The organism is Nitrospira sp. (assembly GCA_030692565.1).
Classification (GTDB): Bacteria; Nitrospirota; Nitrospiria; order Nitrospirales; family Nitrospiraceae; genus Nitrospira_D.
Genome location: JAUYAO010000031.1, coordinates 1 through 57671 on the forward strand (window position 1 = coordinate 1; position 57671 = coordinate 57671).

The window sequence follows — 57671 nt, forward strand, 5'->3', positions numbered from 1 at the left end:
ACCAGCTCCTGCACGGACGGAGGGAGCAGTACCGGCTGATCGACGTCCCAGGATTTGAATGTTTTAGCCATGCCGCCTAGAAACCACAATGCCCGCTGCCTGTCCAGTCCAAAATGCACATTACTCGGACAGGCTCCTAGGGCATGAAAAATAGCGTCAAGACCCCTCCGGCTAAGGCCAGACCCAAGCCCAGGCCGACACGCGCACCTAAATCCCATCCGCCGAACCAGGCGGCAAGACCTGCTTTGACCATCGTGTTCGTCATCACCGCTGCCATGATGGCGCTCACGGCAGTCCCGGGGTCCAATCCATCCTGGTAAAACCGGACCACCGAGAGCGTGATGGCGTCCACATCCGTCGTTCCGGCCAGCACGCTGGAAGCGTACAGTCCCCTGTCTCCAAGCATGACCTGTGCACCTTTCGCCACGACAATGACCCCCGCATAGAAGAGGCCGAACTGCAAAGCGGTGCGCAGTTCAAGCGGATTCTGATAGGCCACAGGAGGAGCTTCCTGAGGAGTTCGCCGCGACTTCAGATAGAGTATCAGCGCCGTGCCATAGCCGCCGATCCCCATGACTCCCAGCGGCCACACTAGACGCGGGAGGAGTTCTGGACCGACGACTCCGATCACCGCGAGCATGCGGAGAAACATGGTACTCGATGCCAACAGCACGGCCACAGCAGCAAGTGCAACCACCGACGGCGCTTCCCGTGCTTTCATCGCCAGACTGACCGTGACGGCCGTGGAGGAGACCACGCCGCCTAAAATACCGGTTGCGAGAAGCCCATGCCGCGGACCGACCAACCGCATTGCGATGTACCCGAGAAAACTCATCCCTGCAATCAACACCACCATGAGCGCCACGTTGAAGGGATTCAGCACATTGAAAGGACCATATGTACGATTGGGCAACAGCGGTAAGACGACCAATGTGAGGACCACGAACTTAGCCGTTGCGTAGAGGTCGTCGTCCGAGATGCGCGCCACAGCCTGGTGCAGCGGTTCCTTGAACGACAGCAGGGCCATTACGGCGCCGGCGCTGGCGACAATCAGGAGGTAGCGCTGACCGACCGCCAGTGGAAGGTCCGGCGCAAGAGCGAGGACCCCGAGAAGAAAGGTGATCAGGCCCGCCACTTGCGTGGTAATTCCAGGATCTGCGCTCCGGCTCGACTCCTGATACTGTGACAGGGCCAAAAAGGCTCCGACAACAAGCATGGTACCCAGCAGGGGCCACATTCCCATGGTCTGAGCGAGGAATGCGGACAGGGCGCCCGCCAGCGCAATGAGAGGAAAAGTCCGAACGCCGCCTACGCCTGGCCCTTTTTCGCCGCTCCTGGACTGCTGCCGTTGCAACCCAATGAGCGCCCCTGCCCCCAGCGCGATCAGAAACCCCGAGAAGATCTCTTCAAAATCCATTCGTCTTACCACTCATGCGGCTACAATGCCTGAACATCCAGGGTGAGAAACTCGCCGTTCGTCTGCGGATGAAGGTCGCATCGGAACCTGTAGCTTCCCGGGCCCTCCATGGCAATCGTCGCACCATACCTCACCTTCCTCTTCCCGACTTGAACCGGTTACTGCGGTTTACGCCAACCCTTATAGAGCACAAATAATCCTACAAGCCCCACAATGACCGCTAACAATCCCAGAAGGCCTAATCCTTCCATGAAGTTCCCTTTCTCGGCATTGGCCGCTCTCCCCCTCACTCGCAGGCAATACGGTCGTGACGTCTAGCAAATGCGCGGCAACTGTTCGCCGGACAAGAGATCAAGAATACGATGCGTGCCTAATACGGTCCGCAGCACCACCAACGAGGGATGCTCCATCGTGACGGTGCCGATCTGAACCGCCTGCTGTGCGACTGCGTGCCGGCGCATGGCGGCCAACGCTGCCTCCGCATGCGCATCCGGCACGAAGGCGACGAACCGCCCTTCATTCGCAACATACAGGGGATCGAGGCCCAACAATTCACAGGCGCCGCGCACGGACTCTCGCACGGGAATGAGATGTTCCTCAATGGTCATGCCCACCTTCGCTCCGGCAGCGAGTTCATTCAGCGCACTCGCCAATCCTCCGCGCGTCAGATCGCGCAGGCAATGGACAGACGCTCCGCATTCCAGCAGATCACGCACAACCTGATGCAGCGGCGCCGAGTCGCTTTCGATCTCGCCGGTGAAGCGTAACCCTTCGCGCACGCTCATCACGGCCAAGCCATGTGCACCAAGGTCGCCGCTCAATAGAATTCGATCTCCGACTTTGACCTCTTGTGGGCCGATACGAACACCAGGGGGTACGACGCCAATTCCTGCGGTGTTGATAAAAATCCCGTCGCCTTTGCCACGATCCACCACCTTAGTATCTCCGGTCACGACCTGCACCCCCGCCCCTTCCGCCGCCTTCGCCATGGACTGCACCACTTTCCGGAGCATGTCCAGAGAGAGTCCCTCTTCCAGAATGAACCCCGCGCTGAGATACAGGGGCATCGCTCCGCACATGGCAAGGTCATTGACTGTGCCATGCACCGCCAGACTTCCGATGTTCCCGCCTGGGAAGAATAAGGGAGACACGACGTAGGAATCTGTGGTGAAGGCAAGGGTGCCTTCGGCCACCGGCCAGGTCGCGCCGTCATGCAGTTGCGCCAGCATCGGGTTGTCAAAAGCCCGGACGAATACGTCCCGGATCAACTCCTGCATGAGCCGCCCGCCCCCGCCATGCGCAAGCTGCACCGTCTTCTTCTCGAACGTCGGCAGCGGACACTCTGGCTCAAAGGATTTATTGTCACCCATGGATCTGGCCTCGTATCTCGTGAAGCGTATCTCGCAAACTTTCGGTCAAAGAATGTGACATCCGATATGTCGGACGAACGACGAGATACGCTTCACGCTTCACGTTTCACATGGCTTCGATATCGGTAATACGCGGCGCAGGCCCCCTCGCTCGACACCATCGGCGCACCGAGAGGCCGTTCCGGCGTGCAGCGCGTGGCGAAGGCCGGGCAGTCCGGCGGCTTGAGCAAGCCCTGCAACACCAGACCGCTCCGACAGTCGGGATCTTCTCTGCCCACCGAACCGGATTGAGCGAGCGCGTCACGAAATCGCACCGCCGCATCGAAGACGGCGTAGGCCGCGGTGAGTCTCAGGCCGCTCTGAGGAATGTCGCCGATGCCGCGCCAGGCCCGCAGCGTCGGTTCGAAGACTTCTCGCAAGGCCGCTTGCGCCGCCACGTTGCCCTCCCGGCGCACGGATCTAGTGTATTGGTTCTCGACGACCGCCCGTCCTTCTTCCAATTGGCGAACCAGCATCGCAATCCCTTCCAGGATGTCGATCGGCTCGAACCCCGTGACCACGATGGGCACGCGATAGCGTCGCGCCAGGTCTTCGTACTCTTCATAGCCCATGACCGTACAAACATGACCGGCCGCCAGAAATCCCTGCACGAGACAGCCGGGAGCGGACAGGATGGCTTCCATGGCCGGCGGCACGAGCACCTGGGCTGCGAGCAGACTGACGTTGGTGAGACCCAGGCGCCGCGCCTGGATCGCCGCCATCGCATAGGCCGGCGCGGTCGTCTCGAACCCCACCGCAAAACACACGACCTCGCGATCAGGGTTTGCGCGGGCTAACTCCAACGCATCCAGCGGCGAATACACGATACGAACGTCTCCCCCGGCAGCCTTGACGCCGAACAGATCCCCCTGTGAACCGGGCACGCGCAGCATGTCGCCGAACGAGCAGAAGATCACGCGCGGCAGCGACGCGAGTTGGAGCGCCTGATCGATTAAGCCGATCGGCGTGACACAGACGGGACAGCCCGGCCCATGCACCAGGGTGAGGTTCGGCGGCAACAGGGCATCAAGGCCGAACCGCACAATCGCATGGGTTTGCCCGCCGCAGACTTCCATGATCGTCCAGGGCTTGGTCACGGTTCGCTTGATCGCCTCGGCCAATGCCGCAGCGGTCGCACTCTCTCTGTATTCGTCGACGTACTTCATCGCTGCCTCGGCATGCGGCGAGTGGCTTAAGGCAACAGGCCAGATCTCTTGACCATGCCCAGTGCCCCTGGCCCCTGACCTCGTGCCTCTCCCCTATCGAGTTGGGCCATCAATTCAAGTGACCTTCTTGCCGCCTGCTCATCCAGTTTGCTGATGGCAAATCCCACATGCACGATCACATAGTCTCCGACGTCCGCTTCTGGCACGAGCGCAAGCGAGACCTCTTTCATGGTGCCGCCGAAGGATACCGTCGCGGTACGGAGTTGGTCATCCGTGATGCTGAGGACTTGCCCGGGAACCGCTAAGCACATTCCTATTACCTTCTGTTTGAAAAGTGAGCCGCCGCCACGACCGCCTGGCCAAGAGAGAGTCCCCCGTCGTTGGGCGGCACCAGGCGGTGGGTATAAATGGTAAACCCCGCTCGCTCCAACCGGCGCCGCGCAAGCCGAAGCAACAGGACATTCTGGAAGCATCCGCCGGTCAGCACCACACGCGGCAACGCAGCGTGCTCCGCAATCTGACCGATCAGATCCGCCAACGCAAGATGGAACCGATACGCGATCCGCTCGGAGCTGCTTCCTTCGCGCCTCTCCTGTATAAGCGACTCGATCAGCGGTCGCCAGTCTGCGACCCACACGGCCCCGTTGTCCTCGCCTCGTGTGACGGCGAACGGATAGCCTGTTTCCTCACCGGGAGAATTCTTTTCATACCGTTCCGCCGCGAACTCCAGAGCCATGGCCGCCTGCCCTTCAAAACTGGCTTCATCACACAAGCCAGCTATCGACGATACCGCATCGAAGAGTCTTCCCATGCTGGTGGTCCAGGGTGAGGCAAGCCCTCTTTGCAACAGGAGCAAGAGAGCGTCTGTTTTCCCTTTCACACATTGACGGGCAGCACACTCTTCAACGGCTCCCTTCTCTCCATAGGTCTCCCATAGGACCGAGAAGGCGCAGCGCCAGGGTTCGCGCATGGCCGTCTCTCCACCCGGCAGGCGGAATGGCCGAAGATGGCCGAGACGCCTGAAGCCTCGATACCCCGCGATCAGAAACTCGCCTCCCCAGATCGTGCCGTCGGAACCATAGCCCGCCCCGTCCCAGGCCACGCCCAGCACCTCGCCATCCAGTCCATGCTCGGCCATGCAGGAGGCCACATGAGCATGATGGTGCTGCACCCGAACGAGCGGGACCGCGTGACGCTCGGCGAATTCCTGCGCGAAGATTGTCGACCGATAGTCCGGGTGGAGATCGCAGGCTACGAGTTGGGGCTGTACGTCAAGCAGCCGTTGCAGATCGTCGACGGCGCGACGAAACGCCTCGAAGGCCTCCAGCGTAGACAGATCGCCAAGGTGCTGGCTCAGCATGACCTGATCGCCGGACGTCAGTGCAATCGTGTTCTTGAGGTGGCCCCCGACCGCGAGGATCGGGACCATCGCGCTTCCGTTCGTGAGGGAAGCATTCACTCTGATCGACCGAGGCACATAGCCTCTTGCTCGCCGGAGTATCAGCGTTTTGCCCTCCACCACACGCATCACTGAATCATCGACCGGCCGCGCGATCGCTCGATCGTGAACCAGGAACGCATCCGCAATTCCAGCAAGTCGAACCAACGCCTCTTGTTCATCGATCACAATCGGTTCGTCTGAGAGATTGCCGCTGGTGGCTACCACCGGACCTTGCAACTCGGTCATCAGCAGATGGTGGAGCGGACTGTACGGCACCATGGCGCCGACGAAGGGGTTGTCGGGCGACACCGATCTGGCCAACCCGGACGGTTCGTTCTGTCGCAGCAGCACAATCGGCGATTCGGGAGAGCGCAGCAATTCTTCTTCCTCCGGACTCAGACCGCATGATGTCTGCACAACGGAAATAGAGGGGAACAAGACCGCAAAGGGTTTATCCGGTCTCATTTTGCGCAGGCGCAGCCGTTGCACCGCTGATTCCGAGCAGGCATCCACCCAGAGCTGAAACCCGCCGACTCCCTTGACCGCGAGGATCCGTCCTGTCCGGATGATCTCGCAAGCCTGCTGCAACACGGCCTCCTCACGAGCCACCTCTTCTCCCCGAACATTCCACAACGCCAATCGAGGACCACACACCGGACAGGCGATCGGTTCGGCGTGGAAGCGACGATTCGTGTGATCCTCATATTCCGCCCGGCAACCTTGGCACAGTTGGAACCGGCTCATCGTGGTGTTGATACGGTCATAGGGAATGTCCGTGATGAGGCTGATGCGTGGGCCACATTGGGTGCAGGTGAGAAAGGGATAGCGGAAACGCCGATCCATCGGATCGCGCATCTCGCCCAGACAATCGGCACAGGTCGCAAGGTCCGGTGGCACCACCAAGCGCCGCGCGCCGGCACCTCCGCTGGCTCGAATCTCAAATACAGTCGCTCCCATCGGATTCGCGGGTCCTACGGTCAGCCGATCCACCTTCGCCGCCGCCGGCGCTTCTGTTTGCAGGCGAGCGAGAAAGGTCTCCAGCACAGCAACCGGCCCCTCAAGTTCCAGTACTGCCCCATGAGCGCTGTTCATCACCCATCCGGCCACTCCCAGTTCCTGCGCTACGCGGTAGGTGAACGGCCGGAATCCGACCCCCTGGACCGTTCCCTCCACGGTGATGCGCAGGCGAACAATGGTGTCCTGTTTCATTCCTCCACCACGACCTCGTGAAGCACCACTTCAGGGACTGGCTCCGCATCCAGGCTTGCCGACCCACAACGTGGGCAACATTGCAGCAGCTCATGCATCTCGCAGGAAGTCCCGCACAGCCGGCAGTGGCCGGTGACGGGAACCGGCAGAATCTCCAGCACGGCCCGCTCAGCAACCGTCCCCTGTGCGGCCGCAGCAAAGACCGACTGCAACGCCGCCGCATCGTGCTCGAAGAAATGAGACTGCGTACTGACTTTGAGCCTCACGACCGACGGTCTCGCAGAGGGAGCCTGGCGGAGCGCCTCCTCCACCATCTTGACCACCTGGGCCATCAGCTGCCACTCGTGCACGAAAGCCCCTCCAACTCATGTACGACTAGCTCGACAACCTGATCCAACGCTGCCGCAACCGCAGGAGACAGCGCATTGCCGGCCGTAGTGTCACCGACCTCCACACCGTAGACGATCACGCGGGGCGGAAGGAGCCCCAATGTACGGCCCAGCTCAATCGCGTCCACCGCATTAAGGACGTGCGTCGAATGAGGGAACAGGTCTGCCGAGATCGGCCCGGCGGACGCATTGAGACGATGGATCGTTCCCGCAAGCTGGCCGCTCCTTGCCGCATCGATCAGGAATACCGTTGACGCGTCTGCCATCAAGTCCAGCACATCGAGACCGGCCAGCTCCGCTTCAATCACGTCGGCGCGGTCCCCCACCAGGGCTTTCAATCGCCGCGCGGCTAGCAACCCCGCCGCATCATCCCCCCTGAACAGATTGCCGAGTCCGATGATGCGAATTGTAGCCATGGTTTGTCTCGTCTGTCTCGTCTGTCTCGTCTATTCGGTCTGTCTGGTTGATCTCGTTCTTTCCAACCAAATACACCAGACAAACCTCACCTCACCTGCTTCACGTCGAGCCTCAAAAAATGCGTCGCGCAGGAGATGCAAGGGTCATAGCACCGGATGACTTTTTCGCATCCCAAGGCCGCTTGCTCATTCGAGAGATCCAGCACACGAGGCAGATAGGCACGCAGGTCCTCTTCGATTCGACGCTGGTTCTGCGAAGTCGGTGGAACGATCTTGGCTTCGCGAATCAGGCCGTCGCCATCCACCCGATACCGATGATAAAGAATGCCTCTCGGCGCTTCGGTGCAAGCCATCCCGGTGCCGGCGCGCACGGTCACCGGGACCGACGGACTGGGTGGCGGCTCGTACCTGTCGATGATCCGCAGCGTCTCCTCGATCGCATACAGGATTTCGACGGAGCGGGCGACAATCGCGTGAAACGGATTCCGCAGAGGCAGAGACAGTCCCGTGTCCGCCAATACTTGCTTCCCCAGCGGCGACAGATGGTCGTGATTGAGGTTCACCCGCGCCATGGGCCCCACCAAATAACTGGCTCCGTTGAGTCTGCATTGGAGGGCTGTAGAATAGGGCGCCTGCTCTTCCCTGAAATGTTGCTCGAACTCCACTGCGGAAATCTTTACTCCGCCACTGGACAAGATCGATCCCTCATTGAAGGGATACTCATCGGGAGGACGGAGCGCGACGAAGGTATAGTCCTGTGCAAAATCAGGATAATCGAATCCCGCAACCCAGCGGACGGTCTCCACCGCTGCATCGCGTGCCCACAGAAATTCATCTTTCAGCCCCTCCAGTTCACGGCGCAGCGGCACGCGCGAAAACCCACCGACCTTCACCGAGACCGGATGCACGGAGCGGCCACCCAGCAGGGTCATCAAGGCATTGCCGGCTTTCTTCAATCGCAGCCCCCTGGTCACGATCTCCGGATGATCTTTGGCCATCGCGATCGCGCTGGCATAGCCGAGAAAGTCCGGCGCGTGGAGCATGTAGACGTGGAGCGTATGGCTCTCGATCCATTCGCCGCAGTAGATCATCCGCCGCAAATCCCGCAGCGCCCCCTCCACGGTCACACCGAAGATCTGCTCCAGCGCATGCACGGCGCTCATCTGGTAGGCCACGGGACAGATGCCGCAGATCCGCGCCACGATGTCCGGCACCTCGTCGTAATGCCGGCCTACCAAAAAGGCCTCGAAGAACCGCGGCGGCTCGAAGATTTTCAGCTCGACGTCCTGCACGACACCGTCCTTCACGGTGACACGGAGCGCGCCTTCACCCTCCACGCGCGCAATCGTGCCGACCGCGATGGTTCTGGTGTTGGTTTCTTTTGACTCACTCATGACTTACAGACTCATGCGGCAAATGAGGTTTGACCATAGACACTTCATACCTTGCGCTATTGTTACAGGTCTCCCGCTCAGCGACAGCGCCGCCTTCCCGCCGAGAAGAACAAATGGTCGTGTCGTGTGCAGCATGAGCAATCGTACTGCGCCCTAATGTTTAAGATAAGGGGCTGGCTGGAAGCGGGCGAAGCCCGCTGTAAGCCAATCCCGCTTGACCGCAGAGTTAGGTTTTGCAGAACTGCTTGAATTCAGCATTTGGTTCACGCTCGGAGTAAATATAGAGCATCACGCCATTGGGGTCTTGAATTGCGAAGCCGCGATCGCCCCACGGATGATCGTCGAGCGGCATAACAGGCTGGAGTCCCGCAGACGTAAGCAAGTTGCACTCGGCATCAACGTCGGCAACGGAAAAGTTGTAGGTCAGTCCTGCTGGATTGCATAACGGCTGCCCCGGCTGGGGAGCCATAAATTGCAGGGTGGAGGATTCCCTTCCGAACTGGAGGTTGACGTACCAGCCACAATCAAATGTGACTTTGGCCCCGAAGTGCTTCACGTAGAAGTCGCGGGACTCTTGAACCTTGACTGTTGTGATGCAGGCAGATATCGAGTTTGCAAACATGAGGCTGCTCCTGTGAAACCTAACGTTCAAGGCAACCGGACGCTGCGCGGCTTTATCGCGCAGCGTCCGTGTTGACTGCCGGGTTTGGCGTTGCCCAAGAACCGGAGATTGATCACGAGTGCCGAGGGCATTACTCGCTCGTATTGTCGACAATGTGTTTCTGCATGATCGTGCGAATGGTTGTTTGCTCGACGCTGATGACGAGGTGACCCCCTCTCTCGAAACGGACTAGCCTCGCACCCGGAATGGTGGACGCGGCAAATTTGGCGTTGTGGTAAACCTGCAGCGTGTCGTCTGTGGCATGGAAAATCAAGGTCGGGGTTCGTATCGCGGAAATCCGCTCATTCGGCATCACAGCCTTGTTATCGAAAGCAGCACCGGCGGATCGCGGCGACACCGGGTTCATGAAATCAACAATCTGGTCGACCAATTCCCGCTGCGCAGGCGCAAGACCGGCAATGACCGCGTCGTTTGCGCCCATCAGTTCCATCAATTGTCGTTTGAACAGCTTGGTGATGGCCCAGTAAAGCACGTCATGCTTGAAGATTGTCATCAGCATCTCGCCCTTCTGGTTCGCCTGCGCCTGGTCTCGTTCGGTTGAAGAGGCTACGCCGGCGGAGATGAGTGTCAGCGAGAAAACCTGTTCAGGGTGCAATACGGCGAAGAGGAGAGCTGAAGGGCCGCCGTGAGATAACGTGACGACCGCGACCTTCTTGATGCCCAACCGGTCGAGCAGATACGCGTAAGCATGCGCCTGGTCGTCAAATGTGGCGCCATCATGAAAGGTCGAGCGCAAATATCCAAAGCGCGACGGTGCAATCCAGTGGAATCGTTCACCCAGCACCGCACGCACCATGAGTTCGCCCTGATCGTAGCCGCCGCCGCTCCCATGAATCACCAGAACGGGGGGACCTGATCCACCTTCGGTGTATTCGATATCCCCATAGGGTGACGGAATGACCGTGCCCTTTGCACGGACCCGCTCATAGGCTCGATTCATATCCCATAGATATGCTGCTGAGGCCGAACCCAACACCGCGATTAACGCTAACGCGATCCGGCCTCGAGTCCCTCTAAACATCTTGCTCTCGTTCTTGGAATCGCCCAGCGGAGAAGTAACTGACACTGTGCAGCTTGATCGCGTAGCGTCCGGTGAAAGATGGGTTGGACGTACCTGCCGCACAAGCCAATGATTCACGGGCCAAGCTCATACCGCACATCAACGAGGTCTCCTTTCCAAACTATTTGCAATGTTCCGTCAACGTACCAGCCCACTTCGCCATACAAGGGAACGCGCATACCTGCTCGCTCTTGGTAGTCGCGAAAATATCCCTCCCATGGCACCTGCTTGTATTCGCCATTGAATCTACCGAAACGGCCGGGGCTGTAGATGCTGGTTACCTCCCCGGCTTCGTTGAATCGAAACTCCAACGACACAGTTGTGCCCTTGTCGGTTGCTGTGGCCATTGCCGAATGATCGTTGATCGGGCTCCATATGACTCCGGACTGGGGCAAAAGGGCAGTTGGGAACCAGACTGCCTCGGCTAAATACCTGTGTAATGCTCCCGAGTTAAGTTTTGGCGACCCGCTTTCTGAGGCGAGAGCAAAGGCCGACAAGAGGCTCACCCGGCCTGAACCGACGCCGGCGCTGTAGCTATCCAGAACGCGCACATGGGTGGCCAGGGGCATCTCGACCCTGGCGTTCCAAACAAAGCCGGTTGCAGACGGCACAACAAGCTGGTGTGCAGTGAAGGAAGACCAGTTTCCCGTCGTGGTGCTGGTTCGCAGCACACCCGACTGACGTATCGTCGCCGTTCTGATCGGTTTCTGTCCTTCCGTCAGCACATGCTTGAAATAGCGCGCAACCGGAGGCGGAAGTTCTGAAAGCGAATTGAATTCTACCGTGTCGGCAACTGGCCGGAGCACACTCTGAACAAGTTTTCCTACAAGCTCATCCGCCTTGGCGCTTTCATGCGCTTGCCCGATGAAAACTGCAATGAAAGCAGATATGGCTATGACGCCGCCCGCGATCAGTAGCCATTTGCCCATTGTCATTTTGTCATTCGCCCCTTTCTGCGCACACTCAACAACCACTGAATTCGATGTCGCCATGATTAGCCATCATCTTCTGGTACCGCGCAGCTAGTTCGCAACAATCACGTCGTCAATCGGGCGCCGCAGGCTGAATGGCGCCGCAGCGCCATGACCGAAGCGCACTATGAGTTGTGCGTGTTCCTCATCGACATTCAGCCATGACTCGAACTGCGGGCGCAGCGAACGCACTTCGATCGGCTGATTGATAAAGGCGGTACGGATATTCAGCGCGGTCGCTTGCAGTGCGAAGCGTTGGTATGAGCGTCCGGCTTCGACCCATGCGGCCTTGTCGTCGCGCTCCGATACGAAGACCGCCACACCGGCAGAGCTTCTGATGTTTTTGGCATCAGTCTCGGCTTGGCCTTTCGGCGTAAGCACCAGCCCGATGATCCGTTTCGCCAACCAGGTGGGCAAAGGCAGTTGGCCACTGGTGCGCCCGGACAGGCCATCGCCCATGCGCATTGCTTCACCGGGATTGAAGCGAATCCAGGAAACGAGTTCGTCGCGAAAGGCTCGATCAGTCAGTTGAGCGATATTTCCCCGACTGACATAGTCAATGACTTCGTCCTTCTGCGCCGCCGACAACAGCATGATGGTACGGACGTTCCGCCCTTCACCCGCTTTCTCCAGCATTTCGAGCTCCGGCGCCGCAAGTGGCGTACCGTCATAGGCCGTCTTAACGCATTGGCGTTTGGTTATTGCACGATAAAGATCCGTTGCATGAGCCGAGGCGTCACGGTTAAGAAGAACAATAACGCCGTCTTCTCCGGGGTCGAATCGCACGTCAGCCGAGAAACCCTGCGCGGCAGCAGCATGAACGAGATTTTCGGCTGCACAGCCCAGGCTCTTGAAGAGGTGACTGTCGTCTGGATCGACCACCGGGCAACGTCGTGAAAAGTCAGGCATAATGGTGATCGAGTCTTGCTGGATGCGAAACTTCCAAGGCTGAGTGTTGTGACTGGAGGACGCGAGCGTGGCGTGCCGAATCAGCTCTCTGGCAATTAGCGCCCCACCTGCCTGCTCAGTTCCCGGCCGCCGAATGTCACTTGCGATTCTGTCGTACTCATCGGTCGATGACATCGCGCTTTCTCCTACGGGACATCGGGGTCAATATTCCGTGATGCCTAACTATGTGGGTCTTCGCACATTCAAGTGGGTCATTCTGTGGTCCGATCCTGTGTGACAGCCTTGTCTGATGCGGCATTCCAGGCGTTCCCCACCGCTTGAAACTGGTGCAGGTCCTGGCGCAGAGTCGCCGCATGAAGAACCCCACGTCAATCCGCGCCCTGTTCTCGCTGCCAGGCTTCGTCGCCGCCTCCCGGCTCCTCGGCGTCTTTGGAGACCGCTACGCCAGGGTGCTGGTGTGACAGCGCCGAAAAAAACGGCGATCTGCTCGCAGTGTGGCCACCGGTGCCGCGGTCGCTACGACAAACGCACCTGCCGTGCCCGCGACCTCTCGGCCGGCGGGTTCCGTATCTACGTCCAGTTTGAGCGCTGGCGGGTCCACTGCCCGCGGTGCCGTGGCGTGTACGTAGAGCGCCTCGACTGGCTGGCGAAGCACCCGCGCTTCACCCAGCGCTTCGCGAGGCACGTGGGGGCACTCTGCCGCGAGAGGACCAACACGGCGGTGGCCAAGGCGGAGCGCCTCCACGACAGCACGGTCAAGGATCTCGACACGATCTACATGCAACAGCAGGTCGCCCGCGCCGGCCTGCCCGCGCCGCGGGCGATCGGCGTGGACGAGATCGCCATCCGGAAGGGGCACGACTCCCGCATCGTCGTCAGCGACCTCGACCGCAGGCGGCCAATCTGGGTCGGCGGCAAGGGCCGCACCGAGGCCGACATGAACCTCTTCTTTGCCGCGCTGGGCGCGAAAAAGACGGCGCACATCCAGCTCGTGGCGATGGACATGTGGAAGCCCTTTCGCACCTCACTCACGCGCCATGCGCCACAGGCACGCGTGATCTTCGACAAATTCCATATCGTGCGCCACCTCGGTGAGGCGCTCGACGCCGTCCGCCGCAGCGAGTACCGCCGCCTCGCCGCCAAGGACCGCGCCTTCATCAAGGGACCGCGCGATACGCTGCTCTCCCACCGTGAGCACCTCTCCCTCGACGGCCGCCGTTCCCTCGCCAAGCTGCTCAAAGCCAACAAGCGACTGAACACCGCCTCCCTGCTCAAGGAGTCTTTTGGCCAGCTCTGGGGCTACCAGACCGAGAGCGGGGCCCGCGCCTTCTTCACGCGTTGGACACAGAGCCTCAAGTGGCAGCGGCTCACGCCCTACGAGACGTTCGCGGCGATGATTGACCGCCACTGGGAGGGCATCGCCTCGTACTGTCACCCGGAGAACAAGGTCAGCCTCGGCCTCGTGGAGGGGCTCAACAACAAGATCCGTGTCCTCCAGCGCCGTGCCTATGGCTATCGAGACGAGGACTACCTCAAAAAACTCAAAATCGTCGCCGCCTTCCTGCCTCCGTTAACGCGGAGTGAGGAAAAGGACCCACTGTGATCCGCGAAGACCCAACTATGTATTATCCGGTTCCGGATAAGTCCCCTGGTCCGGCCCGCGTGCTGTATAAGCTCCCTGCGTCGTCCGGCAACGAAGCAGGAGGGCACATGGCGTAGTTTAATGTCATCCCACTATCCGGGCTGCGACCGCCTGACGTCATTTCCGATTCCTACAAGACGCCCGCGCTTTCTCATGGACGCACAGCGAACCGATCTGGCTGCGCAGGCGTCGTGCGCGGCATGGGCAACCATTCTGCGCCCTAGAAATTGAGGGTAAGCCACCGAATTTTCGGGGGTCGGCTCCACCCTCTTGTTAGGCTTTCTTCACCTTTGCTCTTCGCTTTTGGGGCAGCAGCGGAATTAAACAACGCAACGTCCTATTCACAGATTCCGAGTCTGGGAAATACGCTTGAATATCCGGTTCAAGAACAACGGCACCCTCTTTGGGCACGACTTCCTTAACAAGAGTGGTGCCATCCGCTTTATGGATCGTGATGGTATACCCAGCTTGCATGGCGTGATAGTGCTTGCCACGCGCTCCCCCCCTAAAATCATATTCGGTGCGCATATCATGGTCCTCCACCTGTACTATTTTAGTCAGTGACTTCTTCATAAAGTTTCCGTTCCGATGGGGTTGCCTTTCGGCAACTGACAATGCGTATGGTCGAGCCACGTTCGGTATAAACCACGAGCAGCACGCGGCCCTTGTCAGAACTTCCGATGTCTATATACCGTTGTTCATCCGCTGAGTGCTCAGGGTCATGAATGGTCATTGAAAAGGGATCGGTGAAAACGGTTGTGGCTTCATCGAAACCGACTCTGTGCTTTTTGAGATTGGCTTTAGCTTTCTCTTCGTCCCACTCAAAACTCAGTTTCATGACGGCTCCTTCGAACCATAGCGTCTTGCTATCGAGTCATTTACCCTACCTATGGTTTATCTGGTTCCGTATAAGATCCTCGTTCAGGCCTACGTGCAGTATAAGCCCCCCTGAGTCGTCCGGCAACGAAGCGGGGCACCTGCGTACGCATCGCACGTCACTCGTGAATCGTGAGTGAGACGGGCGGGACGGGCGCGACTCGCGCAGATACAACTTCGGACTCGTCCCGCTTTTCTCGCAGGCTCGCGAATCCCGCGAGATTCGCTTCACGTTTCGTCGCGTTCCCACGCCTGGCTCTCCTCGCGGAACGGTCTTACTGAGCCGTTGATGCCGCGGAATCGGCGCAATACCTCGACCGGAATGAGGTTGAGTCCCTGGTGAAACTCTTTGGCCAGCGAGGCCGTATTCGGAGGAAAGCCGGGTCCCTCATGCATCCCTTCGGCCGGGCCGAAACAGCCGTAGCAGTCCCGTCCCATGCTCGGACAAATCGCGCCGCACCCGGTGCGCGTCACCGGCCCGAGGCAGGGCATCCCCTTGGCGACCATCACGCAGACGTTCCCCCGGCGTTTGCACTCGATGCACACGCTGTGTGTCGGCAGCCTCGGTTGCACGCCGGCCAACAGATCGGTGAGCACCCGGAGCAATTGTGCTTTGTCGATGGGGCAGCCCCACAGTTCGAAGTCGACGCGCACATGTTCCGAGATCGCCGTCGAGGTGCTCAGGCTCTGGATGTACTGCGGGCTGGGATAGACCACTCGCTTGAAGGCGTCGACATCCGCCCAGTTGCGCAACGCTTGAATCCCGCCCGCCGTGGCGCAGGCGCCAATCGTGATCAACAGCGCGACTTGCTTCCGGACGGACAGAATCCGATGCGCATCCTCCGGCGTCGTGATGGACCCCTCCACCAAGGCGATGCCGTAAGGGCCCTCCCGCATGTCGCTGGAGGCTTCGGGAAAGTAGGCGATGTCCAAGACCTGCCCTAACGCGAGCAGATCATCCTCTAAATTCAAGATGCTAAGCTGACAGCCGTCGCAGGAGGCGAACTTGAAGACAGCAAGCGTGGGCCGCATGGGCGTCACGAGCGGGTTGACTCTTTTCTTGTCACTCATAGCGACGCAATCCCATCACCGATCACACACCCGTTCGTCCCAACCACGGCGCGACCCGATCGTAGCGCATCACCGGGCCGTCTTTGCACAGAAAGTACGGACCCATCTGACAATGGCCGCACAGGCCGATCCCACATTCCATGTGCCGCTCCAGCGAGACGTAGATCGCGGTCGCCGGAATCCCACGCTGCATCAAGATCGGCACACCCAAGCGCATCATGATCTCCGGTCCACACATCAGCACCATGGTGCGTGCCGGGTTCACCGCCACCTGCTCGAACAGCTCCGTCACCACACCGATGTGATAGCGCCACGTCTTGCCGGGCTGGTCGCTCGTCAACAATACCTCGGTATCAGGATGCCGCCGCCACGCATCGAACCGCTCCCGATAGAGCAGGTCGTGCGGCGTCTTGACCCCGTGCAGAATCTTCACGCTGCCATACTGGGTGCGCCGACGGAAGATATATTCAATGGCGCCGACGACCGGTGCGCAGCCCAGCCCGCCGGTCACGATCACCACGTCGTTGCCCTGCGCGCCGTCGAGCGGCCACCCCTGCCCGAACGGCCCGCGGATGCCCAACTCATCGCCCGGCTGCAATCGCGCGATGGCCTTGGTGACTCGTCCCACGACGCGGATGGTGTGGCCCAGAAACTCCGGCTCATCCGGATCCGACACGATCGAGATCGCCACCTCGCCGACCCCGAACAGATAGACCATATTGAACTGTCCGGCCGCGAATCGATAGGTTCGCCGCACCTGCTCATCGACGAAGCGCAATCGATAGGTGTCGATGTCCTCCGCCTCTCTGATCTTCTCCACAATGGTGGCCGGCTGGATCAGATAGGGGTTGGCTGCTGCCTGTACGCTATCCTCTGAGAAGGGCGTCATCATGACTCCCTATTGATGTGCCATTTCCCTTTCACGAGCCAGATCCCTCCCGCGCCTTGCCGTCGCGATCAGGTCTCGTGGGTTGCGCCTGAAGAGTCCGCCGAGGACCTTGCGTCCGGCTGAGGGCAAGACGTTCCGGGCAAGGCTTATCGCAACCAGCATCGCACTCCAGACCAATGCGCTCAAGGCCGCCACAACTGCCGCCGATCGGATTGCGACCGACCAGTACACCCACCGCCATAGCCAGGATGGCAATACCCATAACGAGAAAAGTCACCAGGAAAATTGTCATGACAGCTCCTGTTTCCGGTAACGTTGGAAGGCGCAGCAGACGCGTTCCTCAAATTGTCCATCCCGTTCGATAACGAAGAGGACGGGAAGATTGAGTCGTTCGGCTATGGCCATGCCACGCTCAGGCCCCAACACTTGGAACGCGGTGGCCCAGGCATCGGCTCGCATGCTGGTGTCCGCCAACACAGTTACCGAGACTAGATGATTATCAACCGGCCAGCCGGTTGCCGGATTGATGGTATGGGAGTAGCGTCGACCGGCAATTTCGAAAAAGTTGCGATAATCGCCCGATGTGGCGAGTGCGATGTCGCTGAGCGCCAGTACCGTGTGCACCGAACGTTCGCCCGGCAACGGTTTCTCAATCGCGATCCGCCAGGGTGTATCTTGCTCCTTGAAGCCGCGTACCCGTAACTCGCCACCGATCTCAACCATATAATGTTCAATGCCGTGCGCGGTCATGAGTTCAGCAACTCGGTCCACACCGTACCCCTTAGCGATCCCGGAAAGATCCAGGAATACATCAGGGCGGTGCTTGCGTATCGCTGGGTGAGTCTCACGTAGTGTTACTTTATCGAGGCCGCTGCGCGTGCGCGCAGCGGCGATGTCGGTTTCAAGCGGGATGCGGTCAGGATGAAACTCCGGGCCGAAGCCCCACAGATTGACCAGGGGACCAACCGTGATGTCGAATGCGCCTTCGCTCTGGACCCCGATTTCGAGCGCAGCTTTGAGCACGGCAAGTAGCGAAGCGGATGTGGGAACCCAGTCGGTGGTGCGCAGACGGTTAAAGCGCGACAGTTCCGATTCCGGGTCATAGGTGGACATGGTGTGATTGATTTCGGCCAGCAATGCATCCACTTGGATTTGCATCGCCTTCAGTGTCGGAGTGTTCTGGGTGGGGTGGTATTTCACGTTGTAGGTGGTTCCCATTGTGGGACCACTCATGTGCAGCGCTTCGACAGGTGGCTCTGAGCGTAACAGGCCGAAGCCGGTACCGGCAGCCAGCAGAACGATCACGGCAATCACTGCACGAGGGCGTGGAATGGAGGGATGCATGGCTGGTCATCCTCCGAAGTCATCGAGCATGATGTTTTCCCGCTCGACACCCAGATCCAACAGCATTTTGATCACGGCAGCATTCATCATCGGCGGTCCGCAGAGGTAGTACTCACAGTCCTCTGGCGCCGGATGGGTCTTCAGATACTCATTATACAGCACGTTATGGATGAAGCCGGTATAGCCGCTCCACGCGTCCTCAGGGAGAGCATCGGACAAGGCGACATGCCATTCGAAGTTGTCGTGCGCCGCGGCCAGCTTGTCGAAATCGTCGACATAGAACATCTCACGCTTCGATCGAGCCCCGTACCAGAAGGACATCTTGCGTGTGGTCTTGATGCGACCCAGCTGATCGAAAATATGCGAACGCATGGGTGCCATCCCTGCGCCACCACCGATGAATACCATCTCGTTGTTGGTCTCACGCGCAAAGAAGTCGCCAAACGGCCCGGAGATGGTGACCTTGTCTCCCGGTGTAAGTCCGAACAGGTAGGATGACATTTTACCCGGAGGCACATTCTTGGTGCGCGGTGGGGGAGTGGCAATCCGAATATTGAGCATAATGATGCCACGCTCCTCAGGGTAATTGGCCATGGAGTAGGCGCGCTCGATCGGCTCATTGACCCTGGAAACAAGATCCCAGAGATTCAGCCGATCCCAGTCGTCGCGAAATCGTTCTTCGACGTCAAACTCCTTGAACGATTGCTCGTACGGCGGACATTGAATCTGGATGTACCCTCCGGCACGGAAATCGACATATTCATCCGGGGGAAGCTCCAGGACTAGTTCTTTGATGAAGGTCGCCACATTGTGGTTGGAGCGCACGGTGCAGTCCCATTTCTTGACACCGAACACCTCATCTGGAATCACGATCTTCATGTCCTGCTTGACCGCCACCTGACAGGAGAGACGGTAGCCCTCGCGCGCTTCACGCTTGGTGATATGCGAGGTTTCGGTCGGCAGAATGACCCCACCCCCTTCGAAGACCTTTACCCGGCACACGCCACAAGTACCGCCGCCGCCGCAGGCGGAACTGACAAAAATCCTGGCGTTGCTGAGCGCACCGAGCAGCTTGCCGCCAATCGGAGTCTCGATAAATTTCTTATCGTTGATCGTGATCGTGACATGGCCACTGGCTACCAGTTTGGAGCGCGCTGCCAGAATCAGGCCTACCAGAATGAGGACGATCCCGGTGAAAAAACTGACTCCCAGTATGATCTCGATCATCCGAGGCCTCTCATCAGGCTCAGAGTTGAATTCCGGAAAAGGCCATGAACCCGAGGGCCATCAACCCCGCGGTGATGAATGCGACGCCCAGTCCCTGCAAACCATCGGGTATGTCGGAATACTTGAGCTTCTCACGCACCCCTGCCATCGCAGCGATCGCGACCGCCCACCCGACACCCGAGCCCAGACCATAGGTGAGGCTCTCGCTAAAGGTATAGTCACGTTCGACCATAAACAGACTGCCTCCGAGAATGGCGCAGTTGACGGTAATGAGCGGCAAAAAAATCCCCAGCGAGTTGTGCAGTTTCGGGACATGCCGGTCGAGAAACATTTCCAGTACCTGGACGATCGCCGCAATGACACTGATGTAGCTGATGAGCCCAAGGAAACTCAGATTCATATCAGAGAGCCCCGCCCACGCCAGCGCTCCATCACGTAGTAGAAACTGGTAGATAAGATTATTGACCGGCACGGACAACGCCTGCACGACGATCACCGCGATGCCGAGTCCGAGCGCCGTGCTGATTTGCTTTGATACGGCAAGAAAAGTGCACATCCCGAGAAAAAACGTCAGCGCAAGATTCTCGACGAAGACCGCGGTGATAAACAGATTGATCAGCTCTGTCATGAGGTCGCCTCGGGACGATGCGCGTGATAGATCCGGTATTCAGGTTCCTCGACTTGTGCCGGCTTCCAGGAGCGCACCACCCAAATGATCATGCCGATCAGGAAAAACGCACTCGGAGGCAGTAGCAACAAGCCGTTTGGCACATACCACCCGCCATCCCGTTCAAGCAGGAGTATCGGATACCCGAACAGGGAACCGGACCCCAAGAGCTCGCGTACGGTACCGACTGCCAGTAACAGTGCGCTATAGCCCAGGCCGTTGCCGAGGCCATCGAGGAGGCTTGGGAGAGGCGGATGTTTCATCGCATAGGCTTCAGCGCGTCCCATGACGATACAATTGGTGATAATCAACCCGACGAATACCGACAGGTCCTTGCTGATTGCGAACGCGAAGGCTTTGAGGAACTGATCGGTGACGATGACCAGCGAAGAAATAATGGTCATCTGCACGATGATGCGGACGCTGCTCGGGATATGGTTGCGGATCACACTGATGGCGGCATTGGAGAGGGCGGTCACGACTGTCAGGGCGATGCACATAGTGACCGTGGTTGAGAGTTTCGACGTCACGGCCAGCGCCGAGCAAATCCCCAGGACCTGCAGGATGATCGGGTTATTGTCAACGATCGGGTCGAAAATAATTTTGCGATGCTGGTACGACATGAGAGTTAGCTCCTTTCGTGACGCAAACGGGACAGGTACGGCCCGTAGCCTTTGTCGCTCAGCCAGAATTTCAGCAAATTCTCCACGCCTCGTGAGGTGATGGTGGCGCCGGCGAGTGCGTCGACCTGGTGCTGGGCTTCGGGTGTGGACCTGTCAATCGAGCCCCTCACCAGTTCAACCTGAACCTTCCATTCATTGTCGAATAGGACTTTGCCCTCCCATTGCGCGCGCCACCTGGGATTGTCGATTTCCCCCCCTAGTCCCGGGGTTTCGGCATGCTGATAGAATCGGAGCCCCTGAACCGTTCGCAAATCCCCCTCAAGCGCAAGAAACCCGTACATGGTGGACCAGAGCCCGTAGCCGTACACCGGCAGAATCAGTTTCTTCAACTCGCCGTTGGCGCCGACAATCCGATAGACCGGCAGATAGCGCGGTTCTCGCCTGATCCCCGCCACATCCTCTCGGCGGGTGAGTTCGCTGGAGATCTCGGGATCCTTTCCGGCCTTGACGATATTAAAGGTGTCAGGATCGATCCCCTTCACCTCGTCACCGGTTGCCAGTTCGACCATGCGCGCGTCAATCCGTTTCAGCGCTTGTTCTTCCGTCAACCCCTCCTTGAGCAGGCCGGAGACCGCAATCACATTCCGTATGAGGTCGGCCTTCTGATTCGTTTCCTGAATCGGTCGAAGGAGCACCGCCGCGCCGGCGACCACCACCGAGCAGACCAGACAGACGACAAGCGTCACCAGCAGCGTTCTGCTCGCACTTTCGACTGGCGCAGCGGATACGGCGGAATCTGATTCAGGCGCGGACATGGCGGCGTAGCCTCCGTCGGATGTTCAGCTGGACGACCGCATAATCGATCAGGGGCGCAAACACATTGGCAAACAAAATCGTGAGCATCACGCCTTCAGGAAATGCTGGGTTCGCCACGCGGATCAGCACGGTCATGGCTCCGATCAGAATGCCGAAGACCCAGCGCCCGGCACTCGTCATGGCGGCCGACACCGGATCGGTGGCCATGAAGACCATGCCGAAGGCAAACCCACCCAGCACCAGGTGCCAGTACCAGGGCATTGCCACCATGGGATTGGTGTCGCTGCCGACAAGATTGAACAGGAGCGAGGCCCCGACCATTCCCAGAAAGACCCCGACGATAATGCGCCAAGAACCGACCCCAGTATAGATCAGGAACGCCGCGCCGAGCAGACAGGCGAGGGTGGAAGTCTCTCCCATGGAGCCCGGCATCAGGCCGATAAAGGCATTCCACCAGGTCACGCCTCCGCGGATGATCTCCTCTACGCCGCCAACTTTACCAAGGCTGAGCGCGGTCGCGCCGGAATAGCCATCCACCGCCACCCACACCCGGTCACCGGAGATTTCGGCGGGATAGGCGAAAAACAGAAACGCCCGCGCGGTCAGGGCGGGATTGAGAAAATTCTTGCCGGTCCCGCCGAAGATCTCTTTGCCGAGTACCACGCCGAAGCTAATCCCGATGGCGACCATCCAGAGCGGCATATTGGGTGGCAGCGTCAGCGTGAAGAGCATGGAGGTGACCAGAAAGCCTTCATTGATCTCTTTCTGACGCACCGTGGCAAAGACCGTTTCCCAGACACCGCCGACGATTAAGGTCGTCAGATAGATCGGCAGAAAATACAAGAAGCCATGGACCGTATTGGCAAGAATACTGCCGGCATCAAAACCGATATGAAGCGCCGCCAGCAGGTCATAACGCCAGCCAGTCTTGGCCATCCCCATCTTTGCGAGTGCCAGATTAGCCTGATAGCCGGTATTGAACCAGCTCCACAGGATGCAGGGAATCAGCGCCACCACCACATACACCATCAATCTCTTCAGATCGATGCCATCCCGCACATGAGGCGCGGTGTGCGTGGTCTCGGGAGAGGAATACAGAAACACATCGACCATCTCAAAGACGGGATAGTACTTTTCAAACCGGCCGCCCTTGGCAAACAGAGGCCTGAGACGATCAAGATAGCGTTTCATGCCTGCCATCAGCCTTCTCTCTCAATCTGGCTCAGCACGCTCCGCAGCACCGGCCCGTAGTCGTTCTTGCCCACGCACACGAAGGAGCACAAGGCGAGGTCTTCCTCGTCCAATTCCATGCAGCCCAGCTTTTGTGCCATATCGGTATCGCCCACAAGCAGGTAGCGCAACAGTTGCGTCGGTAGGATGTCCAGGGGCATGACATCCTCGAAGGTGCCAAAAGGCACCATGGCGCGTGGGCTCCCGTTTTGGCTGGTCGTGAAAGGAAATGCTTCCCCGCGGTGACGGAAAAGACTCGACAGCATGACGTTGGTCTGGGAGTATTTCCTCCGCCCAGGCGAGAGCCAGCCCATGAACTCTCGTTCCGTTCCCTCTTTAAGCACGCACACCTGCAGATGATGGCGTCCCAGATAGGACGACCAGTCGACTGCGTGTCGCCCTGACCAGATCGAGCCGGAGATGACACGGTGCTCACCGCCTTGAAGCTCACCCTCAACCAGTTCCTCGATGCAGGCGCCGAGCCGGGTGCGCAACACACGCGGCTGTTTAACCTGGGGGCCGCCTAGCGCCACGATGCGTTCGGTCCATAACCGGCCACTGGTAAACAGTTTGCCGATAGCAATCACTTCTTGGTAGTTGAGGTGCCAGACGGTCTTGCGTGTGTCTACCGGTTCAATGAAATGAATGTGCGTCCCCGCTAGACCGGCTGGGTGGGGACCTCCAAACCTCGCCTGGTGCAGTTGGTCCAGACCCTGCGGAAGTGGCAGTTCGGCTTCGGGTGACGTGCACACCCAAAGCGGCATGGTGCCTAGGCGCGAAAGCACCGTCAGGCCATGGACGAACGACTCAGCCTCTGCAGTAATAATTGGAACAGGATCGGCGGCCAGCGGGTTGCTGTCCATCGCCGTCACGAAGATGGCGGCCGGACGGGTGGACGGGTCGGGGATCTTGCTATAGGGACGCGTGCGTAACGTCACCCACAGACCCGAGGCCAAAAGATTGTCCACAACCTGCGCTTCAGTCAAGCTGGCCAGTTGATGGGCACCGTACGCAGTGAAGGGCTCCTCGTCTTCGGTTTCGTCAAGTCGGATGATGACTGACTGGAGCATGCGTTCAGCTCCACGCCTGATGGCAATCACCTCGCCGGCACCCGGAGCAGTGATGCGCACGCCGGGTAGCTTCTTGTGCTCAAACAGCGATTGGCCAATCCTGACCTTGTCCCCTTCGGCTACCCGCATGCCGGGTTTGAGATCTAGATGATCCATGCCCAGAACGGCAACGTGGCGGACCGGTTTGGCTACATGGACACGCTGCTCCGGTTTCCCGCTGACCGGCAGATCCAACCCTTTTTTGATTCTGACAATCATAGAAGTTGTGATTGAATTAAAACTGTCGCGATGCATTGATTTGACCAACCTTATGTGAACGGTCAGTTTTCATGATTCGAGTTGGTGTACACAAACAGCGGGGTTGAGGATGGAAGCGCCTTGTGTCTGTAAGTTCCAACTGTCTTTCATCGGAAATCCATCTTCGTTTCGGATGTACCTCCAGGGACGACCGCCGGGGATGACAGCAGGCAGAATAGCGACCGCAGTCCGCCTCACACCATCTCACGGGTTCCTTCTCTTTGTTCCTATCGTCTCACCATCTCAGGAGCTGATGTATTGTTTAAGCTGCTGGATGAGCGTTTCCTTTTCGTCGATCAGGAGCGCTGCCATATCGCGCAAGGAGACGATACCAATGAACTTGTCCCCTTCAAAGACCAGCAGGTGGCGGCATTGATGTTCCTTCATGAGATCCAAGCAGGTGGCGGCAGTGTCGTTGGGGCTGACTTTGATGGGGTCGCGGGCTTTCACATCCTTGATCAGGACCTTTCCCGGGTCCTTCCCCTTCCCGACCACGTTCATCATCAACTCACGCTCCGTGAACAGCCCGCAAATGCCGGAAGCACCGGTAAGTACCACGGACCCGATGAATTCCTCAGTCATAAGTTGAACGGCATCAAACACGGATCTGTTTTCATCGATGGTGGCTACTCGCTTTACAATTTGCGTTGCGATCGTCATGGCTGCATTTCCTCCTGTTACAATCCTTCCCGTCATCGTAAGATCGAGACATAGATCGCGGTCGCCGGAATCCCGTGTTGCATGAAGAATAGACCAGGTCGTGCGCGTCTTCACCCCGTGCAGAATCTTCACGGCTCCATACTGGGTGCGCCAAGGGCGTCATCATGGCTCCCTATTGACTGGGCCAGAACTCATCAGCCTTCTCTCAATACTTTCAGGACGGCTTGCACCATCTCTCGGCCATCGCCGAACAACATAATTGTCTTGTTCGCGGCGAACAAGGGATTGGGGATGCCCGCGAAGCCAGGACTCAGGCTGCGCTTAATCACCACGGCGGTTCTCGCCTTGTCCACATCGAGGATCGGCATGCCGGCAATGGGGCTCGTGGGGTCGGTCCGTGCCAGTGGATTCACCACATCGTTCGCGCCGATAACGAGCGCGACATCCGTTTGTTCGAACATGGGATTGCTCTCGTCGAGATCTTTGAGCAACTCATACGGAACGTTCGCCTCCGCCAGCAGCACGTTCATATGTCCCGGCATACGTCCCGCCACCGGATGGATGGCGAATTCGACCTCAATGCCGCGTCCGCGCAACAGTTCGGCGAGGTGCGCCACGCTATGCTGGGCCTGGGAGACGGCCATCCCATAACCAGGCACGATCACCACCCGGCGCGCGGCCTCGAAGAGCACGGCGACTTCTTCCGGCGAACCGGCTTTCACCCGCCCCGTATAGATCTCCTCATCCTGCCCGCCCTGTTTCGCAGGCGGGGCGCTTCCCACCATCACATCCACCAGCGATCGGTTCATGGCTCGACACATGATCTGCGTGAGAATGAATCCCGACGCGCCCACCAGCGACCCGGCAATAATCAACACGTTATTGTTGAGCACAAAGCCTGTCGCAGCCGCGGCGAGCCCGGAACAGGAATTGAGCAAGGCAATGATCACCGGCATGTCGGCCCCCCCAACCGGCAGCACGAACAACAACCCGAGCAACGACGAGACGGCCACGACGAGCCAGTAGGCGGCATGAGGTTCAGGTGTCAGCAAGAGCCAGAGTCCGAGTCCTCCAGCGGCGATGGCCAGTCCGGCGTTGATCGCGTATTGGCCGGGAAACCGAACGGCGCTCTCGGTGATGAGCGCTTGCAACTTGGCAAAGGCCACGAGACTGCCCCAGAACGTCACCGCGCCGATCACACCGGAGGCGACCGCGGCCACGGTGAAATGGCTGAGTGTCGCGACGGCCCCATCCTGGTTCTCCAGCAACCCGGCTCCGGCCACAAGGACAGACGCGCCGCCGCCTAATCCGTTCAGGATCGCGACCATTTGCGGCATGGCGGTCATCTGGATCTTCAGCGCCAGCGTCGCGCCGATGACCGATCCGATCAACAGCGCGATGGCGATCGTCTGGAACCCCAGAATGCGCTGGTCGAACAGCGTCAGCGCGACGGCCAGGAGCATTCCCAGCGAGCCCAACACATTTCCACGCGCCGCCGTGCGCGGATGCGCGAGCCCCTTCAGCCCCACCACAAAGAGGGCCGAGGCGCCCAGGTAGCCGAGATTGATGAGTGCGGCGTTCATGGTACCCTCTTTGGGCGAGGTCTGAACATCGCGAGCATCCGATGCGTCACGAGAAACCCGCCCACCACATTGATCGTGGCGAAGACCACGGCGACAAATCCCAGCGCGCTCATGAGGATATCTTGTTCGGACCCGGCAGCCAGCAGCGCCCCGACGAGCGTAATTCCCGAAATCGCGTTCGCGCCGGACATGAGCGGCGTATGGAGCGTGGGCGGCACTTTCGTGATGATTTCGAATCCCGCAAAGAGGGCCAGCACGAAAATCGTCAACCCGATCACGGCGGTCTCCATCACGCATTTCCTTCTTCGGCGACGTCATGATGTGTGGCAGGGAGCAATGCGCCGATCCTCGGATGGACCACTGCTCCACCTCGCGTCACCAGCGTCTCGCGCGTGATCTCATCCGCCACATCCACGCGCAAGAAACCGTCTTTGCACAGATAGAGAAGGACATTGGCAAGATTCCTTCCATACATCTGGCTCGCGTGCATCGGCACCGTGCTCGGCAGATTGGTCGGTCCCAGCACGGTCACCCCCTGATGCACCACTGCTTCATTTGGACGGGTCAGCTCACAGTTGCCGCCACGGTCAGCCGCCACATCCACAATGACCGAGCCCCGCGCCATTCGCGCCACCATGTCGGCCGTGATGAGCATCGGCGCTCGTTGGCCAGGAACCGCCGCGGTGGTCACGACGACATCGCTCGCGGTCACGATAGGAGTCAACAGTTCACGCTGCCTCCGATAGATGGCCTCACCCAAGGTCTTGGCATAGCCGCCTGTCTCCTCGGCCTCGCCAACCTCGGCCAGCACCTCGACGGCCTTCGCTCCCAGACTCTGAATTTGGTCCTTCACTGCTGGACGCACATCGTAGGCCGAGACGGCTGCCCCCAAGCGACGTGCCGTGGCAATCGCCTGCAAGCCCGCTACGCCGGCGCCGATCACGAGGACCCGCGCCGGTGGAATGGTTCCCGCCGCGGTTGTCAGCATCGGAAACAGCTTCGGCAGGCTGGCTGCCGCCAGCAGCACAGCCTTGTAGCCCACGATGGTGGCGAGCGAGGAGAGCACATCCATGCTTTGCGCGCGGGCGAGCCGAGGCATCAGTTCCATGGCAAATACGGTTACGCCCCGCTTCGCCAACTCCAAGGCAGCCCGAGGTTGCACCAGGGGGTCGGCTAAGCCGATGACCGTGTGCTCGGGACGGAACAGGGGCAGATCGTGACGGCCTATGTCGGGATTGGCGCCCAGCGTTCTGACCTGGAGCAGGATCTCTGCCGAGGCGAACAGCTCAGAGCGATCTCTCGCCACTCGCGCGCCTTTTATCCGATACGCCTCATCTTCGAATCCCGCAGCCTCTCCTGCTCCGGATTCAACCAGCACCTGCAAGCCGATCGTGGTGAGCAACGGCACGTGCGAAGGAATCAACGCCACCAGCGATTCCCCCGGATACGTTTCCTTCGGCACTCCAACGACGGCCTGCTTTGAATGCGTCATGCTTGGCTCGGCTTCTCCTTGGCCTGAGTCGAAGGCTTCAGTAGCGCCGGCAGCTCTACGGTCAGGTCGATCCCGACCGGGCACCAGGTGATGCACCGGCCACAGCCGACACAGCCGGAGGTCCCGAACTGATCGATCCACGACGCGAGTTTGTGCGTGAGCCACATGCGATAGCGGTCCTTGATCGTTGGGCGAACATTCTTGCCGTGAATATAACCGTGGTCCTGCGTGAAACAGGAATCCCACAATCTGGTGTGCTCAGCGCGTTGGTGCGTGAGGTCCGGCGTCTCCTCAACGGTATGACAGAAGCAGGTCGGGCAGACCATCGTGCAATTCCCGCAGGCCAGGCATCGCGCCGCCACGTCGTCCCAGCGTGGATGCTCATGCGCATCATACAGAGCCTGTGGGAGCTGCGATCGGTCCAGGTGCCGCGTCTGGCTGCGGGCGCAGGCCCCAATCTGCTGTTCGGCCTCACGAACTTGTGTCGTCGAGGCCGGCGCAAGCGACAGCTCGCCCAGCACCTCCTCGCCCGCCGCACTGCCTGCTTCCACGAGAAGCTCTTTGTCCAATTCGGTCAGCGCCAGATCGAAACCCGCTCGCGCGCGAGGACCTGTATCCATCGAGGCGCAGAAACAGGGGGCCAGCGCGCGAGTGCAGTTCACCGCAATCAGAAACAAGCCGTCACGGCGCGCGTGATAATAGGGATCCTGGTAGGCGTCGTTCAGAAAAATCTGATCCTGGATGGCCAGCCCGGCGAGATCACAGGCGCGCGCTCCTAGGATGGCAACTTTCTCTTGCTGAGGAAGCGTCGGGCGAGCGGAGAATCCGTTCGTGGTCCGTTCGATCCGGAGGAGCGGCTCGCGTGGGGCAAAGGTCAGAGGCTTGAGCGATTGCGGCCCGTGCACAACGCCGAACATTTGCCCTGAACCGGTGCTCTCTAGCCGATAGCGTCCCGGCTCCTGCACATCATGCCAGCCGATCGGCAGATCCGACACCTGCCGGATCGTGTCCCACAGGACCGCCCCATCACGCACCGTCGGACCTACGACGCGATAGCCCTTGTTATGCAACAGATCAATGAGCCGCTGTAACGACGACGTGAATAAGAGGACGGGGGACCGATCACCTGTCGGCTTGTTCTTCATTCTGCTCCCTTCTGTGGAACCGGGCGGCTGCGGCTACACTTTTGAACGCAGCAACACGACGATGGACCGCGCGTTCACGAGATAGCGCTGAGCGGTCATCGGCAATTCGGCGCCTGGTTCACAACAGTCCTGCGGGCTGTCGAGGCCCGTATCGATGACCCGCCTCCAGTGATTGGCTGGTCCGTCCTGGATGGTAAAGGCCAGAGCTTCCCAATACGCATTGATCATCACGTAGAGATCGTCGTCCTGCTGGGACGCCCCGTGCAGACAGAACGCCACGCTGTGCGAATGGTCTGAGAGATCGACCGCCGGTCCGACCCCATACCAGCGGATGTCCTCACGCCAAAAGCGGCTGCGGCTGAGCGAGGGATGGGCTTTCCGGAACGCGATCATGTGCTGGAAGAAGCGAAAGATATCTTGGTTTTGCCGCAACCGGTTCCAATCCAGCCAAGTGGTCTCGTTGTCCTGATTGTACGGATTGCTGTTGCCTTGCTGGGTCTGCATGAACTCATCGCCGGCCCGCAACATGGGGGTGCCGTTTGACAGGAACAGCAGACAACAGAAATTCTTGACCTGCTGTTTGCGCAGTGCCTTGACCTCCGGCAAGGCATGCTCGTCTCCCTCCGTCCCGCAATTCCAACTATAATTGTCGGTCGGCCCATCGGTGTTCTGATGGCCGTTGGCCCAGTTCCGCTTATGGTTATAGGCTACGAGGTCGTACAGGGTAAACCCGTCGTGCGAGGTGATGTAATTGAGGCTTTGGAATGGGCGAAAGGCATGCAGGAGATCGTCCGGGAACAGATCATCGCTGCCATACAGGCGGGACATGAGGGAGGGCACGAGGCCGGGATCTCCTTTCACGAACCGCCGGACCTCATCACGGAATCGGCCGTTCCACTGGGCCCATCTCAGCGCAGGCAGGCTCCGTCCTAGCTGGTAGGCCCCCGCCGCATCCCAGGGTTCGGCAATCAGGCGGACGTCCGCCAGGTCGGGGTCGGACGCGATGTCGGAGAACAGCGGAGGAATGTCCCAGTTCAGCGATCCGTCTTCGTTTCTGGCAAAGATCGACGCCAAATCGAACCGGAACCCATCGACATGCATGTCCTTGACCCAGTGCCGCATGCTGTCCAGGATCATCGTGCGGACATGGCGGTTCACACAGTTGAGGGTATTGCCGGTCCCGGAAAAATTCGCATAGGGAGCCCACGGCTTGTCGGATATGAAATAGTAGGTGCTGTTGTCGATCCCTTTGAAGCTGTAGACCGGGCCGGCCTGGTTGCCTTCGACGGTGTGGTTGTAGACCACGTCGAGCACCACTTCGATGTCCGCCTCGTGCAGCGCCTTCACCAGGGTGCGGAACTCACGGTCCTGATCACAGGTCGTCTTGCGCACCGCGTAGGCGTGATGCGGGGCGAAGAAGTTCAGCGGCATATAGCCCCAGGCGTTTCCTTCCTGGGGGTCGTATTGAAAGACCGGCATCAACTCGACGACGGTGATTCCCAGTTCCTTCAAGTACGGGATCTTCTCCATCAGTCCAGCGTAGGTGCCCCGTCCGTCCCGACTCACCCCGGAATGAGGATGGTTGGTAAACGCCTTCACGTGCAGCTCATAGATGATCGCATCCGACTCGTGCCGTGGACGTTTGTCGCGCCCCCAGTCGAACACATCTTCGCATGAGCAGAGGAGTCCGAGGGGCGCCTTGCCGACGTTGGAACCAGGCCCGATGGCCGCCTGCCGCTCGAAGGCCGGCGGGAAGAAGACCGCCCGAGCGTAGGGATCGAGGAGGACTTTCTGGGGATCGAAGTGGTGCCATTCGTATCGCCCGTTCGGTTCGGGTCCATCAATCCTGTAGGCATAGTACCGAGCCTCGTTCGTCAGATGCCTGGGAATGCGACAGTGCCAGACTCGCCCGGATTTGTGTCGCAGATAGTCCAACTGGCAGGTGAACACGGGATGGATCACGTCGTCTTCCCGATATAGCAGCAACGTCACACGATCTGCATGCTTGGAGTACAAGGCGAAATTGTACGCCTGCTCCTCCGCAATCCAGGTCGTGCCTAACGGGAAGGAGGATCCTTCGGCGGAAGTCCAACGAGCCATCTCTCCCCTCCAAGACGCAAGACATCAATACAATGCGTGCCAGCAACCCACGATCTCATAGTTGGCCCGGAAGACCCACTCGCCACTAGAGATAGAGGAAGAACCATTACGCCCACGAGTTGCCCAAGATGGACCCTGAACCCATCATGTAAATAAAACCCCAGGAGGGTTGCCCAGCTTACTTGCAGCAAGAGCAATACCTTGCTTGCTCAACCACTACAGGCCTGAGGCTTTCCGATGTTTCAGACGACGCCGCGGGCTCATTGTGCGATGAGAGGGACATTTAGCCACGGCGGATAACCGGCAGGCGGGGCAAAACGGCACACTACGGACCGTGCGCGGCTCGGAAGTCCGGATACTCCACCCTATTTATCCGTGCGATACGGATGTGACACAACATTCGCTTGCGCACATATCGCGCGAAGGTCACGACGCCTTCCTGCAGACTCCCGCAGTACAGAGCAGACCATCGTAGAACACTTCCTGCCGGCGCGGGACATCTTGAGACCGGCGGCATCACCGATGTCCCAATACCGTAGGGCGATCTCGATTAGAGCGGTGCATCGTTGCCGCCTCGGTAGTGTGACCCTGCTTCTCCGTTACCCGACCCGGTTACGTTCCAGCTCCAGCACGGCCAGCGTCGTCTTGACGATACTGTCCGAGTTCAGCGAGATACTGTCGATGCCTTGTTCGACGAGAAAACGCGCAAACTCCGGATAATCGCTCGGCGCCTGCCCACAGATCCCGATTTTTCGGCCCTTGGCCTTGGCTGCGCGAATCATACTTGCCACCAATTTCTTCACCGCCTCGTTTCGCTCGTCGAACAGGTGCGCCACGATCTCAGAATCGCGATCCACCCCGAGAACCAGCTGCGTGAGGTCATTCGATCCGATCGAGAACCCGTCGAAGATCTCCGCGAACTCTTCGGCGAGGACTACGTTGCTCGGAATCTCGCACATCACGTACACCTCGAGTCCATTGTCTCCGCGCTGTAGTCCATGGCGCTCCATTTCAGCCAGCACGCGGCGGCCCTCTTCGACCGTGCGGCAAAACGGCACCATGAGTTTCACGTTGGTCAGCCCCATGCCGTCCCGCACCTGCTTCATGGCCCGGCATTCCAACGCAAACCCCTCGCGATAGCGCGGGTCGTAGTATCGTGACGCCCCGCGAAATCCCAGCATCGGGTTTTCTTCCTTGGGCTCATACGCGCGGCCACCGATGAGATTTGCATACTCGTTGGTCTTAAAATCGCTGAGCCGGACGATCACCTCCTTCGGGTAGAAAGCAGCGGCGATCATCGCCACGCCCTGTGCCAGCTTATCCACGAAGAATTGAGGCTTGTTCATGTAGCCGGCGGTGATCCGCCCGATCTCGACCTTGAGCGCCTTATCCTCCAGCCGGTCAAAGTCGAGCAGCGCCAGGGGATGCACTTTTATATAGGTGCTGATAATGAACTCCTCCCTGGCCAACCCGACGCCATCGTTGGGAAGGAACGACAGTCCAAAGGCTTCTTGCGGGTTCCCGACATTCATCATGATTTTGGTCGTGGGCCTCCCGAGACCCTTCACATCCACCTTCTCGACATGAAACGGGAGCTCCCCTTCGTACACATAACCGTTATCGCCTTCCGCACAAGACACCGTGACGAGTTCTCCGTCGCGGAGCAGGCCAGTTCCCTGTTCTGTACCAACAATAGCCGGCAGGCCTAATTCGCGGCTGACGATCGCCGCATGACAAGTCCGCCCGCCGCGATTAGTGACGATCGCCGATGCGATTTTCATAATCGGCTCCCAGTCGGGGTCGGTCTTATCGGTGACCAGCACCTCGCCCGGCTTGAATTCCTGGATCTGCTGGACATTCTTGATCACGCGAACCGGGCCATGGCCGATCTTTTCGCCGACACTGCGTCCCGTGACCAACACCTTCCCCTTCTCCGTCAAGCGATACGTCTCCAGCGTATCGCGCGATTTGAGAGACTGAACCGTTTCCGGTCTGGCTTGGACGATGAACAGTTCGCCCGTCAAACCGTCCTTGGCCCATTCCATGTCCATCGGGCTCGGAGAGCCCCGCTTCGCGCTGTAATGGTCTTCGATCACGCAGGCCCAGCGGGCGAGGGTGAGAATGTCGTCGTCTGTCACAGCAAATGTCGACTGGTCGGCCTGGGGCACCGGCACGTTTTTCACCATCTTGCCGCCGCCGACATCGTAGATAAGCTTCAACTCCTTCGTCCCGAGCATTTTCTGGATGATCGGTCGATAGCCCTGCTTGAGCGTCGGCTTGAACACATAGTATTCATCGGGGTTCACGGTCCCCTGCACGACGTTTTCACCAAGGCCATAGGCTGCATTGATCAAGACCGCGTCGCGAAAGCCGGTTTCCGTATCGATGGAAAACATCACGCCCGAGGTCGCCAGATCCGACCGCACCATCCGCTGCACGCCGATCGAGAGGGCGATCTTGAGATGGTCGAAGCCTTTGTCGGCCCGATAGGAAATGGCCCGATCGGTAAAGAGTGAGGCGAAGCAGCGCTTGCAATGCTCCAGCAGAGACAGATGACCCTGAACGTTGAGATACGTCTCCTGTTGTCCGGCGAAACTCGCATCCGGCAAATCTTCCGCAGTCGCGCTGCTGCGCACTGCCACGTCTACCGGCTCCGGCTGTCCTTGGCTCAGCCGGTTGTAGGCATCGGTGATTGCATCCGCGAGCTCGAACGGGAGCCTTTCACCGAGAACGGCCTGCCGCACCTGCTTGCCCCTCTTTCGGAGATTCGCCAAATCGTGCGTATTCAAATCTTTGAGAATCGACTGGATCACGGCATCGAGCTTCGCCTCGTTCAGGAAGAGCCGATAGGCCTCGGCCGTGACGGCAAAGCCGTTGGGCACCTTCACACCCTTGGCGGCCAGCTCCCGATACATTTCCCCCAACGACGCGTTTTTCCCGCCGACCGACGGCACATCCTCGATGCCGAGCTCCTCGAACCATTTCACCAACGGCACATCCCGCACGACCGAACCCATAGGTTCCTCCTCTATCGACACAAGGACAGACCGGCCACTCAGACTGCTCTCCGGTTTATCTCTTCATTCATTAATATAGCCGCGGTCCTCCTCCTTTTTCGCGCGGGCCGCCGGCTCTTCGTCTATTCCCTCGATGGCGTCGCGCAGGGAGGTATCCGCGTACTAACGTGCTCGCGCCATCTGCGCCGTCAATCGAGCAGGCGGCAGATTCTTGATCTCCAACGACAACCTAGCCTGAATCAGCGCGAATTCCATGGCGGCAAACGGCGGGCGGCCTTGGACTCGAATCACTGCCGTCACCCGTCCTCCTTATTCCGGTTGAATGCGCCGCAACAACAGCCACCCGATCGATCCCGCAACAGTCGAGGCCACCAGGATGCCCACCTTAGCCGACAGCAACGATGGTCCATGGGTGAACACCAAACCGGTGATAAAGAGCGACATGGTGAATCCGATCCCGGCGAGACAGCCGACGGCCCAGAGGTGGGGCCAGGATACGCCGGAAGGCAAGGCGGCGAGACCTCCACGTATCACGAGCCAGGACGAGAGCACGATGCCGATGGGTTTTCCCGCGAGCAACCCGAGAATGACCCCCAGCGCCACCGGATTGATCAGCATCGCGCCGATGTCCGCATCGAGCGTGATCCCGGCATTGGCCAGGGCGAAGACCGGCATGACGACGACCGTCACCCAGGGATGCAGCGCCTGCTCCAATTGCTGCAGGGGCGTTTCCGCATGCTGCACAGCGATTTTGATATGATTGGCGATCCGATGCCGCTCCTGATTGGCCAATTGGGGCTTCCCAGGAGACATCGCCTGCTCAAACCGTTCGAGGAGGGCTTTGCCTCTCGAAAGGAATTCGCGCCCGGTCAGCCGCGTCCGTGCGGGAATCGTCGTCGAGGCGATCACACCGGCAATTGTGGCATGCACCCCCGACAAGAGGAACGCCAGCCAGAGTCCGCCGATCCCCAGGGCCGAGTATACCAAGGGATGCCGCACGCCCGCGATGTTGGCGGCAATCAACAGCACAAGGAACACTCCGCCGATGGCGAGGTTGCCCCATGAAATCGTCGACGTGTAAAACAGTGCAATGGCCAGCGCGGTCAAGAAGACTTTCAAGGCCACCGGAACCCGGCTGCCGAGCAAGGCAAGAATCCCGAGCGCGAAGGCAATGTCGGTGGCCATCGGAATGCCCCATCCCGGCGCGCCCGATCCGGCCATATTCACGACCGAGTAGAGGGCTGCCGGAAGCATCGCACCGCCGAACGCCGCTACCAACGGAAGGGCGGCCCGCTGGAACGACGCCAATTCTCCCACCAGGATTTCCCGCTTAATCTCCAACCCGATGACAAAGAAGAACATCGCCATCAATCCGTCGTTGATCCACTCCAACAATGTTTCCGTCAGCGCATGGGACCCCACCACCAGGCTGACAGGCATGTTCCAAAATTCCGTATAAGAGTCGGCCCACGGGGAATTAGCCCAGATCATTGCCACGACCGTGGCCGCCAGCAAGAGCGCCCCACCGGTCGATTCCGCATGAATAAAGGTTTGAAAAGGTTCCACTACCGGCTGAATACGCGGCTGATTGTCGGACACCGGCTGTTCCATCATGGTCTGCGCCCTTGACGAAGTTCGCGCCCATTTTCCTGACGGACCCGCCTTGGGCGGCTGCCGTGGGCAAACGGCACAACCTGGGCTGCTCACCGTCGTGCAGAAAAGTGACACGCCTTGGAGAGACCGGCCCTCATTCCAGACATTCCCTACACCCATGGTCCCGGCCTCGGTCTTGGTTGCGACTTCGCCCTGGTTGCCGACGGACACCGGATTCTTCAGGAATGCCCTGTAGACCGTCATTTATAGCACACCCGGGGCGCTCATCGATTCATACACGAGGAAGAGAATCGCCGGCGCCCATCCTCCCCTGGCACTGGAGACACGGAGCTGTATCGATCCCTCCACCGCGATCGGGATGCCCCTCCCCGTCCTGTACCGGGGGCCAAGAACTCGATCGTCCGATGGGGCGCACGGCCATGATGATGCCAAGATTCTTGAGCATGACTTCATCCGTGTCTATCAGTCTGATTCCTGCTAATGGGTTCGTTCACCTGCTACCACTTGGTCGCCGACCCGTATCCGGACCTCCTGCGAGAGATATCTCTGATCCGGGGTTGCCTGAAGGCGCTTCATCGTCAAGACCGGAACCGTCGCGTGGCGCAACACCCCTTCGGCAACACTACCGCCTACCAGGCTGGTAAGACCGCGCCGCCCGCGCGTGCCCATGACGATCAGATCACACCCGCGCCGCGCCGCCTCTGCGAGAATCGCCTCAGCGGGGCTCCCCCATCCAACCGCAGACCGCTGACCGACGACCACCGTCTCAACCGCGATACCCTGGCTCCGAAGCTCATGGCAGAGAACCGCCAGTCGCGACGCTGCCAGCTCTCGCTGGCCCCGCGCGAGAGCTGGAGCGTCTTCGTCCCTCTCCAGTTCAGGCAACACCGGTTCGATGACATACAACACGGTGAGCACGGCGTCGAACTGCGTGGCGAACAGCGCCGCATAGTCCAGCGCATCGAGGGAACAGAGTGAAAAGTCCACCGGAGCCAGCACATGGCGCACCGTCGAAGCGGCGAAGGGCCGTTCCGATTTCATCACGGGTCGACAAGTTGGAACGACATGGACCGTCAACACCGGACAGGGTGCGCCTTGCACCACGCGCTGGGCGGTGCTGCCCAGCAAGACGTCGATCAGATCGGTACGTCCGTACGCCCCCAGAGTCACGAGGTCCGCGCCCAGCTCTTCCGCAGCCAGGTTGATTTGACGACTCGGAATGCCGAGTCGCAGGCGCCACCTTGCCGTCACCCCCATGGAGGTCAGTCTCTCGACTAGCTCATCCAGAGGCTTCTCTGCCTGTTTCCGGCACAGATCGAAATAGCTCTCCGCTGTCGCGTCGTTAGGAGACATATCGGGCAGGACCTCGACAACGTACAGAATCTCCACAGGCGCCTGGCAGGCGTTCCCCAGAAATGCCGCATACTCGAGAGCCTGCTCTGCACATCCAGAAAAATCGGTGGCTAATAAGATCCGCTTGATCGCTGGCTGTTTCGGCGACACCCTCGCGTCCGAACTCGACGACCTCGGCTCTTGCGCACGGCGCGTCAAGCAATGCCTCAAGGGACAGTACCCCACCGCGCCCGTGACCACAGCGAGCAGCCCGACGGTTTCAGCGACTTCCTCGATCCAGAATGGAATAGGCAGCATAATCCCCAGCACCATCAGGAAAATCCCGCCTACAATCCTGATCACTCGCTCTCGTGTTCCCAGATTGCGCTTCATAATCTCCTTTCACGGCCCACCGTAGGCCTTCCCACCCAGATATCGGCTCACTGATCACGCGCACCGCTCAACCGTCGTCTACGCCGAGTGGGGGCGAATCGAACACCAAAACAAACACTCGCACGCAAGGCCATGCTGTCTGGACGAAAAACAACGCGTTCATGACTGGGCCATCAGGAGGCTGGGCGGCGTTGCTTGTGTGACAGCGCCTCGAAGCCGGAGATGACGTCGAACAGTTCCTCATCGATGCCGCTCTGGCGCAAACGATGGAACGTCCTATTGAGGTGCTCCAGCAATTCGTCGATGTTTTTATCGGCGCGTTGCATGGCCGCCAGGCGGCTCGCGTTCTCGCTCGCAAGGGATTCGGCGCACGCCCGGAAGAGCGAGACGAAAAGATATTCTCGAATAAGCGCCCGCAAGGCCGCGCTGCCGCCCCCCATGACCTCGGGCAGATTTCCCGTTGGCCAGGAACGGTCGGCCAGGTGACGTTGCCATGTTTCATCCAGCGGCAATAGTCGCTGACTCACAGGCTCATAGACCGCCCCTGACGTAGGACGGTTGTGGAAGAGGTAGAGTTCGGTGACGTCACCCTCACTGTGGCGCGTCTCGCTCTCGACGAGAATCTGCCCGACGAGTGGAGTGATGGCCTTGACGGAGTTCGGCACAGCGAAGAGTCCGGCCGGCGGCAATCCCGCGTCCGACAGGCGCCTCTGCACGCGTTCACCGACCGCCCAGACCCGAGGTGTGCCGGGAAGCGCGGCCAGGGTCTTCACCGCAAAATCAGCCACGACGTCATTGAATTGCCCCACCAGTCCTTGATCGGACCCGAACACGACCGCCCCAATCGGCTCCGCAACTCTTCGCCTTTTCCGTCCTGCAATCAAGGGCGCCGGCCCGCTTTCCCGGAAGCATGCGCCCAGCCCTAGCTCCACCGTGCGATAGTAATCGGCCAACGCGTGCACCGCGTTCTCGTATTGTCCAATACTCGAAGCGGCCATGGCCTTCATCGTGCGCACCACGGACTCGAGCTCTCCAGCGCTGGCGATCTTACTGCGCAGACTCGCGGCCGACTCACTCATGATTTCTCCTTGAGCTCCGGCTCCGGCTGAAAACGCGCGAGCGCGTTGCGAGCGATGTCGATGATCGCGCTCCGATCCTTGTCGCTCAATTGTTCGGCGGCATCGAGTCGCGCGCAGACTTCCGCCGGGATGTTCGCCGCCGCCTCATGCACGGCGCGCTCGGCGTCTGTCACCTGGGCAAGCGGCACACGGTCGAAGTGCGCGTCGGTTAACGCCAGCAGCACAGCGATTTGCGCGGGCACGGACACCGGGGCGAATTCCGGCTGTTTGAGGCAGGCGCGAATGCGCCGTCCGTGGCCGATGATCGTGCGGGTGTCTTCATCCAAGCGGGCGCCAAACCGGGCAAAGGTTTCGAGTTCCTCGAACTGTGCATAGGCGAGCTTGAGGTCGCCCGCCACGACACGGTAGGCCGCGCGTTGCGCCTTGCCACCAACGCGCGACACGGATTTCCCGACATCGACCGCGGGCATCACGCCTAATTCAAACAGCGACGGCGAGAGGTAAATCTGCCCGTCCGTGATGGAAATCAAGTTGGTCGGAATATAGGCAGAAATATCCTGCGCTTCAGTTTCGATGATCGGCAAGGCCGTCAGCGATCCGCCGCCGAGCTCCGGGCGCAAGTGCGTGGCCCGTTCCAGCAACCGCGCGTGAATGTAAAAGATGTCGCCGGGAAACGCTTCTCGTCCGGGCGGGCGACGCAGCAGCAAAGACAGTTCGCGATAGGCCCGCGCATGATGCGTCAGGTCGTCATACACAACCAGCACGTCGCGGCCTTGTGCCATGAAATGTTCCGCAATGCTGGTCGCGGCGTACGGCGCGATGTAGGCGAGGCCTGGAGGGTCATTGCCCTCCGTGACAACGACGACGGTGTAGTCCATCGCGCCTTGCTCTCGCAGCGTGGCGATCACCTTGGCCACGCCGGACGCGCGTTGGCCGATGGCGCAATACACGCACAACACATTTTGGTCACGTTGATTGAGAATCGTATCGAGCGCGATAGCGGTTTTGCCGGTTTGCCGGTCGCCCACGATCAATTCGCGCTGACCGCGCCCGATGGGAATGAGCGCATCGACGACTTTCAGACCGGTCTGGAGCGGCACGGTGACAGGCGCGCGATCCATGATGTGCGGCGCCGTGCGTTCGGTGGGCAGGCGCGCGCTGGACATCACCGGACCTGCGCCGTCCAGCGGCCGGCCCAATGGATTCATAATACGCCCGATTAATCCGTCTCCCACCGGCACGTCCATCACGTGCCCACTGCGTTCGACTTCATCGCCCGTATGCAACTGCCAGTAGTCGCCCAGCAACACGACGCCGATTTCATCTTCATCGATGTTGAAGGCGATGCCATACACATCGCCGGGAAATCTCAACACCTCTTCAAAACCCACACCGGGGAGGCCTGAGACCTTTGCGATGCCCGTGGCGATGCTCGTGATGGTACCGATCTCCCGGGGCCTCAGTTGGGGCACGAAGGCCTCCCGCACCTGGCGTATTCCGGTAAACGCGCGGTCAAAGACGTTCTTGAGGCTCTCAGGTTCCATGTTCATTGGCTCTTTGATTCAAGCTGAAGTTCTTCAGGTTTCGGTTCGGCCTTGGCTTGAGACGTCTCCTTCTGTTTCAGCAATTCGCCGACGCCTTTTTCCAGCGACAAAAGGTAGTCCGCGATGCTCCATGCCACTTTGTGCCCATTCGTGGTGAGTTCGATCCCGCTGACCAGGTCCGGCGCGGTCTCAAATCGGACGGAGATGTCAGCCGAGAAGGTTTCGTTAAGCGCACGTTGTATCGCCGCACGTTCCTCCGCCGGCAGGTCAAACGCGCTGCGCACGAGCGCAGGGTGAGACGCGGTCTTCAGGGCCTTGTCGAGGGCTGCCTTCGCCTCCCCGTCCATCTCTCGCAAGCGACGAATGAACACCGCGCCCAGGCGTTCCTCCAAACTTGTCGTGGCGAGATCCGTCAGCGCTTTTCGCGCGATGGCGAAGACTTCCTGCTGGGTCCGCCGACTGATGACTTGGTTGAGCTGGCGGGCTTCGTCTCTCAGCGTGTCCTGGCGCTTGGCGCTCAAGGCGTTGGCTGCCTGCCGCGCTTCGTCAAGCAGCCGCTGACGTTCGGTTTTCGCCTCGTCCATCGCCTGGCTCAAGAGCGCGGCACGCCGCCGGGCGAACTCCTCATTCTTGTCCTGGAATTCGTCACGTTCCTTGCGGGCTTCCATTTGTTTCGCGGCGGTGTCGGCAAGTTCCGCGGCGATCCGTTTCTCCCGCTCGTCGATGGCATGGAGGATGGGCTTGTACAGAAAGCGCTTCAACAGCCACACCAGGATCAGGAAGTTGACGACTTGCGCGCCGACGGTGAACCAATCGATCAGCATGAGTTACTTTCCCGCGGTTTGGGCGATGACGTGATTCCAGAACGGGTTGGCGAAAATGAGAATCATCGAGACCACGAAGCAGTAGATCGCAACGGACTCGACCATGGCCAGGCCCACGAACAAGGTCCGTGTAATGGTCGCTGCGGCATCGGGCTGCTGCGCCAGGGACGTCAAGGCCGTCGCCACCGCGCGCCCTTCGCCGAGGGCCGGCCCGATACTTCCCACAGCCATCGTCAGGCCGGCAGTGATAATTGACGTGATTGCGATGAGCGTCAGGCTATCCATAGTATCTCCTTTTGCGGTGAACGCTGTTTCAATGCTTGTGTTCCTGTTGGAGGTTTGGCTCGCGCGTGCGCGTAGCAGCCGCAATGTACACCGTGGCCAAGATGCTGAAGATGTAGGCCTGGACCATGCCGGTCAGCAGTCCGAGCACACTCATAGCAATCGGGAAGATAAACGGCGTGATGGTCAGCAAAATGGCGAGGAGCATCGTCCCGCTCATCATGTTACCGAACAGACGGGCAGCCAGGGCCAAGGTGCGCGAGAGTTCGCTGATGATGTTGAACGGCAACATAACCCACGTCGGTTTCAAGTAGGCTCTTAGATATCCGCCCAGCCCGCAATCCTCAATGCCGAACAGCGGTACCGCCACAAACACACAGATCGCCAACGCCGCGGTGGTCGAGAGCGAACCGGTCGGTGGCTCATAGCCGGGAATGATGGTGAAGAGGCTCGCCACCGCGACAAATAGGAACAGCGTACCCAGAAAACCAAGATATTTATCAGGTTGCCGCAGCCCGACCTCTTCGATTTGTTCATTGATGGCAGTGACGATGATTTCCAAGACGTTCTGCCAGCGGGAACGTTGCAGACCCGTGGAAAGATTGCGCGTGATGAGGAGTGAACCGACTGCCAGCACGAACATCAGTCCCCACGTCCACAGAATGGTGGCGTTGAGTTTGAGAAACCCATATTGGCAGAAGACGATGTCGTCCGGGCTAAGGTGCATGACTGCCCTCCAGCACAGGAGGAGACTGGTTTTCTCCCGACGGACGCGTCAGCCACCTGACGACCCAGCGTGCCATGGTAAATCCGAGGAGACAGAGCAGGAACCGCTCCCAATGAGCGCCCGACACCACGTAAAACCCAGCCAGGGTCACGCTCATCCGTAGCAGCAGACTGCCGAGAAACCACAGTGCCACCCGTTTGGACGAAAGTCCCTCACGCACGGTCCACCAAAGTCCGCCGAAAAACATCGCTCCGAGCACTATGCCCGCGACCAATGCCGCCACCAGGCTCAATGATTCAGTCATGGCTATTCTCCTCTTGCTCGCGTATTTCCCTGCCTTCCTTCGCCACCCAATGCCAGGCATTGACGCAACCGAGCGCTAAGCCGATAGCCAGCAGCATGAGTGTCCAGGAATGACTCCCTGGATAGTGTTTGTCTACCCACAGTCCGAGTGCCGCACCCAGTAACGTTGGCACCGCCACCGACCAGCCAACCAGACCCACCATCCCCAAGCCGGACCACACGGTCTGCGTGACCTGACGTTGCGCCTTGAGCTTGCGCGCCGCCCTCTCGCCCACTCGACGGCTGAATTCCGTCTGGCCATCCGCAGATGGCCCTTCCGGTTTTTCACTCATGATGAAACGCCGCGAAGCGATGAATAAATCCGCTTTCCAATTTCGCCAGCACCGAACGCACGCTCTTCTCCTGCTCGTCCAGATTCAGAAATTCGTCCTCTACCGCCTGGCGCAGTTGATCGAGGTTCATCCCCCCGATCGCGTTGCGTACTGAGACCAGCACGTCGGCGCCGGTCTTGACGAGGACGCCTTCATCGACGGCCACGTACACCTCACCGTCCGCTTCGGTTTCGTAGAGCAGGATCCCTGGCGCGAGCGCCGCCACGCAGTCAAGCCGGTGAGGCAGGAGTCCAACCGAGGAGCCTTCGCGAGTCCCCGCGACGATGCGCAAGACGTCGGTCTTCTCGGTAAAGATCTTAAAGGGCAGGAGAATCTTAAGATTCATGCGTGCTGGTTGCATGTTCCGATTCCGCGTGAGGTGTTGCCCAGGGCTTCGGATGCGGCTCGGGCGTGGTTTTCGCCGGGGACTCGGCGGCAGGCTTCTGGTCGGCCTTGGCTTCGGTGTGACGCTCAGGTTCGACTGAGGCTGCGGGCTGGTCCGACTTCCCCCTCCCCTTCGCTTCGTCAATCGCCCCGATCATATAGAGGGCGCTCTCCGGGTAGTCTTTGAATTCATCGCGCAGGATTCGTTCACAGCCGTCCAGTGTCTCATTAAGGCTGACGAGCTTTCCTGTGAGGCCCGTGAACGGCTCAGTCGTGAAAAACGGCTGGGTAAGAAACCTCTCCAACCGGCGTGCGCGGGCGACCACGTTGCGGTCCTCCGGCGAAAGCTGCTCCAGGCCAAGCATGGCGATGATGTCCTTGAGTTCCCCGTATTGCGCAAGCGTCCGCCGAATTTCCTGCGCCAAAGCGTAATGCCGTTCGCCCACGATGCCCGGCGTGGCCATCTTGGAGCTGGATTGCAGCGGGTCGATTGCAGGGTACAGTCCCTCACCGGCCCGTTTGCGAGAAAGCACGATGGAGGCGGAGAGATGCGAGAAGGTATGCACCGCCGCCGGATCGGTGAAATCGTCGGCCGGCACATACACCGCCTGGATTGAGGTGATGGCGCCGGTATCGGTGTTAGCGATACGCTCCTCGAGCGCCGACAGCTCGGTACCCATCGTGGGCTGATAGCCCAGACGCGACGGCATCTGCCCCATCAAGCCGGACACTTCCATGCCGGCCTGGATGAAGCGAAAAATGTTATCCATGAGCAGCAGTACATCGCGGTGCTCGTCGTCGCGAAAATACTCGGCCATCGTCAACGCGGCGTGCCCCACGCGGAACCGGCTGCCCGGAGGCTCGTTCATTTGGCCGAAGACCATCACCATGTTCGGCAACACACCGGCTTCCTTCATGTCGCGGTACAGTTCCTCCCCCTCACGACATCGTTCGCCGATTCCGCAAAAAATACTCACGCCCTTCTGGTGCCCGATCATGTTGTGAATCATTTCCGTGAGCAGGACCGTCTTGCCCACGCCCGCCCCACCGAACAGGCCCGCCTTGCCGCCGCGTTCGAGCGGCATCAGCACATCGATGACCTTGATCCCCGTCTCAAAAATCTCTGATTTCGTGGAACGCCGCGCTAACGCCGGCGGGTCTCGATGGACTGAGCGCCATTGCACTTCTGTCGGCGCCGCTTGGCGGTCGATGACGTTCCCGAACACGTCGAACATTCGCGAGAGAATGCCCTTGCCAACCGGCGCCTTCAACGGCCCACCCGTATCTTCCACCGCCATGCCGCGGGCAAGACCTTGGGTCGGGGTCAGGGCAATTCCGCGCACGCGATGTGCATCGAGTTGCGCTAGCACCTCGATGGCAATTCCCCCCTCCTTCGCGTACAGCAATGAGTAGATGGGCGGCAGATGGCCATCGAACCGCACATCGATAACACTGCCACGCACCGAGACCACTGTGCCTAAGCGAGGGGATCGATCAATCACTGTTTCCATAGGATGAGCGACTCCTCCAGCGGCACCGTGGCCGCAGGATGGAACGGCACGATACGGGGCGTAAAATGATGCGCGGGGCGTGTGGCAGGGCTATCCGCCCAGAAAACATACCCATGTACCGAACCGGGGATCGTTCCCTGCTGATGCATGACGATGCGCGTGGGGCGTTCGCCGTCGTCCTGCGGATCGGCATAGAGTTCGACTCGTATCTGATCCGGGTCGAGGTCCCCGAAATAGACAAGCACTTCGAAATGCCAATGGTCCCCCACGCTGGTGACCTGGAGGTCGCCGAATCGAATCTCTTTCCAGCTTTGGCGTATCCGCACCTGCCACTCGTCCAATTCAACGGCCAGCTTCCCCTCATGCTCGAGACGATGTCTCAGTAACGCACAAGCCGGGACATAGATCGTGTCCACATATTCTCGCACCATCCGATTGCTGCTGAATTGCGGCGTGAGACGAGACAGGCTGGCCCGGATACGCGTCAGCCACGCATGCGGGATGCCGGCAGGATCCCGATCGTAAAACTCCGGAATAACTTGTTGTTCCAACAGCTCATAGAGTCTCGTGGCTTCCACCGCATCGTACTCCGGTTCATGATGTTCTCGCCCGTCGCCCAGCGCCCATCCAACATCCGGCGCATAGGCCTCGGCCCACCATCCGTCCAACTCTGAGAGGTTGAGGCCCCCATTGACCAGGACTTTCATGCCGCTGGTGCCACAGGCCTCCCACGGCCTCCTGGGCGTGTTGAGCCAAACATCGATGCCGGCCACGAGATACTGCGCCAGCGTCATATCGTAATCTTCCAGGAACACGATACGGTCCCAGATGTCCGCGCGTGCCGAAAAGCGCGTTAACTCGTGCACCAGGCGCTTCCCTTCCTCGTCATGAGGGTGCGCCTTGCCCGCCACGATCAACTGGACTGGACGATCAGTCTGACAGAGCATCCGTGCCAGCCGGGCCGGATCATGCAGCATGAGGGTCGGACGCTTATATGACGCGAACCGTCTGGCAAACCCCAAGGTGATCGTATTGGGATCTAGTATGCCTTCAGCCTGTTGCACATGCTCTGCCGCCGCTCCTCGTTCTCGCATCTGGCGAACCAGCCGACGGCGGGCATAGCAAATCAGGGCATATCGCGCCGATGCGCGAATCGACCACAAACTGTCGTCATTCACCTGACCGATGGAGACACACAACTCATCAAGGCTGCCCAGCCATCGTTCTTTGCCACAGGTACGTGTCCAGAGTGCATCCGCCTCCTCCGAATCCCAAGACGGCATATGCACGCCGTTAGTCACATGTCCGATCGGGACCTCATGTGATGGCCAGTTGGGAAAGAGCGGCTGAAAAATGCCTCGGCTGACGACGCCATGGAGCCGACTGACTCCATTAATCGTTCCACTCCCTCGCATGGCCAGGAAGGCCATGTTGAACGGCTCGGCGTGGTTGCCGGCATCCTTGCGTCCCAGGGCTAGCAGATCGTCGAGTGGCACATGGGCCACCTCTGCAAGATACGACGCGTATGGGCGAATGAGTTCATGAGAGAACCGGTCGAACCCGGCTTCGACCGGCGTATGGGTGGTGAACACATTGCCGGATCTGGTGGCCTGGAACGCCACCGAAAATGAGTGCCCGGTCTGACGCATAAAACTGAGGGCGCGCGCGAGCACCGCAAAAGCGGCATGGCCCTCGTTGAGGTGGCAGAGCTCAATATCAAGTCCAAGCTCTTCGAGCACACGCCACCCTCCGATACCGAGAATGATTTCCTGCGTCAGACGCACTTTCTCATCGGTGGGATAGAGATGCGCCGTGGCGCCACGGTCAGGAGGGCTGTTGAGCAGATCGTTGCTGTCCAACAAATACAACGTGACTTTACCTACACGAGCTTGCCAAACTCGTAATAGAATCGCTCGCCCGGGCAATTCCAGACGGATTCTCAGCCACCCTCCCTCGCGGTTCGGCGCCGGGGTGATGGGCAGTACCATAGGATCGTTATACGGATAGGCCTCGCCTTGCCGGCCCTCGGGATCCAGGATTTGCCGAAAGTAGCCTTGTTGATAGAGGAGTCCAATCCCGACGACCGGGACCCCCAAGTCGCTCGCGGTTTTCAGAAAGTCCCCAGCCAGAATACCCAGACCGCCCGAATAGATCGGCAGCGCTTCTCCTAGCCCGAACTCCATGCTGAAATAGGCGACGCCTTTCGGGCTTTGTGCGCCTCGCTCACGTCCGAACCAGCCAGGGTCTTGCAAATAGCGCTGCCGCTGCGCGAGCCATGTCCGCAGTTCCTCTGCGAACTCGCGGTCCTCCGCAGCTTCTTCCAGCCGGGCTTGCGAGACATTTTGCAAGATAAAGTACGGGTTACGAGTCCGCTCCCATGCCTCGGGATCCAGCATTTCCCACAGCCGGTCGGTAGCGTGACTCCAGGTCCAACGAAGATCGAGCGCAAGGTCAGTTAACCCCTCAAGCTTCGACGGCAGGGGGCGATTAAGAAAATATGCGAACATGCTTCGCTGTCCATTGTTCCACGCGCGCTGACCGGCCTCATTGATTTATCGATTGTGAATACATGCCGTTTCCATCGACGTCGATGCCGAGTGGTATTTCGCAGCGCCCTTCTAGTAAATGATCGGCGGTCGCTTGTCATCGACGACTAACATCAATCGGCGATGCTTCAACGGTCGCTCCGGATCTCGGGTATAGTGGGATAAATCTTCCGACACGTCCGTGCGGCTCAACGGGACTGATATCCTCTGTTTCATGTGAGTCACGTTCGTTTCAATTGCCAGGTCCACGAGTTCGCTGCTACAGCCAGTGACTTCCGCATTTAAGTCCCTTGCGTCGAGAAAATTCACCGTTACCCGCTCTTCTGGATCAATCCACGGGGCGATCTTCTTGATCTTTTCTTCTTTCGTCATACGTGCCTCCTTCCGGTCCTTCTTAAATCTCCATCCTCAATCGAGCATCTCTCTTGAAGACGAACGCGCTACCCACACGTTCACATACGTTTTTCGCAAGCATACACATTCTTTAATCCGCAAGACTTGTTCCCTCATATTGGTCCTCCGACACGCACTCGGTTTTTCGCCCCCTATCCACCTTTATGCAGAACATTCTCTGATTTATTTACCTAGTCCTTTGAGCAAAGAATTGAGTACCGTTGGGGCAAAAGGGGACATCCGGCCAAAGAAGACTGTCGCAGACTGCGACAAGACGGCACATGGGATTTGGTCAGTCGCATCTGGCTGAAGAGGAGGCGAACGATTATGAAAAGGACGAAGGACGGAGTGGGAGGCTACGAACGCCCTCTATGGCGGTGAAAATGTCTTGCGCGAACGGCCCCCGCTACAGCTTCCGGCGTTTTACAATCAAGGCGTCGACGACGGTCGGATCGGCCAGGGTCGAGGTATCCCCCAGATCATCCAGTTCGTTCGCCGCAATCTTGCGCAAGATGCGGCGCATGATCTTTCCGGATCGGGTCTTGGGAAGACCATCGGCCCATTGGATAACATCGGGTTTGGCGATAGGGCCGATTTCGTTGCGCACCTGTCCGACAAGGGCTGTACGCAATGCGTCCGATGGTTCGACGCCTTCGTTCAACACGACGTAGGCATAGATGCCCTGCCCCTTGATGGCATGGGGGTAGCCGACCACAGAGGCCTCGGCTACATCTGGGTGCTTAGCCAGCGCACTCTCCAGCTCGGCGGTCCCCAGGCGATGACCGGACACGTTCAAGACGTCATCGACCCGCCCGGTGATCCAGTAATAGCCGTCCGCGTCGCGCCGGGCGCCGTCCTCGGTGTCATAGAGGCCCGGAAATCTGCTGAAATAGGTCTTGATGAAGCGCTCATGGTTCCCATAGATTGTGCGCGCCAAAGCGGGCCAGGAACGGGTGATGACCAACCGGCCCTGGGCCTCGCCTTGGAGGATCGTCCCTGCCTCATCCACCAGAGCCGGGACTACACCGAAGAATGGCTTGGCCACCGACCCCGGTTTCAACGGCATGGCCCCTGGCAGGGGAGTTAAGAGCAGACCGCCGGTTTCCGTCTGCCACCAGGTGTCGGCAATGGGACAGCGTCCATCTCCGACAACCCGATGAAACCATTCCCAGGCCTTGGGATCGATGGGCTCACCGACCGTGCCCAGCACTCGCAGGCTCCGGCGGCTGGTCTTCTTCACCGGCTCCTCGCCTTCAGCCATCAGGGCGCGTATCGCCGTGGGCGCCGTATAGAAAATATTGACCAGGTGCTTATCCACGACCTGCCAGAAACGGGAGTAGTCCGGATAATGGGGCACGCCTTCGAACAGTAGCGTCGTCGCGCCATTGGCCAATGGACCATAGACGATGTAGGTATGGCCGGTGATCCAGCCGATGTCCGCGGTACACCAGTACACCTCGCCGTCGTGGTAATCGAAGGTGTATTTATGCGTGATGGCGGCGAAGAGCAGATAGCCTCCCGTCGTGTGCACCAGGCCCTTCGGTTTTCCCGTTGAGCCGGAGGTATAGAGAATGAACAACGGGTCTTCCGCGTCCATTTCCTCGACCGGGCATTCAGGTGAACTGCCGGCGATGGCTTCGTCGTACCAGACGTCGCGCTCGCGCTTCCAGGCGATCGCCTCCCCGCGATGTTTCACCGCCAGCACGGTCTTGACGCCGGGGCATTCCTCCAGTGCCTGATCCACCTTCTTCTTGTGGTCAATCCCCTTGTCGCCGTGTCGATACCCATCGACGGTGACGACCAGGCGGCACCCGCAGTCCTGCACGCGATGCTTGAAGGCTTCGGACGAGAACCCGGCGAACACCACCGAATGGATGGCGCCGATGCGGGCGCAGGCGAGCATGGCGAAGACGGCTTCGGGGATCATCGGCATGTACAGGCACACCCGGTCGCCTTTGCCGATGCCGCGATCCTTGAGCACGTTGGCGAATCGACAGACCTGTGCGTGCAGTTCGCGATAGGTGATCGAGCGACTCTGACTCGGCTCATTCCCCTCCCAGATGATCGCGGTCTGTTCACCGCGCCCGGCCAGATGCCGGTCGATGCAATTATACGAGGCGTTCAGTTTGCCGCCTTCGAACCAGCGGACATGACCTGTCTTGAAGTCCCAATCCAGCACTCTGTTCCAGGGCCCTGACCAGGTCACAAACTCTTGAGCTTGTTCACTCCAGAAGCCTTCGGGGTCTTCCACTGAGCGTTGATACATGTCCTGATATCGTGACTCGGTGATATGGGCCTGCCTTCGGAACTCTTCCGGAACAGGGTATTGTGCTTCACTCATTGGCGCTCCCTGGAATGTGTGTGACACGTGAATTCCGTCTCTTCATGAAATGCGGACTCCATATCGCCCTGCGTCACAGCCTTGCCAGATCCAGCCGTTCACCAAATTCAGGCTGCATGACTTCGGCCTGTAGTTCGTTCTGTAACTGGGAGGCCAGGGCTTGCATCGATTCCGGTTCGCCATGCACCAAGGCCACCCTGGGACGCCCTTCGAACCGCCCATACCAGTCCATCAACCCCTTCTGATCGGCATGCGCGGAGAGACCGCCGATGGTATGCACCTGCGCGTTGATCTTGACGGGTTCGCCCCATAGATGGATTTCCTCGGCGCCATCCACCAAGGCCCTGCCCCTGGTGCCCGCGGCCTGGAAGCCGACAATCAGAATATGCGCGTGCGGGCGCCAGGCATTGTGTTTGAGGTGGTGGGTGATGCGTCCGCCGGTACACATCCCGCTGCCGGCAATGATGATGGCGCCGGAATGCATCTTGTTGATCGCCATGGATTGCGTTGAGAGCTTGCTCATGGTCAGGTTGGGCATCGCGAACGGATCGCCGACCTGTTCCAGGATCTGCCTGGCACGTGCGTCATACACCGTGCCGTGCTTTTGATAGACCCTGGTCGCTTTAATGGCCATGGGACTGTCCAGAAAGATTTGCCAGTGGTCCAGTCCCCATTCCTGGTAATGCTGCTTGAAGACATAGAGCAGTTCCTGAGTGCGCCCGACTGCGAAGGCGGGAATGAGCACGTTGCCTTGGCGGGCGCGGGCATGGGAGAGAATCTCTCCTATCTCCTGCCAGGTAGCCTCCCAGGGGCGATGCTGCCGATTCCCATAGGTGCTCTCCATCACGACCAGATCGGCTTCCCGGACCGGCTCGGGGTCGCGCAAGATGGGCGCGCCTGAGTGGCCAAGGTCGCCGCTAAAGACGACGACACGCCGTTGGCTGCCATCGTTGAGTTCTAGTTGCGCGATGGCGGAACCCAGAATGTGGCCGGCATCGAGGAGAGTGAGTGCGATGCCGGGAAGAATCTTCTTGGTCTTGCCGTATTCCAGCGCACGGAACTGCTTATGAGCCAGACGCGCTTCCTCCTGGGTGTACAGTGGCGGGAGCGGCTCCTTCCCCTGACGCTCGCGTTTCCGGTTTTCCCAGGCGGTATCTTTCTCATTCAGATAGCCAGCGTCTTCCAGCATGATCCGGCACAAATCGGCCGTGGCCCGATGGGTATGGATGGGCCCCTTGAAGCCCTGCTTCACCAAGAGCGGCAGCCGCCCCGAGTGATCCAGATGCGCATGGGTGAGAACGACCGCGTCGATCTCGCTCGGCTCGAACGGAAAGGGATCGCGGTTATGCTGCTCGTGCTGCGGACTACCTTGAATCAACCCGCAATCCACAAGAATGCGGTATTTGCCTATGCGCAGGAGAGAGCACGAACCCGTGACTTCACGGGTGGCCCCATAAAAATGGATGTCCATACCCTAGGCTTTCGATCGGACTCGTTGACGGGCCTTCGTTTTCGGTTCCGGTTGTGGTTCCGGCCCTTCCCACGTCACCCGGACCAGCATATCGCGATGAGCCCAGTGGTAAGCCGACTTTCCTTTATACGACCGCACCAGCGCGCGTCCGATGCGCTGCGCCAGCCGGTCGTTGGTCGTCTGTATTTCTAACTCTTTCTTGCGCCGGACGATCTTCATCACCCGATCGAGGGGATTGACCGATAACGCGCGCGCTTCCACATTGGCGATCAACCCCCTGATCTCTGGCTCGTGCTCCCGCAGATCGGACCACTTCAAGGTCACGATCCCTTCGGGATAGTCGTCCCGGGTTTTCTGGCAGGCGGGACAGACGAGCTTCTTCGTGCGAGGAGACGCCGCCAGTTTGGGGGCTTCGACTGTATCGAAGTGCCACCGCTTGTCTGCATAAATCGCCAAACATTTCCGGCAGATTACCGGCCCTTTCGGGGCTTTGAGCATCGCATAGGGATCTTGTTTCGGATGTTCCCTCTTCTTGTAGGATGTGTCGTAGCGTTTGCCGAGCTTTGTACTCATGTGTGATCTCTCCTCCGGTCAGATTTATTTTGCCACACCCCCCCTGCTCTATCCTTCTCCCTGAGTTCTTCTGATCGCAACCGCAAGCACGTGACCGAATCCATCCGTGCATGCACCGGTAGGCGCACCATAAGCATCGCTCCTTGTGCGGCGTCGCTGCGGTTGCGCAGGAATACGTTTCGGCGGGTTGATCGGCTTCCGTACGGGCTTGGGCGGTTTCGGCGGCGCTCCCGGCTGCAATGGCCGCTCCGGCGGCCTTCTTGGGACGCGACGGGGAACCCGCCGCGTCAATCCGTTTCTTTTTTTGGATCTGATAGAATCGACGGACACATCTCTTCGCCTCCCCGGCAAAATAGACTTGCCGACCGCAACGACGCGGAACGCACTGAGACATTCAACTCACAATCCGCTTCCCTTGTTGCACCACATCGTCAATGGCTGCCTTGGCATCTGCCGCCAGACCGGAGGCGCGCTCCTTGGCGTCTTCCGCCAGATTCTGGAGTTGCCGGCGCGTGTAGGCGCCGGAATGCGGAGCGGCCACAATTCCTGCGGCCAGTCCGACAAGCACGCCGGTGGCGAACGTCAAGGCCCCCACCATGAAGACGCCGACGCCATCACACCCGGACATTTTCTGGTCTGTCTGTCGATCGACCGGTTCTGTCATGGCTTGTGCTCCTGTTTGCGTTCCTGCTTCCGCTCGCGCTTCACGTCTTTCCCCGGCTTCTCTTCCTCCACGTCGATCACGGCTCCGGTCTCGGCATCGATGTGGATCTCCATCACCTTGTTCTCCGCCGTGACGACCTCGACCTCCCACACGAGTTTGTCGTGTTTTTTCTCTAACTCGGCCTCGACGACCTTGCCAGGCACTTTTTCCGAGGCTGTCTTGATCGCTTGATCGATTGTCACCTTGGCCGCTGTGGCCATTTCGACTGTCTCTTTCGATTCATCGTTCTTGCCCTTGTCACCGCTCCACGCGGGACCATTCAGCACCAATATGGCGCCGATTGCCACCGCCATCATTCCCACTAACTGCTTCATAGGAACCTCCTGCTATAGATTGTTATGGTACGCATCACTCGCGTGAGTCATGACATTCATTTTGCAAGACCTGGACCGCTTGAAACCTTCCGATAAACACTCTCTGAAGATTCGTCTGACCCGTTGCGCAACAGATCGAGGGAACACCCGTGGGGAGTTATGCTTCACTCCGCCCTTTCTCGATTAGAACGGGTGAAGCGCGATCGGCGACACCGAGGGTGCTGCGCGCCTCATCCAACAGTTGTTGCCGCAGTGCTGCGAGTTGTTGCGCTTGGGAGATGATGGCCTTAAGACTGCGCGCCGTTTCTCTGTCCGCGCCGCGTTCCAAGAGATACTCCATGCGCCCAATGACGACAGTGATCGGTCCGCCCATCTCTTGTGCCACATGCAGCAGGCGAATCATTCGATCGCTGTCCGCTATGGCTGTCGCGAGCGGCTTCTCCCGGCTCGGCGTTCGCCTGGTCTTGCCTGCATCCCTCTTTGCATGTCCATTGAGCATCCCGGCCTTCATCGTTCACCTCCCTCGTGAGAATCTCTTGCCGAATCTTCCGTCTCCGGGTTTCCCTCACTATCGCGTCGCGCAGGACTCACAAACCTGCCGCCCGCGAGCACTGCATGAATCGCCGCCGCAAGGTCCGTATGGGCCGACTGTTTCCGCACGAACCCCATCGCCCCCGCGGCGAACGCTTCCTCGATCGTCCGCGGATTCGCGTGGACGGTGCAGATGATCACCTTGCTCTCCGGCACGTCCCGCCGGAGCATCCGCGCCGCATCGAGCCCGCTCACCCCCGGCATCCTCAGATCCAAGACGATCACGTCCGGATGTAGGCGACACGCCTCCGCAAACACCGCACGTCCGTCTTGCACGGCCCCGACGACCTCGCCGACCTTCTCGGCAAGGTGACGGAGATTCGTCAATATTTGTGGGTGATCGTCCGCCAGCAGAATACGGGGTGTCATCACGCGTCCTCACATCCCGGGCCTCCGGAGTATGCATCCTGTCGCGGACAGGCTCCGCCCTATCAGTCACACGGCACAGATAGGAACCAGGATCGATCGCATCGTGTATCTCAACCCGCTTGTGCGTGGAACAGCTATACCGGATCGCGGCTGGGAACAGAACTAGGGAACGGCCTAGGCGCAGGGGGGATTCGCTACTAGGGGGCAGTTGGAACGGATCAGGACTCCGCGCTCGCCAGCCCTTCGGCAATCGCAAACTTGATAAGCGCGGGGGTGGAATGCAGATCGAGCTGCTCCATGATGCGGGCCTTATGGAACTCCACCGTCTTGACCGAGACATTCAGGATGACCGCCGCCTCTTTCGGGCTCTTGCCTTCGGCGATCAATTGCAGCACTTCGCGCTGCCGCGGGGTCAAATCCATCACCGAGCTTTTGAGCTCCGCCTCCTTCGGTCGCAGGGCCGTTTCGAGGACGGTCTTGGTCATGGCCGGCGTGAGATAGGTCTGCCCTTTGAGCGCCGCCTCGATGGCCTGCGGCAACTCAGTGGCGGCGGACTGTTTCAACAGATACCCGCTCGCCCCGGCTTTCATGGCTTCGGTGGCGTAGGTGGGGCTCGCATGCATCGTGAGAAACAGCAGCTTCGCCTCCGGCAGAGCCTTCTTGATCTGGCGCGCCGCATCCAAGCCGTTCAAGAGCGGCATCGAAATATCCAGGAGAATCAGCTCCGGCTTCAGCCGATCCGCCGCCTCGACCAATGCCCGGCCGTCCGCGACCGTCCCGACCACCTCACAGCGATCCTCGACCAGTTTGCGCAGACCGGCCACCAGAATGGAATGATCGTCGGCGATCAGCACGCGGGGCTTCTTCACACGAACTCCCTCCTCACTTCACGCATCACTCATCACGCTTCACATCTTCCAGCGGCACCCAGACATGCACTTCCGTCCCCTCGCCGGGTTTCGTCCGGATGTGGAACGTTCCCTTCACAAGCCCCACCCGCTCCGCCATGCTGGTCAAGCCGAGGCCGTTCCGACGCGCTCCGGCCTGCCTCGATTCAAACCCCTGTCCGTCATCGTGGACACAGAGCCCCAGACCGCGGCTCGTACGCAGGAGCCGGACCAGCACCGTGGTGGCCTCAGCATGCTTGTGCACATTCTGCAAACTTTCCTGCAACACACGATAGAGACAGGTCGCCTGATCGCGCGGCAGAGCCTGAGGCACATTGCGAACGATGACTTCTGTCGATAATCCCGTTCGCGCGGCGAACTCATCACTCAGTTCATGAACCGCAGCTTCCAAGCCCGCATGTTCCAAAATCGACGGATGAAGACGGTGCGCCATCTGTTGCAGATCAGTCGCCAGATGCTCTGCCGAGTCTCCCAGCAGCCGCAGGCTGGATGCTCCTGAGGGCTGCGAGTCAGACGCCTCCAAACAGACCCTGCGCAAGTCGATCGTGAGCGCGGCCAGCCGCTGAGCGAAATCATCGTGCAGTTCCCGCGCGATCCGCCGCCGCTCCTCTTCCTGAGCCTGCAGCAACTGGGCGCCGAGAGACTCCAGTTGCGCTTCGCGTTCCCGGAGGGCCGCTTCGGTAGCTTTGAGTGGCGTGATATCGGCCAGCAGGATGAAGAGACCGGCCACGTTCCCTTGTTCGTCTTGGTCCGGCACATACTGTGCGGCAAACCAATGGACGGTCGCCCCTGGCCCCGGCAGACGGTACTCGAACGAAACGGCGTGACCCTGGAAGGCCGCGTCAAGATTCGTCCGCACCTCAGCATATCCCTCGGAGCCGAGCAGCTCGTACATGCTCATTCCCACAATCTCTTCGCCGGGCAGACCGAAGAGGTCCTCATACCGTCGGTTGACGAACCGATAACGCCGATCCCTGTCGATGTAACTAAAGAGAGCCGGTACATTGTCGGCCAAGGCGCGGAACTCGTGCGCGCTCCGGCGCAACGTGTCTTCCGCTTCCTTGCGCCAGGTGATATCCGTCTCCGCGCCGACCATGCGGACCGCGCGTCCCTGTTCGTCCCAGAGAGCGGCTCCCCGGTCCAGCACCCACATCACGGTCCCATCTTTCCGCCGGATGCGGTATTCCTCCCAGAACTCTGGGCGCTGCTGCTGCCAATAGGCTTGGAGCCGCGCCAAGACGCGTGGTCGATCCTCCGGGTGGATCCTTTCGGACCACTCCTGGCTCGATTCCAGGTTGTCCGTCTCCTGAAACCCATGCATTTCTTTCCAGCGGGGAGAAAAATAGACCGTCTCGCCTACGAGATCCCAATCCCACAGGCCATCGTGCGTCGCCTTGGCAACCCACTCGAAGCGCTCGTTGGCCTTTGCCAGTTCGGCGGTGCGTTCCGCTACCTGCTGTTTCAGCATAATATTTATTTTGCCGAGCGCCTCTTCAACTTGCGTACGCTCGGTAATGTCTAGAATGACGCCGATCATGCGCACGGGCTTGCCGGCCTGGTTACGATACACATGTCCTCGGTCGCTCAGCCAGTGGATGGTGCCATCCGGCCAAATCGTTCGATAGTCCTCGCGAAAGGCCATATCGGTTTCGAGGGACTGTGTAATCGCCCGGCCAATTCGATCCCGGTCCTCGGGATGGACCGCCTGCATGAATTCCTCAACCGTGACATGCCGAGTTCCGGGAGGGAGGCCGAACAGAGGGCCGAGTGTCGGCGAATAGATCGCGGTGTTTGCCGCGACGTTCCAGTCCCAGGCGCCCAGGCGCGCAATTTCCATGGCCAAACGGAGTCGCTCTTCGCTCTCGCACCGCGCCTCATGAGTATCCGCAGCCTGCTGCGCCGATTGTTTCTGTTTTACCAGGAGACCAGCCACGACCAGCAGTAGCGCCGAGGCCATCGTGCGATTCGTCACTGCTTCAAAGGAAATCTCGCCAGGAGAGAGCAGGATTCCCAGCCACGTGAGCCCCAACGCACTCCCGACCGCCAGGATGATGCTCTGCTGCCCGGGAACAAGCCAGGTAAGGAGAACCGGCAGCACGTACAACGTCGGCACGGCGTAACCGAGGGGAGTCAGCAGGTCTAGAATGAAGACTGCTGCTGCTGCTGCTGCTGCTGCAATAATCCAGCCGCCTGGCATGTTACGAAACGTCGATACGGTCACACGCCTGTCTCCCCGGAGTCACAAGCGCGACCAGAATGGATTTCGATTGGCTCGCCAAATGCTCGCGAAAATGTGAAGCCTCTTGTGCGTGATGTCGGGATGTCTTGTTTCAAGAGACCCTTTCCACTGGAATACATCCACAGGCTGAGTCCTGGCAGCGGCGCAGAATAGCCGCACACCTATTGGTTTGTCTCATCGCCAAGGAAAGCAGTGTACACCGACAGAGGCGCGCGATGCACGAGCCCGCAGTGCATGATGATGGATGGCGGATTGCGCCTCAGATAACTTTTCTTCCTCATTCTGGTACGTTCCCTAGTTCCGGCGCGCGCGTCTATCGGTGCATGATGCGGACGAACATGAGCGCCTCACCCCCACCGGAGGTCCGTCGCATGAACCGCCTGAACGACACCATGGAAGATCCCATCATCGACGTCTTGCAAAGAACCGGTCCCTGCTGCCTGGACGATCTCGTCGTGCAGCTTCCGAATCATGACTGGAGTGAGATTTTCGCCACCGTAGACCGGATGTCGCGGGACGGCCGGTTGGTGCTGCGCCGCTTTCCCAGATCGGGGTACCAACTGTCCCTTCCATTAGTGCATGCCGCGGGCAAGGAGGTGTACGCATGAAACCCATACCAGTATCAG

The 57671-nt window shown here is 59.5% G+C and carries 57 protein-coding genes (1 of these 57 running past the window's edge); 3 read left to right on the top strand and 54 right to left on the bottom strand.

All coding sequences use genetic code 11. The features are described 5' to 3' along the window. Positions 1–136: 136 nt before the first annotated feature. From Q8N04_07450 to Q8N04_07505, 12 genes are all read right to left on the bottom strand, one after another. The gene (locus tag Q8N04_07450; protein ID MDP3090493.1) at positions 137–1417 is read right to left on the bottom strand and encodes an MgtC/SapB family protein; all 1281 of its coding nucleotides are present in this window, start codon (positions 1415–1417) and stop codon (positions 137–139) included. A gap of 314 nt (positions 1418–1731) precedes the next feature. Further along, on the bottom strand, positions 1732–2787 hold the full coding sequence (gene hypE / locus Q8N04_07455; GenBank protein MDP3090494.1) for a hydrogenase expression/formation protein HypE: 1056 nt from the start codon (positions 2785–2787) through the stop codon (positions 1732–1734). 92 nt (positions 2788–2879) lie between these two features. Further along, on the bottom strand, positions 2880–3992 hold the full coding sequence (gene hypD, locus Q8N04_07460; GenBank protein ID MDP3090495.1) for a hydrogenase formation protein HypD: 1113 nt from the start codon (positions 3990–3992) through the stop codon (positions 2880–2882). A 26-nt stretch (positions 3993–4018) separates the two neighbouring features. Next, positions 4019–4303 (bottom strand): HypC/HybG/HupF family hydrogenase formation chaperone, encoded by a 285-nt coding sequence (locus Q8N04_07465; protein ID MDP3090496.1) that lies wholly within the window; start codon positions 4301–4303, stop codon positions 4019–4021. Positions 4304–4308: 5 nt separating this feature from the next. After that, positions 4309–6642 (bottom strand): carbamoyltransferase HypF, encoded by a 2334-nt coding sequence (gene hypF, locus Q8N04_07470; protein ID MDP3090497.1) that lies wholly within the window; start codon positions 6640–6642, stop codon positions 4309–4311. Further along, positions 6639–6974 carry a hydrogenase maturation nickel metallochaperone HypA gene (locus Q8N04_07475; GenBank protein ID MDP3090498.1) on the bottom strand — a complete coding sequence of 112 codons (336 nt, stop codon included), beginning with the start codon at positions 6972–6974 and terminating at the stop codon, positions 6639–6641. Before Q8N04_07475 ends, hypF begins: the two co-directional genes overlap by 4 nt. Continuing rightward, positions 6974–7447, bottom strand: coding sequence for a hydrogenase maturation protease (locus Q8N04_07480; GenBank protein MDP3090499.1), 474 nt, complete (start codon positions 7445–7447; stop codon positions 6974–6976). The genes Q8N04_07475 and Q8N04_07480 overlap by 1 nt, the downstream gene beginning before the upstream one ends. An 86-nt stretch (positions 7448–7533) precedes the next feature. Continuing rightward, positions 7534–8841 carry a Ni/Fe hydrogenase subunit alpha gene (locus Q8N04_07485; GenBank protein MDP3090500.1) on the bottom strand — a complete coding sequence of 436 codons (1308 nt, stop codon included), beginning with the start codon at positions 8839–8841 and terminating at the stop codon, positions 7534–7536. Positions 8842–9067: 226 nt separating this feature from the next. After that, positions 9068–9463, bottom strand: coding sequence for a VOC family protein (locus Q8N04_07490; GenBank protein ID MDP3090501.1), 396 nt, complete (start codon positions 9461–9463; stop codon positions 9068–9070). A gap of 130 nt (positions 9464–9593) precedes the next feature. After that, entirely contained in the window at positions 9594–10361 is a 768-nt protein-coding gene (locus tag Q8N04_07495; GenBank protein ID MDP3090502.1) for an alpha/beta hydrolase, read from the bottom strand. A gap of 296 nt (positions 10362–10657) precedes the next feature. Next, the gene (locus Q8N04_07500) at positions 10658–11575 is read right to left on the bottom strand and encodes a hypothetical protein (GenBank protein MDP3090503.1); all 918 of its coding nucleotides are present in this window, start codon (positions 11573–11575) and stop codon (positions 10658–10660) included. Positions 11576–11605: 30 nt separating this feature from the next. Further along, the gene (locus Q8N04_07505) at positions 11606–12637 is read right to left on the bottom strand and encodes a nitroreductase family protein (protein MDP3090504.1); all 1032 of its coding nucleotides are present in this window, start codon (positions 12635–12637) and stop codon (positions 11606–11608) included. 283 nt (positions 12638–12920) lie between these two features. On the opposite strand from Q8N04_07505, the gene Q8N04_07510 reads away from it, so the two are divergent. Further along, positions 12921–14066, top strand: coding sequence for an ISL3 family transposase (locus Q8N04_07510; GenBank protein ID MDP3090505.1), 1146 nt, complete (start codon positions 12921–12923; stop codon positions 14064–14066). A gap of 312 nt (positions 14067–14378) precedes the next feature. On the opposite strand, the gene Q8N04_07515 is transcribed toward Q8N04_07510, so the two are convergent. The 42 genes from Q8N04_07515 to Q8N04_07720 all read right to left on the bottom strand — a co-directional run bounded on the left by Q8N04_07515 (position 14379) and on the right by Q8N04_07720 (position 57027). After that, complete coding sequence (locus Q8N04_07515; GenBank protein ID MDP3090506.1) at positions 14379–14678, bottom strand: hypothetical protein; 300 nt, start codon at positions 14676–14678, stop codon at positions 14379–14381. After that, on the bottom strand, positions 14659–14943 hold the full coding sequence (locus Q8N04_07520; GenBank protein ID MDP3090507.1) for a BrnT family toxin: 285 nt from the start codon (positions 14941–14943) through the stop codon (positions 14659–14661). Before Q8N04_07520 ends, Q8N04_07515 begins: the two co-directional genes overlap by 20 nt. Positions 14944–15209: 266 nt before the next feature. Continuing rightward, positions 15210–16052, bottom strand: a complete 843-nt coding sequence (locus Q8N04_07525; GenBank protein MDP3090508.1) for a hypothetical protein — start codon at positions 16050–16052, stop codon at positions 15210–15212. Between the two features lie 22 nt (positions 16053–16074). Beyond that, entirely contained in the window at positions 16075–16944 is an 870-nt protein-coding gene (locus tag Q8N04_07530; protein ID MDP3090509.1) for an FAD/NAD(P)-binding protein, read from the bottom strand. A gap of 28 nt (positions 16945–16972) precedes the next feature. Then, positions 16973–17233, bottom strand: coding sequence for a (Na+)-NQR maturation NqrM (nqrM, locus tag Q8N04_07535; GenBank protein ID MDP3090510.1), 261 nt, complete (start codon positions 17231–17233; stop codon positions 16973–16975). Continuing rightward, positions 17230–18285 (bottom strand): FAD:protein FMN transferase, encoded by a 1056-nt coding sequence (locus Q8N04_07540; GenBank protein MDP3090511.1) that lies wholly within the window; start codon positions 18283–18285, stop codon positions 17230–17232. Before Q8N04_07540 ends, nqrM begins: the two co-directional genes overlap by 4 nt. A gap of 6 nt (positions 18286–18291) precedes the next feature. Beyond that, complete coding sequence (gene nqrF, locus Q8N04_07545) at positions 18292–19512, bottom strand: NADH:ubiquinone reductase (Na(+)-transporting) subunit F (protein ID MDP3090512.1); 1221 nt, start codon at positions 19510–19512, stop codon at positions 18292–18294. Between the two features lie 19 nt (positions 19513–19531). Then, entirely contained in the window at positions 19532–20140 is a 609-nt protein-coding gene (gene nqrE, locus Q8N04_07550; protein ID MDP3090513.1) for an NADH:ubiquinone reductase (Na(+)-transporting) subunit E, read from the bottom strand. Then, positions 20137–20802: an NADH:ubiquinone reductase (Na(+)-transporting) subunit D gene (locus Q8N04_07555; GenBank protein MDP3090514.1), complete on the bottom strand. Its 666-nt coding sequence runs from the start codon at positions 20800–20802 to the stop codon at positions 20137–20139. Before Q8N04_07555 ends, nqrE begins: the two co-directional genes overlap by 4 nt. A 5-nt stretch (positions 20803–20807) precedes the next feature. Beyond that, complete coding sequence (locus tag Q8N04_07560; GenBank protein MDP3090515.1) at positions 20808–21617, bottom strand: Na(+)-translocating NADH-quinone reductase subunit C; 810 nt, start codon at positions 21615–21617, stop codon at positions 20808–20810. Beyond that, positions 21604–22809: an NADH:ubiquinone reductase (Na(+)-transporting) subunit B gene (locus Q8N04_07565; protein MDP3090516.1), complete on the bottom strand. Its 1206-nt coding sequence runs from the start codon at positions 22807–22809 to the stop codon at positions 21604–21606. The genes Q8N04_07560 and Q8N04_07565 overlap by 14 nt, the downstream gene beginning before the upstream one ends. Before the next feature lie 8 nt (positions 22810–22817). Further along, positions 22818–24176, bottom strand: a complete 1359-nt coding sequence (locus tag Q8N04_07570; protein MDP3090517.1) for a Na(+)-translocating NADH-quinone reductase subunit A — start codon at positions 24174–24176, stop codon at positions 22818–22820. A 282-nt stretch (positions 24177–24458) separates the two neighbouring features. Then, the gene (locus tag Q8N04_07575; protein MDP3090518.1) at positions 24459–24989 is read right to left on the bottom strand and encodes a CBS domain-containing protein; all 531 of its coding nucleotides are present in this window, start codon (positions 24987–24989) and stop codon (positions 24459–24461) included. 80 nt (positions 24990–25069) lie between these two features. Next, a complete protein-coding gene (locus Q8N04_07580) occupies positions 25070–26458 on the bottom strand; it encodes an NAD(P)(+) transhydrogenase (Re/Si-specific) subunit beta (protein ID MDP3090519.1) in 1389 nt (462 codons plus the stop codon). Beyond that, on the bottom strand, positions 26455–26748 hold the full coding sequence (locus tag Q8N04_07585; GenBank protein MDP3090520.1) for an NAD(P) transhydrogenase subunit alpha: 294 nt from the start codon (positions 26746–26748) through the stop codon (positions 26455–26457). The genes Q8N04_07580 and Q8N04_07585 overlap by 4 nt, the downstream gene beginning before the upstream one ends. Beyond that, positions 26748–27950, bottom strand: a complete 1203-nt coding sequence (locus tag Q8N04_07590; GenBank protein MDP3090521.1) for a Re/Si-specific NAD(P)(+) transhydrogenase subunit alpha — start codon at positions 27948–27950, stop codon at positions 26748–26750. Before Q8N04_07590 ends, Q8N04_07585 begins: the two co-directional genes overlap by 1 nt. Then, entirely contained in the window at positions 27947–29095 is a 1149-nt protein-coding gene (locus Q8N04_07595) for a 4Fe-4S dicluster domain-containing protein (protein ID MDP3090522.1), read from the bottom strand. The genes Q8N04_07590 and Q8N04_07595 overlap by 4 nt, the downstream gene beginning before the upstream one ends. A 33-nt stretch (positions 29096–29128) precedes the next feature. Further along, on the bottom strand, positions 29129–31195 hold the full coding sequence (locus tag Q8N04_07600; GenBank protein ID MDP3090523.1) for an isoamylase: 2067 nt from the start codon (positions 31193–31195) through the stop codon (positions 29129–29131). A 599-nt stretch (positions 31196–31794) separates the two neighbouring features. Beyond that, positions 31795–34212, bottom strand: coding sequence for a phosphoenolpyruvate synthase (gene ppsA / locus Q8N04_07605; GenBank protein ID MDP3090524.1), 2418 nt, complete (start codon positions 34210–34212; stop codon positions 31795–31797). Positions 34213–34374: 162 nt separating this feature from the next. Then, positions 34375–34512 carry a hypothetical protein gene (locus Q8N04_07610; protein ID MDP3090525.1) on the bottom strand — a complete coding sequence of 46 codons (138 nt, stop codon included), beginning with the start codon at positions 34510–34512 and terminating at the stop codon, positions 34375–34377. 9 nt (positions 34513–34521) lie between these two features. Beyond that, positions 34522–36069 (bottom strand): Na+/H+ antiporter NhaA, encoded by a 1548-nt coding sequence (nhaA, locus tag Q8N04_07615; GenBank protein MDP3090526.1) that lies wholly within the window; start codon positions 36067–36069, stop codon positions 34522–34524. Between the two features lie 234 nt (positions 36070–36303). Further along, on the bottom strand, positions 36304–37551 hold the full coding sequence (locus Q8N04_07620) for a universal stress protein (protein MDP3090527.1): 1248 nt from the start codon (positions 37549–37551) through the stop codon (positions 36304–36306). A gap of 173 nt (positions 37552–37724) precedes the next feature. Next, on the bottom strand, positions 37725–38630 hold the full coding sequence (locus tag Q8N04_07625; protein ID MDP3090528.1) for a F0F1 ATP synthase subunit gamma: 906 nt from the start codon (positions 38628–38630) through the stop codon (positions 37725–37727). After that, on the bottom strand, positions 38627–40174 hold the full coding sequence (locus Q8N04_07630) for an alternate F1F0 ATPase, F1 subunit alpha (protein MDP3090529.1): 1548 nt from the start codon (positions 40172–40174) through the stop codon (positions 38627–38629). Before Q8N04_07630 ends, Q8N04_07625 begins: the two co-directional genes overlap by 4 nt. Positions 40175–40176: 2 nt before the next feature. Beyond that, positions 40177–40998, bottom strand: coding sequence for a hypothetical protein (locus Q8N04_07635; GenBank protein ID MDP3090530.1), 822 nt, complete (start codon positions 40996–40998; stop codon positions 40177–40179). 3 nt (positions 40999–41001) lie between these two features. Further along, positions 41002–41283: a F0F1 ATP synthase subunit C gene (locus Q8N04_07640; protein MDP3090531.1), complete on the bottom strand. Its 282-nt coding sequence runs from the start codon at positions 41281–41283 to the stop codon at positions 41002–41004. 28 nt (positions 41284–41311) lie between these two features. Then, complete coding sequence (locus Q8N04_07645) at positions 41312–42007, bottom strand: F0F1 ATP synthase subunit A (GenBank protein ID MDP3090532.1); 696 nt, start codon at positions 42005–42007, stop codon at positions 41312–41314. Beyond that, positions 41997–42311 carry an ATP synthase subunit I gene (locus Q8N04_07650; GenBank protein ID MDP3090533.1) on the bottom strand — a complete coding sequence of 105 codons (315 nt, stop codon included), beginning with the start codon at positions 42309–42311 and terminating at the stop codon, positions 41997–41999. The genes Q8N04_07645 and Q8N04_07650 overlap by 11 nt, the downstream gene beginning before the upstream one ends. Continuing rightward, positions 42304–42642: an AtpZ/AtpI family protein gene (locus Q8N04_07655; protein ID MDP3090534.1), complete on the bottom strand. Its 339-nt coding sequence runs from the start codon at positions 42640–42642 to the stop codon at positions 42304–42306. The genes Q8N04_07650 and Q8N04_07655 overlap by 8 nt, the downstream gene beginning before the upstream one ends. Then, the gene (locus Q8N04_07660; GenBank protein MDP3090535.1) at positions 42635–43027 is read right to left on the bottom strand and encodes a F0F1 ATP synthase subunit epsilon; all 393 of its coding nucleotides are present in this window, start codon (positions 43025–43027) and stop codon (positions 42635–42637) included. Before Q8N04_07660 ends, Q8N04_07655 begins: the two co-directional genes overlap by 8 nt. Next, positions 43017–44576 (bottom strand): F0F1 ATP synthase subunit beta, encoded by a 1560-nt coding sequence (atpD, locus tag Q8N04_07665; GenBank protein ID MDP3090536.1) that lies wholly within the window; start codon positions 44574–44576, stop codon positions 43017–43019. The genes Q8N04_07660 and atpD overlap by 11 nt, the downstream gene beginning before the upstream one ends. Beyond that, entirely contained in the window at positions 44564–47083 is a 2520-nt protein-coding gene (glgP, locus tag Q8N04_07670; GenBank protein ID MDP3090537.1) for an alpha-glucan family phosphorylase, read from the bottom strand. Before glgP ends, atpD begins: the two co-directional genes overlap by 13 nt. Before the next feature lie 111 nt (positions 47084–47194). Continuing rightward, entirely contained in the window at positions 47195–47494 is a 300-nt protein-coding gene (locus Q8N04_07675; protein ID MDP3090538.1) for a hypothetical protein, read from the bottom strand. A gap of 427 nt (positions 47495–47921) precedes the next feature. Beyond that, complete coding sequence (gene acs, locus Q8N04_07680) at positions 47922–49856, bottom strand: acetate--CoA ligase (protein MDP3090539.1); 1935 nt, start codon at positions 49854–49856, stop codon at positions 47922–47924. A gap of 73 nt (positions 49857–49929) precedes the next feature. Beyond that, positions 49930–51327: an MBL fold metallo-hydrolase gene (locus tag Q8N04_07685; GenBank protein MDP3090540.1), complete on the bottom strand. Its 1398-nt coding sequence runs from the start codon at positions 51325–51327 to the stop codon at positions 49930–49932. 3 nt (positions 51328–51330) lie between these two features. Continuing rightward, on the bottom strand, positions 51331–51900 hold the full coding sequence (locus Q8N04_07690) for a BCAM0308 family protein (GenBank protein MDP3090541.1): 570 nt from the start codon (positions 51898–51900) through the stop codon (positions 51331–51333). A gap of 394 nt (positions 51901–52294) precedes the next feature. Further along, positions 52295–52564: a YtxH domain-containing protein gene (locus Q8N04_07695; protein ID MDP3090542.1), complete on the bottom strand. Its 270-nt coding sequence runs from the start codon at positions 52562–52564 to the stop codon at positions 52295–52297. After that, complete coding sequence (locus tag Q8N04_07700) at positions 52561–52938, bottom strand: PepSY domain-containing protein (GenBank protein MDP3090543.1); 378 nt, start codon at positions 52936–52938, stop codon at positions 52561–52563. Before Q8N04_07700 ends, Q8N04_07695 begins: the two co-directional genes overlap by 4 nt. A 157-nt stretch (positions 52939–53095) precedes the next feature. Next, a complete protein-coding gene (locus tag Q8N04_07705) occupies positions 53096–53449 on the bottom strand; it encodes a histidine kinase dimerization/phospho-acceptor domain-containing protein (GenBank protein ID MDP3090544.1) in 354 nt (117 codons plus the stop codon). Beyond that, a complete protein-coding gene (locus tag Q8N04_07710) occupies positions 53446–53898 on the bottom strand; it encodes a response regulator transcription factor (GenBank protein MDP3090545.1) in 453 nt (150 codons plus the stop codon). Before Q8N04_07710 ends, Q8N04_07705 begins: the two co-directional genes overlap by 4 nt. Before the next feature lie 218 nt (positions 53899–54116). Next, positions 54117–54767: a response regulator transcription factor gene (locus Q8N04_07715; GenBank protein ID MDP3090546.1), complete on the bottom strand. Its 651-nt coding sequence runs from the start codon at positions 54765–54767 to the stop codon at positions 54117–54119. Between the two features lie 25 nt (positions 54768–54792). Further along, positions 54793–57027: a PAS domain-containing protein gene (locus Q8N04_07720; GenBank protein ID MDP3090547.1), complete on the bottom strand. Its 2235-nt coding sequence runs from the start codon at positions 57025–57027 to the stop codon at positions 54793–54795. A 389-nt stretch (positions 57028–57416) separates the two neighbouring features. On the opposite strand from Q8N04_07720, the gene Q8N04_07725 reads away from it, so the two are divergent. Further along, entirely contained in the window at positions 57417–57653 is a 237-nt protein-coding gene (locus Q8N04_07725) for a hypothetical protein (GenBank protein MDP3090548.1), read from the top strand. Further along, positions 57650–57671, top strand: partial view of a hypothetical protein gene (locus Q8N04_07730; GenBank protein ID MDP3090549.1) — the 5' end (the start) only. The gene runs 233 nt beyond the window's last position; only the first 22 of its 255 coding nucleotides appear in the window; it begins with the start codon at positions 57650–57652; the stop codon falls past the right edge of the window. The genes Q8N04_07725 and Q8N04_07730 overlap by 4 nt, the downstream gene beginning before the upstream one ends.

Bases quoted from the DNA above. Each gene is read 5' to 3' on its own strand.
- Q8N04_07650 (MDP3090533.1), bottom strand. From the start codon at position 42,311: ATGACTGAATCATTGAGCCTGGTGGCGGCATTGGTCGCGGGCATAGTG.
- Q8N04_07465 (MDP3090496.1), bottom strand. From the start codon at position 4,303: ATGTGCTTAGCGGTTCCCGGGCAAGTCCTCAGCATCACGGATGACCAA.
- atpD (MDP3090536.1), bottom strand. From the start codon at position 44,576: ATGGAAACAGTGATTGATCGATCCCCTCGCTTAGGCACAGTGGTCTCG.
- Q8N04_07685 (MDP3090540.1), bottom strand. From the start codon at position 51,327: ATGGACATCCATTTTTATGGGGCCACCCGTGAAGTCACGGGTTCGTGC.
- acs (MDP3090539.1), bottom strand. From the start codon at position 49,856: ATGAGTGAAGCACAATACCCTGTTCCGGAAGAGTTCCGAAGGCAGGCC.
- Q8N04_07655 (MDP3090534.1), bottom strand. From the start codon at position 42,642: ATGAGTGAAAAACCGGAAGGGCCATCTGCGGATGGCCAGACGGAATTC.
- Q8N04_07645 (MDP3090532.1), bottom strand. From the start codon at position 42,007: ATGCACCTTAGCCCGGACGACATCGTCTTCTGCCAATATGGGTTTCTC.
- nqrM (MDP3090510.1), bottom strand. From the start codon at position 17,233: ATGACAATTTTCCTGGTGACTTTTCTCGTTATGGGTATTGCCATCCTG.
- glgP (MDP3090537.1), bottom strand. From the start codon at position 47,083: ATGTTCGCATATTTTCTTAATCGCCCCCTGCCGTCGAAGCTTGAGGGG.
- Q8N04_07705 (MDP3090544.1), bottom strand. From the start codon at position 53,449: ATGAAGGCCGGGATGCTCAATGGACATGCAAAGAGGGATGCAGGCAAG.
- Q8N04_07490 (MDP3090501.1), bottom strand. From the start codon at position 9,463: ATGTTTGCAAACTCGATATCTGCCTGCATCACAACAGTCAAGGTTCAA.
- Q8N04_07570 (MDP3090517.1), bottom strand. From the start codon at position 24,176: ATGATTGTCAGAATCAAAAAAGGGTTGGATCTGCCGGTCAGCGGGAAA.
- Q8N04_07725 (MDP3090548.1), top strand. From the start codon at position 57,417: ATGAACCGCCTGAACGACACCATGGAAGATCCCATCATCGACGTCTTG.
- Q8N04_07560 (MDP3090515.1), bottom strand. From the start codon at position 21,617: ATGTCCGCGCCTGAATCAGATTCCGCCGTATCCGCTGCGCCAGTCGAA.
- Q8N04_07700 (MDP3090543.1), bottom strand. From the start codon at position 52,938: ATGAAGCAGTTAGTGGGAATGATGGCGGTGGCAATCGGCGCCATATTG.
- hypD (MDP3090495.1), bottom strand. From the start codon at position 3,992: ATGAAGTACGTCGACGAATACAGAGAGAGTGCGACCGCTGCGGCATTG.
- Q8N04_07475 (MDP3090498.1), bottom strand. From the start codon at position 6,974: ATGGCCCAGGTGGTCAAGATGGTGGAGGAGGCGCTCCGCCAGGCTCCC.
- Q8N04_07520 (MDP3090507.1), bottom strand. From the start codon at position 14,943: ATGAAACTGAGTTTTGAGTGGGACGAAGAGAAAGCTAAAGCCAATCTC.
- Q8N04_07565 (MDP3090516.1), bottom strand. From the start codon at position 22,809: ATGAAACGCTATCTTGATCGTCTCAGGCCTCTGTTTGCCAAGGGCGGC.
- Q8N04_07515 (MDP3090506.1), bottom strand. From the start codon at position 14,678: ATGAAGAAGTCACTGACTAAAATAGTACAGGTGGAGGACCATGATATG.
- Q8N04_07710 (MDP3090545.1), bottom strand. From the start codon at position 53,898: ATGACACCCCGTATTCTGCTGGCGGACGATCACCCACAAATATTGACG.
- Q8N04_07555 (MDP3090514.1), bottom strand. From the start codon at position 20,802: ATGTCGTACCAGCATCGCAAAATTATTTTCGACCCGATCGTTGACAAT.
- Q8N04_07585 (MDP3090520.1), bottom strand. From the start codon at position 26,748: ATGGAGACCGCCGTGATCGGGTTGACGATTTTCGTGCTGGCCCTCTTT.
- Q8N04_07500 (MDP3090503.1), bottom strand. From the start codon at position 11,575: ATGGCGACATCGAATTCAGTGGTTGTTGAGTGTGCGCAGAAAGGGGCG.
- Q8N04_07580 (MDP3090519.1), bottom strand. From the start codon at position 26,458: ATGAACGCCGCACTCATCAATCTCGGCTACCTGGGCGCCTCGGCCCTC.
- Q8N04_07690 (MDP3090541.1), bottom strand. From the start codon at position 51,900: ATGAGTACAAAGCTCGGCAAACGCTACGACACATCCTACAAGAAGAGG.
- nqrE (MDP3090513.1), bottom strand. From the start codon at position 20,140: ATGACAGAGCTGATCAATCTGTTTATCACCGCGGTCTTCGTCGAGAAT.
- Q8N04_07620 (MDP3090527.1), bottom strand. From the start codon at position 37,551: ATGAAGCGCAATCTGGGAACACGAGAGCGAGTGATCAGGATTGTAGGC.
- Q8N04_07540 (MDP3090511.1), bottom strand. From the start codon at position 18,285: ATGCATCCCTCCATTCCACGCCCTCGTGCAGTGATTGCCGTGATCGTT.
- Q8N04_07480 (MDP3090499.1), bottom strand. From the start codon at position 7,447: ATGGCTACAATTCGCATCATCGGACTCGGCAATCTGTTCAGGGGGGAT.
- ppsA (MDP3090524.1), bottom strand. From the start codon at position 34,212: ATGGGTTCGGTCGTGCGGGATGTGCCGTTGGTGAAATGGTTCGAGGAG.
- hypF (MDP3090497.1), bottom strand. From the start codon at position 6,642: ATGAAACAGGACACCATTGTTCGCCTGCGCATCACCGTGGAGGGAACG.
- Q8N04_07485 (MDP3090500.1), bottom strand. From the start codon at position 8,841: ATGAGTGAGTCAAAAGAAACCAACACCAGAACCATCGCGGTCGGCACG.
- Q8N04_07600 (MDP3090523.1), bottom strand. From the start codon at position 31,195: ATGGCTCGTTGGACTTCCGCCGAAGGATCCTCCTTCCCGTTAGGCACG.
- Q8N04_07640 (MDP3090531.1), bottom strand. From the start codon at position 41,283: ATGGATAGCCTGACGCTCATCGCAATCACGTCAATTATCACTGCCGGC.
- Q8N04_07595 (MDP3090522.1), bottom strand. From the start codon at position 29,095: ATGAAGAACAAGCCGACAGGTGATCGGTCCCCCGTCCTCTTATTCACG.
- Q8N04_07675 (MDP3090538.1), bottom strand. From the start codon at position 47,494: ATGACGAAAGAAGAAAAGATCAAGAAGATCGCCCCGTGGATTGATCCA.
- Q8N04_07635 (MDP3090530.1), bottom strand. From the start codon at position 40,998: ATGCTGATCGATTGGTTCACCGTCGGCGCGCAAGTCGTCAACTTCCTG.
- Q8N04_07525 (MDP3090508.1), bottom strand. From the start codon at position 16,052: ATGAGTGACAAGAAAAGAGTCAACCCGCTCGTGACGCCCATGCGGCCC.
- Q8N04_07450 (MDP3090493.1), bottom strand. From the start codon at position 1,417: ATGGATTTTGAAGAGATCTTCTCGGGGTTTCTGATCGCGCTGGGGGCA.
- Q8N04_07530 (MDP3090509.1), bottom strand. From the start codon at position 16,944: ATGATGACGCCCTTCTCAGAGGATAGCGTACAGGCAGCAGCCAACCCC.
- nqrF (MDP3090512.1), bottom strand. From the start codon at position 19,512: ATGATCGAGATCATACTGGGAGTCAGTTTTTTCACCGGGATCGTCCTC.
- nhaA (MDP3090526.1), bottom strand. From the start codon at position 36,069: ATGACGGTCTACAGGGCATTCCTGAAGAATCCGGTGTCCGTCGGCAAC.
- Q8N04_07630 (MDP3090529.1), bottom strand. From the start codon at position 40,174: ATGGAACCTGAGAGCCTCAAGAACGTCTTTGACCGCGCGTTTACCGGA.
- Q8N04_07660 (MDP3090535.1), bottom strand. From the start codon at position 43,027: ATGAATCTTAAGATTCTCCTGCCCTTTAAGATCTTTACCGAGAAGACC.
- Q8N04_07505 (MDP3090504.1), bottom strand. From the start codon at position 12,637: ATGTCATCGACCGATGAGTACGACAGAATCGCAAGTGACATTCGGCGG.
- Q8N04_07695 (MDP3090542.1), bottom strand. From the start codon at position 52,564: ATGACAGAACCGGTCGATCGACAGACAGACCAGAAAATGTCCGGGTGT.
- hypE (MDP3090494.1), bottom strand. From the start codon at position 2,787: ATGGGTGACAATAAATCCTTTGAGCCAGAGTGTCCGCTGCCGACGTTC.
- Q8N04_07625 (MDP3090528.1), bottom strand. From the start codon at position 38,630: ATGAGTGAGTCGGCCGCGAGTCTGCGCAGTAAGATCGCCAGCGCTGGA.
- Q8N04_07590 (MDP3090521.1), bottom strand. From the start codon at position 27,950: ATGACGCATTCAAAGCAGGCCGTCGTTGGAGTGCCGAAGGAAACGTAT.